The organism is Isoptericola haloaureus, from assembly GCF_036689775.1.
In the GTDB taxonomy this organism is placed as follows: Bacteria; Actinomycetota; Actinomycetes; order Actinomycetales; family Cellulomonadaceae; genus Isoptericola; species Isoptericola haloaureus.
This window is the reverse complement of record NZ_JBAGLP010000118.1, coordinates 111,906-169,576: the sequence shown is the minus strand read 5'-3', so window position 1 is coordinate 169,576 and position 57,671 is coordinate 111,906. Positions and strand designations below refer to the sequence as shown.

The following is a 57,671-nucleotide window of genomic DNA, read 5'->3' as shown; positions in this document are numbered from 1 at the left end:
ATCACGATCCTCGCCAAGAACACGGCGATCCGGTACGCCGGACCGTCGGCGGCCGAGGTCGGCGAGGCCGACGGCATCACGATCAACGTGATCGACACGCCGGGCCACGCCGACTTCGGCGGCGAGGTCGAGCGCGGCCTGTCCATGGTCGACGGTGTCGTGCTGCTCGTGGACGCCTCCGAGGGCCCGCTGCCGCAGACCCGCTTCGTGCTGCGCAAGGCGCTGGCCGCCAAGCTGCCCGTCATCGTCGTGGTCAACAAGGTCGACCGGCCGGACTCGCGGATCACGGAGGTCGTCGCCGAGACGACCGACCTGCTGCTGGGGCTCGCCAGCGACCTGGCGGACGAGGTCCCCGACCTCGACGTCGACGCCGTGCTCGACGTTCCCGTGGTCTACGCCTCGGCCAAGGCCGGGCGCGCCTCCACCGAGCAGCCCGCCGACGGCGAGCTGCCGGCGAACGAGGACCTCGAGCCGCTGTTCTCCACCGTGCTGCAGACCGTCCCGGCGCCGACGTACGACGAGACGATGCCGCTGCAGGCGCACGTGACCAACCTGGACGCCTCGCCGTTCCTCGGCCGCCTCGCGCTGCTGCGCGTGCACAACGGCACCCTGCGCAAGGGTCAGACGGTCGCGTGGGCCCGCCAGGACGGCACCCTGAGCCAGGTGAAGATCACCGAGCTGCTCGAGACCAAGGCGCTGGACCGCGTGCCCGCCGAGTCCGCCGGCCCCGGGGACATCGTCGCCGTGGCGGGCATCGCCGACATCATGATCGGCGAGACGCTCACCGACGCCGACGACCCGCGGCCGCTGCCGCGCATCACGGTCGACGACCCGGCGATCTCGATGACGATCGGCATCAACACCTCCCCGCTGGCCGGCAAGGGCGGCAAGGGCCACAAGGTCACGGCCCGCCAGGTCAAGGACCGCCTGGACGCCGAGCTCATCGGCAACGTCTCGCTGCGCGTGCTGCCCACCGACCGCCCCGACGCGTGGGAGGTCCAGGGCCGTGGCGAGCTCGCGCTGGCGATCCTCGTCGAGCAGATGCGCCGCGAGGGCTTCGAGCTGACCGTCGGCAAGCCGCAGGTCGTCACCAAGCAGGTCGACGGCAAGACCTGCGAGCCGATGGAGCGCATGACGATCGACGTGCCCGAGGAGTACCTCGGCGCCGTCACGCAGCTCATGGCCGCCCGCAAGGGCCGCATGGAGACGATGGCGAACCACGGCACCGGCTGGGTGCGCATGGAGTTCGTCGTCCCGGCCCGCGGCCTCATCGGGTTCCGGACCCGGTTCCTCACCGAGACCCGCGGCACCGGCATCGCCTCGTCCTACGCCGAGGGCTACGAGCCGTGGCACGGCCCCATCGAGTCCCGGCTGACCGGTTCGCTGGTCGCGGACCGGGCCGGGTCGGTGACGCCGTTCGCCATGATCAACCTGCAGGAGCGCGGCACGTTCTTCGTCGACCCCACCCAGGAGGTCTACGAGGGCATGATCGTCGGCGAGAACTCCCGCAACGAGGACATGGACGTCAACATCACCAAGGAGAAGAAGCTGACGAACATGCGGTCCTCGACCGCCGACAGCTTCGAGAACCTGGTGCCGCCGAAGAAGCTCACGCTCGAGGAGTCGCTGGAGTTCGCGGCCGAGGACGAGTGCGTCGAGATCACGCCCGAGATCGTCCGCATCCGCAAGGTCAACCTCGACGCCACGGCGCGTGCGCGGGCCGCCGCGCGGGCCAAGCGCGCCTGACCCTGCCGATGCAGGACGCGGGGGAGACCTCGACGGCGGCGGTCCGCCGGGCCGACCCGTCGGTCGGGCCGCTGCTCGCGGTGCACGCGCACCCGGACGACGAGACGCTGGCCACCGGCGCGCTGCTGGCGGCCTGGGCCGTGGCCGGTGCGCCGGCGACCGTGGTCACGTGCACGCGCGGCGAGCGCGGCGAGGTCATCGACACCGTCGCGCACCCGACGGGTCTTGCGCACCTCGAGGGCGACGGCCCGGCGCTCGCCGTCCACCGCGAGCGGGAGCTGGCGGCCGCGCTCGAGGCGCTCGGCGTGCCCGACCACGTGTTCCTCGACACCGTGCCGCTCCCGACGCCCCCCGCGAGTGCGTCGGGCCGCTTCGAGGACTCGGGCATGGCCTGGGTGGCCCCCGGCATCGCCGGTCCGGCGCCGGACTCCGGACCGGCGGCGCTGAGCCGGGTGCCGCTCGAGGCCGCTGCGTCCCGCCTCGCCGCGGTGGTGCGCGACCGTCGTCCGGCCGTCGTCGTCACCTACGAGGCGGGCGGCGGGTACCGCCACCCCGACCACGTGCGGACCTACGAGGTGACCGTGCGCGCCCTCGAGCTCGCCGCCGACCCGGCCGCCGACGTCGCCGGGGAGCCCTGGACGGTCCCGGAGCGCTGGGAGGTCGTGGCCCCGGCCGACCGGTGGCGTGCCGCGCGCACCGCGCTGTCCACGTCACCGGACGCGGTGCGGCTTGCCCGCGCGGCGGACCTGACGCTGCCCGACCCGGACGCGGACCCGCCGCCGCTCGTCGTGGACCCCGCGGAGCTCGCCCGCGACGAGGTGGTCTCGGTCGCGGTGACGCCGGTCCTGGGCCGTCTGCTCGCCGCGCTGGTCGCCCACGCCACGCAGGTCCAGCACGTCGCCGCCATCTCCCTGCCGGGCGTGGTGGCGCACTACGCCCTGAGCAACGGCGAGCTCGCTCCCGTGCTCGCCACGTCCACCGCCCGCGTGCGCCGGTAAGGTCTGTCCGGTGATCTCCACCCCGCCCCACCACTCCCCGAGTGCACCGCGCCGCAGCGGGGTGCTGCTGGTCGTCTGGCGGCTGGTCATCGGCCTGCTGCTCGGCGGGGTCGTCGGGCTCATCGGCACCGTCGGTCACCGCATGGCGTGGTGGGACCTGCCGCTCGGCCTCGTGCTCTCGCTCGCCCTGACGCTCTTCGCGGCCGTGCTCTGCCGCGCGTGGGCCGGCGTCGGCACGCTGCTCGCCTGCGGTGCGGGCTGGCTGGTGACCGTGCAGCTCCTCGCCGCCGAGGGCCCGGGCGGCGACGTCCTGGTCCCGGCCGACACCGTCGGGTACGTGTGGACGTACGGGGGGCTGCTCCTCTTCGCCGTCGCGGCGTTCCTGCCGCGGCGGTGGTTCGTGGACGACCCCGACGCCGGGTGACCTGCGCCGAGTAGGATGCCTACTCGCGTGGCGTCCGCCGCGTCCAGGACGTCCCGGGGGTCGTGGGGCCCCCACGAGAGACCAGCACGGAGCGTGTCGATGGGCCAGCCGACCGAGGGTGACGACCAGGTGCGCGCGTCGCAGAACTCGGCCTCGTCGCCGGGCGACGCCTCCGCCGCCGGGGACACCCCGTACGAGCCTGCGGTGCGGGCCTGGGAGGAACCGGACGCCGGCGACGCCTCGCCCGCCGGGACCGCGGGAACCCCTTCCGCCGGGACCGCAGGCTCCTCGTCCGCCGGGACCCCGGACGCGCCCGCGCAGGATGCGCAGGACGCGCCGGAGGACCCGGACGTCCCGTACGAACCCAGCGTGCGCGCCTGGGAGCAGCCCCGTTCCGTGGCCACCGTGCGGGCACCGTCCAGCACGCCCCCCGCCGCCCCGACCGAGGCCATCCCGGCGGTGTCCGCGACGTCCGCCGCCGGCGCCGGGAGCCCGGCCGGCGAGCAGTCTCCGGCGGTCCCGCCGTCGGACGGTGCCGGGACCCCGCTGGAGGGCTTGCAGGGTGACGGTGCGCCGAGCCGCACCCCGAAGGTGCTGCTCGGAGCCCTGGCCGGGGTCGTCGTCCTCGCGGGCCTGTACGTGGGTGCGCAGTGGCTGGTCGCCGACAGCGTGCCGAGGGGCACCACCGTGGCGGGTGTCGACATCGGCGGCCTGCCCACGGCCGAGGCCGTGACCGCCCTGGACGAGGGCCTCGGCCCCCGCGCCGCCGAGCCGGTCACCGTCCGCGCCGGCGAGTCCACGAGCACGATCGACCCGGCCGAGGCGGGGCTGAGCCTCGACTCCGCCGGCACGGTGGAGGACCTGACCGGTTTCACCCTGGAGCCGTCGCGACTGCTGGAGCACCTCGTCGGCGGCGACGAGGTGCCCCCGGTCGTGGGTGTCGACCGCCCCACGCTGCGGACCGCCGTCGGCGGCGTCGCCCAGTCGTTGGCGACCGAGCCCGTCGACGGCACGGTCCGGTTCGCCGACGGCGAGGCCGTGGCGACCGAGGCGGCCGCGGGTACGCAGGTCGTCCAGGACGCCGCCGACGACGCGATCGTCTCCGCCTGGCTGGTGACCGACGGACCCGTCGACCTGCCGACCGAGCCGGTCGAGCCGGCGATCGACCAGGCGGACACCGATGCCGCCCTGGCCGAGGCCGAGGAGGTCGTCTCGGGGCCGGTGACCGTGGAGGTCGACACCCAGAACCCGGAGCTCCCGGCGCGCGTGCTGGCCCGGTCCACGTCGTTCGTGCCGCAGGACGGCGCTCTGGTGGCGCAGTTCGACGGCGACCGGCTCACGTCCGCGATCGTCGAGCGGACGAACGACCTGCTGCGCGAGCCGAACGACGCCCACTTCGAGTTCTCCGGCGGCGAGCCGGTCATCGTCGGCGGGGAGGCGGGCACCACCCTCGACCCCGAGCAGGTCGCCGACGCCGTCGGCGGCGCCGCGCTGTCTCCCGAACGTGCCACGCAGGTCGAGCTCGTCGAGGAGGACCCGGAGGACTCGCGGGCCTCGCTGGAGGAGCTGGGGGTGAAGGAGGTCGTCTCGGAGTTCTCCACGCCGCTGACCAGCGAACCCATCCGCACCAAGAACCTGGTGCGCGGCGCCCAGCTGGTCAACGGCACCCTGGTGCGCCCGGACGAGACGTTCTCCCTCATCGACACGCTCTCGCCCATCGAGGTCTCCAACGGCTACTTCGCCGCCGGCGTGGTGAGCAACGGGGTGCACGTCGACGCCGTGGGCGGCGGGCTGTCGCAGATGGCCACCACCAGCTACAACGCGGGCTTCTTCGCGGGCTTCGACGACGTCGAGCACCGTCAGCACAGCTACTGGTTCAGCCGCTACCCGGCGGGGCGCGAGGCAACGATCTACGTCGGCGCGATCGACATGAAGTTCCGCAACGACACCCCGTACGGGGCGCTGCTGCAGAGCTACGTCTCCGGCGGGCGGCTGCACGTCAAGATCTGGTCGACGGAGTACTACGACGTCGAGACCTCCGACTCCGGCAGGCAGGAGGTCGAGCCGGTCTCCGAGGTCGACATGTCCAGCAGCCCCGACTGCGAGCCCTACCCGGGCGGGCAGCCCGGGTTCGCCATCACCGTGTACCGCAAGGTGTACCTCGACGGCGACCTGGTCAAGGACGAGTCCGACTTCTGGCGGTACAAGCCGGACGACGCGGTGACCTGCACCCCGCCGGAGCAGGAGAACGACAAGGACGGGGACGACTGATGCTCGGACGGATCTCCCGCGAGTCGTCGGCGCACGCCGCGCTCGCCGCGCACGACGCCGGCTGGTCCGGCGTGGCCGCGGGGTCGGCGGTGATCTCCGCGGTCCCCGACGAGTCGACCGAGCTGCTCGACCTCGGCACGATGACCCAGGCGCTGGCGACGGTGGCCGGCATCGACGACCTGGCCGCCGTCGTGCACCTCGGTCACCCGGAGCAGCCCTCGCCCGCCCTGGAGCAGGCGCTGCTCGACGGCGACCCGCGGCTGATCGTCACCGCCGCCGCCACCGTGGGGACCCAGTGGGTCTGGGTCGCCCCGCCGGGCGTGGTCGGCGGACAGGTCGTGGTCGACGAGGCGGGCATGCGCGACTGCGCCGACGTGCTGCGCAGCATGGGCGTCAGCCCGCGGCTCGTGCCGACGGCGACACCGGTGGCCGAGCGCGCGGCCCTGGCGGGGGAGCAGGGCTCGCTCGTGCTGGAGCGCTCCCGGGTGCCGGCTGGGTGGACCGAGGTCCCCGGCAGCGAGCACCTGGGCGAGCAGCCCCCGGTCTGGTACGGGCTGCTCGAGGCGCGGGGCGCCTGGCCGCAGTTCTCCGCTCCGGCCCAGGTCTGGCTGGCGTTCGGGCCGAGCGACGACCACCGCGGTTCCCTGCGCCAGACGCTCGGCCTCCTCGCCGACGCGGGGGTGGACCTGCAGCACCTGCGCAGCCACCCCTCGACCTACGGTCCGCACGTGTTCTTCAGCTCCTTCCGCTGCCCGGACGTGGCGGTGCTCGACGCCCTGGTCGCCGAGCTGGACGCCCGGTCGGTGTCGCACCGCACGCTGGCGGTCCTGCCGGGCGACCGGTTCGCGCCCGGACCGGAGGCGCTCACCCCCCGGTGGGTCGGCGCGTGAGGGTCGCCTACCTGGGGCCGGAAGGCACCTTCACCCACCAGGCCGCCCGCTGGTGGACGGACCGCGCCGACGCGGGGGCCGACGTCGTGCCCTGCGCGGACGTGCCGGCCGTGCACGACGCGGTGGCCTCGGGGCAGGCCGCCGTCGGTGTGGTGGCGATCGAGAGCTCGGTGGAGGGCTACGTCGTGCCGTCGGTCGACGCCCTCCTGGCCAGCGCGGACGTGGTCGCCGTGGACGAGGTCGTCCTGGACATCACCTTCGACGCGTTCGTGCGTCCCGGCCACGGCGAGCTGGTCGAGGCGACGGCGCACCCGCACGGCCTGGCGCAGTGCGCCCGCTTCGTCGCGGCGCGCGGCCTGACGCCCGTGCCCGCCGCGTCGAACGCGGCCGCCTGCCGGGACGTGCGGGACCACCAGGTGGCCCTGGGGCCGCCCCTGTGCGGCGAGCTGTACGGGCTGGACACCCTCGCGGAGTCCGTGGCGGACTTCGCCGGCGCCCGGACCCGGTTCCTCGTCCTGGACCGCCGGGACCGTGCCCGCGACCGGCTCGGGGCAGGGCACGACGGCGCGACGTGGCGCACGATGCTGGCGGTCACGCCGACCATCACGGGTCCGGGGGTGCTGGCCCGCGTCACCGACGCCTTCGCCGTGCGCGGGGTCAACATGTCGAGCCTGGTCACCCGGCCGCTCAAGGCGCGCGAGGGGCAGTACGTGTTCGTCGTGACCCTCGACGCCGCCCCGTGGGAGCCGGCCGTTCGCGACCTGTTCGGCGACCTGCTGGCCGCCGGCGACGCGCTGAAGGTGCTCGGCGCCTACCCCGCGGCGCCGGGGGAGGGCGGTCTCGACGGTGCGCTGGCGGACGAGGCCCCGACGGGGTCGGTGCGCGCCGGCGACCCGGACGAGGTCGTGGACCAGGGGCTGCTGTGGTGACCGGGACGCGGACGCCGCCGCACGGCCGGGTCGCCGTCGTCGGGCTGGGCCTGATCGGCGGGTCCCTGGCGCGCCTGCTCGCGGCGCGCGGGGCGGACGTCGTGGCGACCGACGTCTCCCCGTCCGCGCGTGCGGCGGCCCGGCGGGCCGGACTGACCGTGACGGACGACGTCGCGGGCTGCGTCGACGCCGCCGACCTCGTGGTGCTGGCCGTGCCGCTGCGGGCGATGACGACGGTGGCCGAGCACGTGGCCGCGCACGCACCGGCGACGGCGACCGTCACGGACGTCGGCAGCGTCAAGAGCCCCGTGCGGGCCGCGGTCGCCGCGGCCGGCCTCGCCGGGCGGTACGTCGGCGCGCACCCCATGGCCGGGACCGAGCACAGCGGGTTCGACGCCTCCGACGTCGGGCTGCTCGACGGCGTGGTGTGGGCGGTGACGGTGGACGACGCCGCGGCGGTCGACCCGGACCGGGTCGCCACGGTGCTCGCGTGGGTCACGGGGGCGTGCGCGGGCCGCGCGGTGGTGCTCACCGACGACGTGCACGACGAGGCGGCCGCCCTGGTCAGCCACGTGCCGCACGTCGTGGCGACCCAGCTCCTCAACGCCGTGGCCGGCGCGCCGGTCGGGCCGGTGGCGCGCCTGCTGGCGGCGGGCAGCTTTCGGGACGGGACGCGGGTCGCCCTGACGGACCCGGCCCGCACGGAGGCGATGGTGACCGAGAACGCGGCCTGGGTGGCGCCCGCGCTGCGCAAGGTGGTGCGCGACCTCGAGCTCGTGGTGCACCGGCTGGAGTCGAACGCCTCGGTGCACGACTTCTTCCACGCCGCGGACGACCTGCGCGTCGAGCGTCGTGCCGCAGCCGGTTCCACGGCCCCCGCGCCGGGGGAGTCCGAGACGCTGGCCCGGGGCGCGGGGTGGCCCGCCCTGCTCGTGGAGCGGTGCACCGGCGGCGCCGTCGTGACCGGTCTGGACGGGCGGGCGATCCACCTGACGCCGTCGCCCTGACGTCGTCGGCCCGACGCAGCCTACCCGGGCCGCGGCGTGGGTCAGTCGGACCTGCGGGGCGGTCGGCGCTCGGGCCGCGGCGGCAGCACCCGCGTGGCCTCGATCTCCTCGGCCTCGATGCGGACCTCGGTCCCCGCACCCGGCGCCGACGGCCGCGCGGGGTCACGGCGGAGCGTGACGCCCGACGTGTCGGACGTCACCACCAGGCCGATGACGTCCGTGGACCGTTTCCCGCTGCGCCGGGCCTCCTCGGCCGAGAGCCGACGCCGCACGACGACCCGGGTCCCGGCCGTCCAGTCTCGCCAGGCGGACGATCCGCCGGCGGCGTGCGAGATTCTCACGTGAGCGATACTAGAGTGAGCCCCCGAAAGACCGGAGCAGCCGCTCCGCCGATCCCCTGGAAGGGAACTGCAGTGACCTACGTGATCGCTCAGCCGTGCGTCGACCTCAAGGACAAGGCGTGCATCGAGGAGTGTCCCGTGGACTGCATCTACGAGGGGTCGCGCTCGCTGTACATCCACCCGGACGAGTGCGTGGACTGCGGCGCCTGCGAGCCGGTGTGCCCGGTCGAGGCCATCTACTACGAGGACGACGTCCCCGAGGAGTGGACCGACTACTACCGGGCGAACGTCGAGTTCTTCGACGACATCGGCTCCCCGGGCGGCGCGGCCAAGATGGGCGTCATCGAGAAGGACGACCCGATGATCGCCGCCCTGCCCCCGCAGGGCTGACGCGGGCCCCGGATGGGTTTCGCCGACCTGCGCGACCTGCCCTACCCCTGGGACACCCTCGGTGACGTCCGTGCGACGGCCGCGGCGCACCCCGGCGGGATGGTGGACCTGTCCGTCGGGACGCCCGTCGACCCCACCCCGCGGGTCGTCCAGGACGCGCTGACGGCCGCCGCCGACGCTCCGGGCTACCCGACGACGCACGGCACCGCCGCGCTGCGCGAGACGGTCGTGGACTGGTTCGCGCGGCGCCGCGGCGTGCCGGGTCTCGACCCGGACGGCGTCATGCCGACGGTCGGGTCCAAGGAGCTGGTCGGGCTGCTGCCCTCCCTGCTGCGGCTCGGCCCCGGCGACGTCGTCGTCCACCCCGAGATCGCGTACCCCACCTACGACGTGGGGGCGCGGCTCGCGGGGGCCACCGCGCTGCCGGCCGACGACGTCGCCACCTGGGCCGGGCGCGAGGACGTCCGTCTGGTGTGGGTCAACTCGCCGTCCAACCCCACCGGTGCGGTGGCCGACGTCGAGCACCTGCGCGCCGTGGTGGCCGCGGCGCGCGAGACCGGCGCCGTCGTCGTGTCCGACGAGTGCTACGCCGAGCTCGCCTGGGACGAGCCGTGGGCCGGCGCGGACGGGGTCGGCCGGGTGCCGAGCCTGCTCGACCCGCGGGTCACGGACGGGTCGCTCGACGGCCTGCTCGTCGCCTACTCGGTCTCCAAGCAGTCGAACCTCGCCGGGTACCGGGCCGCCTTCGTCGCCGGGGACCCGCGGCTGGTCGCCGACCTGGTCGCTACCCGCAAGCACCTCGGGATGATCATGCCCGCGCCGGTGCAGGCCGCGCTCCGGGTCGCCCTGTCCGACGACGCCCACGTCGACGCCCAGCGCGAGCGGTACCGCCGACGTCGGGACGCCCTGCTGCCGGCGCTGCACCAGGGCGGTTTCGCCGTCGACCACTCCGCGGCCGGTCTGTACCTGTGGACGCGTCCGGCCGACGCGGCGGACGCCGCGACGTCGCGGGACCTGGCCCGACGGTTCGCGCGGCTCGGCATCCTGGTCGGTCCCGGCGAGTTCTACGGGGTGGCCGGCGCGTCGCACGTGCGCGTGGCGTTGACCGCGTCGGACCAGGCCGTGACCGATGCTGTGGCGCGGATCACATCGTCTTGACGCGACGATTGGAACCGCATGGGATGAGGGGGGTAGTTTGACCTGCAGGCCGAGGCTGCTCTGTGGTGACACCGTCCAGGCGGGCACGTCAGGTAGTCCGTGACCATGCCACGAGTTCACGTGCCGGAGCCTCCGACGACGGAGGCCGAGGGCCCGTCAGGGAAGGAAGACATGACGTCCACCCAGCAGACCCCCACGGTCGAGCTCAGCGTCGACGGCACGAGCCGAGAACTGCCCGTGGTGCCGGCGACGGAAGGCAACGACGGCATCGTCGTGTCCTCCTTGCTCAAGGACACCGGCATGGTGACCGTCGACCCCGGGTTCACCAACACCGCCTCCTGCGAGTCCGCGATCACCTACATCGACGGCGGCCAGGGCATCCTGCGCTACCGCGGCTACCCGATCGAGCAGCTCGCCGACTCCTCGTCGTTCCTCGAGGTCTCGTACCTGCTCATCCACGGCGAGCTGCCGACCCCCGCCGAGCTCGAGGCGTTCACCGAGCGGATCAACCGGCACACCCTCGTGCCCGAGGCGTTCCGCACCTTCCTCGGCACCTTCCCGCGCGGCGGCCACCCCATGGCGATCATGGCCTCGGCGGTCAACGCGCTGGCGACCTACTACCCGGAGTCGCTCGACCCGCACGACGACGAGGCGGTCGAGCTCGCGACGGTGCTGATCCTCGCCAAGATCCGCACCATCACCTCCTACGTGCACCGGTCCATGCGCGACGAGCCGCTGCTCTACCCGGACGCGGCGCGCGGCTACGTCGACGACTTCCTGCGCATGACCTTCGCCCGCCCCTACGAGGAGTGGCAGGCCAACCCCACGCTCGTCTCGGCGATGGACAAGCTGCTCATCCTGCACGCCGACCACGAGCAGAACTGCTCGACGTCGACCGTCCGCGTCGTCGGCTCGTCCAACGCGACCCTCTACGCGTCGGTGTCGGCCGGCATCAACGCCCTGTCCGGCCCCTCGCACGGCGGTGCCAACGAGGCCGTGCTGCTCATGCTGGAGAACATCCGCTCCGGCGAGGACTCCGTCGAGACCTTCATGAAGAAGGTCAAGAACAAGGAGGACGGCGTCCGGCTCATGGGCTTCGGCCACCGGGTCTACAAGAGCTACGACCCGCGCGCCGCCATCGTCAAGAAGCACGCCGACGCCGTGCTCGACGAGCTGGGTGCCAAGGACGAGCTGCTCGACATCGCCCGGGGCCTCGAGGACATCGCGCTCAACGACGACTACTTCGTCGAGCGCAAGCTCTACCCGAACGTCGACTTCTACACGGGGCTCATCTACAAGGCCATGGGCTTCTCGCCGGCCATGTTCACCCCGCTGTTCGCGATGGGTCGGATGCCCGGCTGGATCGCTCAGTGGCGCGAGATGATGAAGGACCCGCAGACCAAGATCGGCCGTCCGCGGCAGATCTACACCGGGCCGACCGAGCGGGACTACGTGGCGCTCGATCAGCGCTGATCAGCCCGCGAGATCGGGCACGTCCCCACGGCGTCGCGTTCACGGTCGCTGCGCGACCTGCACTTCGCGACTGACGACGCCGTGGGGCGTGCCCCCTCTCGCCTGCGCGACCGGCGCGTGACCTGCACTTCGCGACTGACGACGCCGTGGGGCGTGCCCCCTCTCGCGTGCGCGGGTTCAGCGGTAGTCGGCGGGGATCAGGCGGTGGGTTCGACGACCCGGACGCGGACGACGCCGTCGCGCGGGCCGTTCTCGTCGGGGCCGAGGGCCGTCCAGGCGGCGGACTCGCGGGTCCAGACCCGACCGTCGGCCCGGACCTCGACGGCTCCGGTGGCCTCGGCCGTCGCGACCGCCCAGTGGGCCACGGCCCAGGTCGACCGGGTCGTGTCGTCGTAGCGCAGCGCCGTCGCGTCGATCCTCGTCGTCGCGCCGTCGCCGCGGACCGCACGGCCGCCGAGCCCCAGATCACGGTCGACCCGATCGGCCACGGTGACGTGCGGGGCCTGCGGGGCCTGCGGGTCCGCCGGCGGCACGTCGCAGGTGACCGAGCCGGGGGAGTGGCCCGTCAACGACGACGCCCAGGCCCGCGCGCGGGTCTCGTGCTGGGCGTACGCGTCAGGGAAGGCCGACCGCTGCACCGCCTGCGCGGCGACGGTGACCTCGGCGTCCTGCCAGCCCTCGACCTCGACGAGTCCGTCGTAGAAGGCGTTCGTGGAGTACACCGGGTCCATGACCTGCTCCGGGGTGCCCCAGCCCTGCGAGGGGCGCTGCTGGAACAGGCCCAGCGAGTCCCGGTCGCCGTAGTCGATGTTGACCAGCCGGGACTCCTGCAGCGCCGTGGCCACCCCGATGGTCGCCGCCCGCGCGGGCAGGCCCCGACGGATCGTCGAGCCGACGATCAGGGCGGAGTTCTCCGCCTGCTCGGTCGTGAGCGGCCAGTCCGTGCCGTCGAGACGGGCGGTGCACCGCTCGGCGGCGCGGGGACCGTCGTCGCGGGCCCACAGCAGGAGCAGCACCCCGAGGACGGCCGCGAGGCCGACGGTGAGCACCGCCCCGACGGCGCCGGCCGACCGCGCGGCCGAGCGCCGTCGTGCGGCCATCAGTTGGCGTGCAGCGCGGCGTTCAGCTCGACGCCGACACCCTGGCGCGTGAGCGCCTCCACGGCGCCCGTGCGGGAGTTGCGGCGCAGGAGCAGACCGTCGCGGCCGGACAGCTCGCGGGCCTTGACCACGCGCGGCTCGCCCTCGTCGCCCATCTCGTCCAGGACCGTCACCTTGGTCCCGGCGGTCACGTACAGACCGGCCTCGACCACGCAGTCGTCGCCGAGCGCGATGCCGAGACCGGCGTTGGCGCCGAGCAGGCAGCGCTCGCCGAGGGAGATGACCTCCTTGCCCCCGCCGGACAGCGTGCCCATGATCGAGGCGCCGCCGCCGACGTCGGACCCGTCGCCCACGACGACACCCGCGGAGATGCGGCCCTCGACCATGGAGGACCCCAGGGTGCCGGCGTTGAAGTTCACGAAGCCCTCGTGCATCACCGTCGTCCCCTCGGACAGGTGCGCGCCGAGGCGGACGCGGTCGGCGTCGGCGATGCGCACGCCGGTCGGCACCACGTAGTCGACCATGCGGGGGAACTTGTCCACGCCGTAGACCGTGACCGGGGCGTCCGCCGCGGCACGCAGCCGCAGGCGCGTCATCTCGAAGTCGGCGACCGCGCAGGGACCGCGCGACGTCCACACGACGTTGGTCAGCTTGCCGAAGATGCCCTCGACGTTGAGCCCGTGCGGCTGGACGAGCCGCGCGGAGATCAGGTGCAGGCGCAGGTAGGCGTCCGCGGTGTCCGCCGGCGGGGCGTCCAGGTCGATCTCGGTGCGCACCACCGAGACGTCGACGCGGCGGGCGTCGTCACGGCGCGTGAGCGCGGCGAGGTCAACGGGGACGTCGACGTCGTCCGGGGCCGTGCCGAGCGCGGGCGACGGGTACCAGACGTCGAGCGTGCTGCCGTCGTCGGCGACCGTGGCGAGGCCGAGGCCCCAGGCGGTACGGGGAGAGGTGCTGGGCGTCGTCATGGGCACCAGCCTATCCGCGAGAGGTGGCACGATGACGGGGTGACCGAAGCGCAGACACGACTTCCCGCGACCCTGACGGACCCCGCGACGCTCCCGAGCTCCGACCTCGTCGACCTGCTCGCCGCGATCTGCGACATCGAGTCCGTCTCGGGCGACGAGGCCGCACTCGCGGACGCCGTCGAGGCGCTGCTGAGCGACCAGCCGCACCTGGAGGTGCACCGTGACGGTGACGCCGTCGTCGCCCGCACGACGCTCGGGCGCGACCGCCGGGTCGTGCTCGCCGGCCACCTCGACACGGTGCCGCTGACCGACCCGCCCAACCTGCCGACGCGACTGGCCGGCGAGGGTGACGACCGCGAGCTGTGGGGCCGGGGGACCGTCGACATGAAGGCCGGGGTCGCCGTCATGCTGGCGCTGGCCGTGGAGCTCGGGCGTCCGGGCGCAGAGCCGGTGGCGGATCTGACCTACGTGTTCTACGACCACGAGGAGGTCGAGGAGTCCAAGAGCGGGCTCAAGCGGCTCGCGCGGAACCGCCCGGACCTGCTGGCCGGGGACTTCGCCGTCCTCGGGGAACCGACCTCCGCCGACATCGAGGGAGGCTGCCAGGGCACGATCCGGGTCGACGTGACCACCCGCGGCGTGGCGGCCCACTCGGCGCGGTCCTGGCGGGGCGAGAACGCCATCCATGCGGCCGCCCCGATCCTGGCCCTCCTGTCCGGCTACGAGGCCGTGCAGGTCGAGGTCGACGGGCTGCTGTACCGCGAGGGCCTCAACGCCGTGGGCATCCGCGGCGGCATCGCGGGCAACGTCGTGCCCGACGCCTGCACCGTGACGGTCAACTACCGCTTCGCGCCGTCGCGCACGCTGGCGGAGGCCGAGCAGCACCTGCGGGAGCTGTTCGACGGCTACGAGGTCGTCGTCACCGACGCCTCGCCGGCCGCCCGGCCGGGACTCGACGACCCGCTCGCCGCCGAGTTCGTCGCCGCCGTCCTGGACCGGACCGGGGGAGCGCCGAAGCCCAAGTACGGCTGGACGGACGTGGCGCGATTCGCCGAGCTCGGGATCCCCGCCGTGAACTTCGGCCCCGGCGACGCGCTCCTGGCCCACGCCGACGACGAGCGCGTGCGGGTCGCCGAGCTCGCCGTCTGCCGGGACGCCCTGCGGGCCTGGCTCGTGGGCGCGTAGCCGTCCCGCGGCGCCGACGGGCACCTGCTGACCCGACGACGCCGGTGGTACCGCCCCGAGGGGCGGCGCCACCGGCGTCGTCGGTGTCGGGGACTCAGCCCCGGGTGCGGCGACGGACGAACATCATCCCGGCACCGGTACCGATGAGCAGCAGCGCACCGATCGCGGCCAGGGCCGTGTTCGTGCCGGTCTGCGGCAGCGGCGGCTGCGGCGGCGTCACCGGGACGTCGCGGCAGACCTGGACGGACGCACCGTCACGGTCGAGCTCGCGGGCCCCGTCGAGGAGGTAGGCCTCGTTGGTGACCAGCACGCAGCGGCCCTGCTCGACCGAGACGCTCTGGGCGACCGGGAACTCCGTGACGGCCCCGGCCTCTTCGGCGTCGACCGTCCCCAGCAGCACGGGCGCGTAGTCCGGGACGATCCAGTCGTCCCAGACCTCCACCGACGTCGGACCGTTGTCCATCACGCTCGGGTCGATGTCGAGCGAGTCCGTGGCCTCGTCCGCACCGGCCTCGGCGGGCGTGTCGATGTGGTCCTGCGTCTGCGGGTAAGCCGCCAGGTCCCAGGTCACGGTCGCCGCGAGGGTGCCGACGAAGTCGTCGACGTTCTCGCAGGTGAGCGCCATCGCCGTCTCGCCCGGTCCGAACGAGTACTGGAGGCCGTCGGCGATCCCGTCGGCGTCCTCGGCGTCGACGAGGCAGGCGGAGCCCTCGAACGTCGCCGCCACGGTGCCCGTCATCGCGTAGTCGTTCGGGTTGGACACCGTCACGGCCGCCGAGAGCGTGGCGTCGTCGAGGGTCGTCGGACCCTCCACCACCTGCACGACGAACTCGACCGTGGTCTCCTCCTGGTCGGCCGGCAGGGTGACCGGGTGCGTGCTCGGCTCCTTGTCGACCGTGAAGGTGCGGCTGACGTACTGCGTGCCCTCACCCTCGACCGTGATCTCCATCGGCTCCCAGACCAGCGGGTCGATGAACTCGACCTCGGTGGTCTCGCCCTCGACGAGCTCGACGGACCGGGTGCGGTCCGCCGGCAGCAGGTAGCCGGGGGGCGCGACGGTCTCCTCGACCAGGTAGGTCCCGAAGTCGGCGATCTGCTCGACGGTGTAGGTCCCGTCCTCGCCGGTCACGACCGTGAGGGGCTCCTCGGCGGCCGGGTCGAGCGGGTTCGGCGTGATCTCGAAGGTGGCTCCCTCGAGCTCCGTCTCGTCCTCGCCGACCTTGACGATGGTCAGCTCGGCGTGGGCGCCGCGGCAGATCGACACCGAGGCGCTGGACACGTCGATGCGCTCGCCGCCGGCGCCGGCGCCGGTCTCCACCAGGAAGACGGTGTTGTCGACCTGGAGGCACTCACCCTGGGCGACCTCGAACTCCTTCGAGAACTCGAAGGGCGTCGTGTTGGCGCTGTCGACGGCGTCGACGGTGCCGAGGAGCTCCGGGTCGGCGTCGGGGTTGGTGATGTCGTCCCAGACGTCGACCGAGCGCAGGCCGTTGTCGGTGGTGGCCTCGGCCAGGTCGAGGGTGTCACCGGCCGTGTCCGTGCCGGCGTCGTCCGGGTTGTCGATGTGGTCCTGGGTCTGCGGGTAGTCCGCCAGCTCCCAGGTCACGGTCGCCTCGACCTCGCCGAACAGCGGCGGGTTGGGGCAGTCGACCATCAGGACGGTGTCGCCGGAGGGGAACTCGTTCTCCCAGCCGTCCAGGTCGGTGCCCTCGAGGGTGCAGACGGTGCCGTCGAGGTCGACGTCCACCGTGCCGGTCACGGCGCCCGCGTTCGGGTTGGTGACCGTGACGGCGACCGACCGGGACGGGTCGGCCGACTCGTCCAGGACCGTGTCGCTCTCCATGACCTCGATCGTGTAGTTGATCGTGGCCGACTCCTCGTCGGCCCGCAGGTCGATCGTGGTGGCATCGGCCTGCTTGTCGTCGGTCCAGGTCCGGGTGACGAACTGCTCGGCCGAGACCTCGACCGTCAGCGGCTCCCAGGCCAGCGGGTCGACGAAGGTGAGGGCCTCGTCGGACCCGGTGGTCAGGGTGACGACCTGGTCGCGGTCGGCGGGGAGCAGGTAGCCCTCGGGGGCGATCGTCTCGGTGACGGTGTACTCACCGAAGTAGACGACGTCGGAGAAGGTGTACTCGCCGGTCTCCCCGGTGCTGAACGTCAGCGGGTCGTCACCGGCCGGGTCGACCGGGTTCGGGCTGATGGTGAAGGTAGCGCCCGGCAGGAGCAGGCCGTCAGCGTTCGCCTTGAAGACGGTCAGGTCGGCGGGCGCCTCGCGGCACACGTCGACGACCTCGGTGGCGGAGTCGATCCGGTCTCCGTCGGCGCCTGCCTCGGTCTCGACGAGGTAGCCGTCGTTGACGACCTCCACGCACTCACCGAGCGGGACGTCGATCTCCTGGGTGACGTCGAACGTGGTGGTGTTCGCGCTGCCGGTGGCGTCGACGGTGCCGAGGAACGCGGGCTCGAGGTCCGGGTTGACGAAGTCGTCCCAGACGTCGACCGAGGGCAGTCCGTTGTCGGTGGTCTCCTCGGCGAGGTCGAGGGTGTCGGAGGCCGAGTCGGTGCCGGCGTCGTCCGGGTTGTCGATGTGGTCCTGGGTCTGCGGGTAGTCCGCGAGGTCCCAGGTCACGGTCGCCTCGACCTCGCCGAACAGCGGCGGGTCGGGGCAGTCGACCGTCAGCACGGTCGCACCGGGGGCGAACTCGTTCTCCCAGCCGGCCAGCTCGGTGCCCTCGAGGGTGCAGACGGTGCCGTCGAGGTCGACGTCCACCGTGCCGGTCACGGCGCCCGCGTTCGGGTTGGTGACCGTGACGGTGACCGAGCGGGGCGAGGTCTCGGACTCGTCCAGGACCGTGTCGCTCTCGACGACCTCGATGGTGTACTCGAGCGTGACCGACTCCTGGTCGGCCGGCAGCAGGACGGTGTCGTTGCCGTCGACCTGCTTGTCGTTGGTCCACGTCCGGGTGACGAACTGCCCGCCCGAGACGTCGACCGTCAGCGGCTGCCAGGCCAGCGGGTCGGTGAACTCGACCTCGGTGGTCTCGCCCTCGACGAGCTCGACGGTCTGCGTGCGGTCACCCGGCGGAGGCAGGAGGTAGCCGGACTCGGCCGGGACCGAGACCTCGGTGACGTCGTACTCGCCGAAGTCGGCGACCTGCTCGACGGTGTAGGTCCCGTCCTCGCCGGTCACGACCGTGAGGGGCTCCTCGGCGGCCGGGTCGAGCGGGTTCGGGCTCACCTCGAACGTGACGCCCGGGATCGGGGTCCCGTCCTCGCCGACCTTGACGATGGTCAGCTCGGCGGGGGCGTCGCGGCAGATCGTCACCGAGGCGCTGGACTCGTCGATGCGGTCACCGTCGGCGCCGGCATCCTCTTCGACCACGTAGGCGGTGTTGTCGACCTGGAGGCACTCACCCTGGGCGACCGTGAACTCCTTCGGGAACTGGAAGGTGCTGGTGCCGGCGCTGCCCGTGGCGTCGACGGTGCCGAGGTACTCGGGCTCCGCGTCCGGGTTGGTGAAGTCGTCCCAGACGTCGACCGAGAGCAGTCCGTTGTCGGTGGTCTCCTCGGCGAGGTCGAGGGTGTCGGAGGCCGAGTCGGTCCCGGCGTCGCCCGGGTTGTCGATGTGGTCCTGGGTCTGGGGGTAGTCCGCCAGCTCCCAGGTCACGGTCGCCTCGACCTCGCCGAACAGCGGCGGGTTCGGGCAGTCGAGCTGCAGGACGGTCTCGCCGGAAGGGAACTCGTACGACAGCTCGTCGGCGTCGTCGCCCTCGAGAGTGCAGAACGCACCGTCGAGGTCGGCGTCCAGCGTGCCGGTCACGGCACCCGCGTTCGGGTTGGTGACCGTGACGCTGACCGACCGGGACGGGTCGGCCGACTCGTCCAGGACCGTGTCGCTCTCCATGACCTCGATCGTGTAGGTGATCGTGGCCGACTCCTCGTCGGCCCGCAGGTCGATGGTGGTCTGGTCGGCGGACTTGTCGTTCGTCCACGACCGGGTGACGAACTGCGAGGCGGTCAGGTCCAGCTCCAGCGGCTCCCAGGCCAGCGGGTCGATGAAGGTGAGGGCCTCGTCGGACCCGGGCGCCAGGGTGACGACCTGGTCGCGGTCAGCGGGGAGCAGGTAACCCTCGGGGGCGACGGTCTCGGTGACGGTGTACTCACCGAAGTAGACGACGTCCTCAAAGGTGTACTCGCCGGTCTCCCCGGTGCTGAACGTCAGCGGGTCGTCACCGGCGGGGTCGACCGGGTTCGGAGTGATCGTGAAGGTCGCGCCCGGCAGGAGCAGGCCGTCGGCGTTCGCCTTGAAGATCGTCAGGTCCGCCGGGTCCTCCCGGCAGACGGTCACGACCTCCTGGGCCTCGTCGATCCGGTCGCCGTCGGCGCCGGCCCCGGTCTCGACGATGTAGCCGTCGTTGACGACCTGGATGCACTCGCCGAGGCCGACGTCGATCACCTGGGTGACGTCGAACGTGGTGGTGTTCTCGGCCCCGGTGGCCACGACCGTCCCGAGGAGCTCGGGCTCGAGGTCCGGGGTGAGGAAGTCGTCATAGACGTCCACGGACTGCACGCCCTCGTCGGTCACGTCGGCGGTGATCTCGACCGAGTCGCTGGCGGAGTCGGTGCCGGCGTTGTCGGGGTCGTCGATGTGGGCCTGGGTCTGCGGGTAGTCGCCCAGGTCCCAGGTCACGGTCGCCTCGACGGTGCCGTCCAGGGGAGGGTTCGGGCAGGTGACGTCGTAACCGGTGATGTCCGGGCCGAAGTCGAGCTGCAGGCCGTCGTTCACCGGGTCGATGTCCACGGCTCCGTCGACGGAGCACGCCTCGCCGCCGATGGTCACCTCGAGGGTGCCGACCACGTTCTCCGCGTTCGGGTTGTCGACCACGACGGTGATCGAGCGGTCCTCGGCGGTGACCTCTTCAGCGCTCTCGTGGACCTCGATGGTGTACTCGAGCTCGACCGACGACTGGTCGGCCGGCAGGTCGATCTGGTCCTCGCCGTCGACCTGCTTGTCGTTGGTCCACGTCCGGGTGATGAACTGCTCGGCCGACCCTTCGACGTCGATCGTCAGCGGTTCCCACGGCATCGGGTCGACGAAGGTCAGCGAGGCCGACTCCCCGGCGTCGATGGTGATCGTCTGGTCGCGGTCGGCGGGCAGGAGGTAGCCGTCCGGCGCCGCCGTCTCCGTCACGGTGAACTCGGTGCCCCAGAGGTCCTCGCCGATCTCGTCGAAGGTGAAGGTGCCGTCCTCGCCGGTGGTGAACTCCAGCGGGTCGGGGCCTTCGCCCGTCGGGTTCGGGCTGATCTCGAAGGTCGCCCCCGACAGCGGGACGCCGTCCTCGCTCTCCTTGAGGATCGTCAGCTGCGAGCACAGGCTCGGCACGTCGATCTCACCGGTGGCGAGGTCCTTGAGGGCCGAGTTCCCGGACCCACCGGTCTGGGTGCGCATGTTCAGCGTGCTGAACCCGGTGGCCGGGCAGACGTCGCCGATGCCGAGGTCGGTGAGGTTGATGGAACCCTCGACGAACTTGTCCGCCTCGATCTGGCCGGCATCATTGGCGTTCGGCGAGTCGAACAGGTCTTCGATGGACTCCGTGTTCGTCGTGGCGTTGGTCGCGGACCCCGCGCACAGGACCGGGTCGACCCACGCAGAGCCGTCCCACGTCCGTACGAACTCGCAGACGAAGTTCCCGTTGCCGAGTTCCGCGAAGGCGATGCGGACGTCGCCGACGCTGCGGTCCGGATTCAGCGCGTCGCGGTTGGGCAGCTGGTTGAGCTCGATGAAGTACTGCACCGTTCCGGAGTCGCCGTCGCGGTCCCAGCCGAGGTGCAGCCACTGCGTGTAGTCGACACCGTCGGTGACGATCTCGCTGTCGACGAAGACGTTGCCGAGGTCGGACTTGCCCGAGGGCGTCCCCGGGTTGCCCCCGCCCCAGTTCGGCCAGCCGTTGGCCTCGGAGTCCCCGCCGGCGAACGTCGTCGTGTCCGCGTTACCGATCGGGTCCCGGATGATGCTCGGATCGGCCGTCTCCCAGTCGATCCCACCCTCCGTGACCTGGTTGCCGTCGATCTCGAAGGTGCTGTCGACAGCGGCCGCCGGCGTGCTCAGCGCCACCACGGAGCCCAGGGCGAGCGTCGCGGCCGTCAACGCGGCGAGAGGCCGGAAGAACCGGCCTCTGGGTCGAGTGTTCGCGGCGTCGCGAGTCGAGTTCCTGCTGCGCATCCAAGATCCCCTGTCCGATATGTCGTAGGCCTACTTTCGGCAGGCGCGACAAAACACCAAGTCCGTGGGGAGCGTATCCGCGTCCTTCACAGATCGGACAGGGTTTCGCCCATAAATCACCCGCTCCCGTCACAACGTGATTTGTCCGTGACCCGGCCATGTGTCCGCACCCCGATACGACGGGTACCGATCGCACCACCGGATGGGCGACGACGCCGGTGGCCCCGCCCCGGGAGGCGGTGCCACCGGCGTCGGTGGGAGGGGATCAGCCGTTGCTGCTACGGCGGCGGAGGTAGAGCATCCCGGCGCCGGTACCGATGAGCAGCAGGGTGGCGATGACCGCCATCGCCGTGTCGGCACCGGTCCGCGGCAGCGGCGGCGTCGGCGGGGGCGTCACCGGGACGTCGCGGCAGATCTCCACGGAGGCCAAGTCGCGGTCGAGCTCGGTGTCCCCGTCGAGGAGGTAGGCCTCGTTGGTGACGTCCAGGCACTCGCCCTGGCCGACCGTGACCGTCGTGCTGACCGGGAACTCGGTCACCGCTCCGGGCTCCGTCGCGTCGACGGTCCCGAGCACCGTCGGGGCGAGGTCCGGGGTGGAGAAGTCGTCCCAGACCTCCACCGACGTCGGGCCGTTGTCGGTGACGCTCGGGTCGATGTCGATCGCGTCGGACGCGCTGCCCTCCCCGGCGTTCTCCGGCTCGTCGACCTGCTCCTGGGTCTGCGGGTACTCCGCGAGGTCCCAGGTGACGGTCGCCGCGAGGGTGCCCTCGAAGTCGTTCACGTTCTCGCACGTCAGCGTCATGAGGCTGTCGCCGGACGGGAACAAGAACTGGAGCCCGTCCGTCGCCTCGTCGGCGTCCTCGGCGTCGATCAGGCAGGCCACGTCCTCGAACGTCGCAGCGACGGTACCCATCACCGGGTTGTCGTTCGGGTTGGACACCTCCACCGAGGCCTGCAGGGTGGCGTCGTCGAGGGTCGTCGGACCCTGGACGACCTGCACCACGAACTCGACGGTGGCCTGGGCCTGGTCGGCCGGCAGGGTCGTCGGGTGCGTCTCGGCCTCCTTGTCGACGGTGAAGGTGCGGCTGACGAACTGCTCGCCCTCGCCCATCACCTCGATGCCCAGCGGCTCCCAGGCCAGCGGATCGACGAAGTAGACCTCGGTGGTCTCGCCCTCGAGCAGCTCGACCGTCCTGGTGGGGTTCGCCGGCAGGAGGTAGCCCTCGGGAGCCGCGGTCTCGGTGACCGTGTACTCGCCGAAGTCGGCGATCTCCTCGATCGTGTACGTCCCGTCCTCACCGGTCACGACGACCAGCGGGTCTTCGCTCTCCGGGTCGAGCGGGTTCGGCATGATCTCGAAGGTGGCACCGGGGAGGTAGACGTCGTCCTCGTCCTCGGTGATTTTCTGGGCGGCCTTGACGATCCTCAGCTCGGCGGGGGCGTCACGGCAGATCGTCACCGAGGCGCTGTCCTCGTCGATCCGGTCACCGTCGGCGCCGTCGCCGGTCTCGACGATGTACGCGGTGTTGTCGACGTCGAGGCACTCGCCCTGTGCGACCTCGATCTCCTTCGAGAACTCGATGGTCGTGGTGGTCGCCTCGCCCTGTGACGTGACGGTCTGCAGGAACTCGGGCGCCTCGTCGGGGTCGGTGAAGTCGTCCCAGACGTCCACCGACTGGATGCCGGTGTCGAAGGTCCCGTCCTCGAGGTCGAAGCTGGCAGACGCCTCACCCTGCGGGGCGTTCTCCGGGTCGTCGACGTCGTCCTGCGTCTGCGGGTAGACCCCGCGGTCCCAGGTGACGGTCGCGTCGACCGTGCCGTACAGCGGCGGGTCCTCGCAGACGACCGACAGGACGGTCTCGCCGCTGGCGAACTCGTTCTCCCACATGTCGAGCTCGGTGCCCTCGTACTGGCAGAACTCACCGTCGAGCTCGACGGTGAGCATGCCCGTGACCGGGTCGGCGTTGGGGTTGTCGACCGTGACCGTGACCGACCGGGCCGGGTCCGCCGTCGGGCTGAGGAACTCGTCGCTCTCGGTGACCTCGATCGTGTAGTTGATCGTGGCCGAGGGTTCGTCGGCCCGCAGGTCGATCGTGGTGGCGTCGGCCTCCTTGTCATTCGCCCAGAACCGGGTGATGTACTGCGTCGCGTCGACGTCGATGTCCAGCGGTTCCCAGATCAGCGGGTCGACGAAGGTGAGCGTCTCGTCGGACCCCGGCGCCAGCGTGACCACCTGGCTACGCTCGGCCGGCAGGAAGTAGCCCTCGGGGGCCGTGATCTCCGTGACGGTGTACTCACCGAAGTAGACGACCTCCTCGAACACGTACACGCCGTTCTCGTCGACGGTGAACTCCAGCGGGTCGTCGCCAACCGGGTCGACCGGGTTCGGGCTGATCTCGAAGGTCGCACCGGGCAGCGGGTTGCCGTCGGCGTCCTCCTTGTAGATGGTCAGGTCGGCCCCCTCCTCGCGGCAGATGTCGACGACCTCGGTGGCGGAGTCGATGCGGTCGCCGTCGGCGCCTGCCTCCACCTCGACGATGTAGCCGTCGTTGACCACCTCGATGCACTCGCCCAGCGGGACCTCGATCACCTGGGAGACCGGGAACTCCTCGGAGCCCGCGTCCTCGGTGGCCTGGACCGTGCCGAGGTACGTCGGAGGCAGGTCGGGGTTGGTGAAGTCGTCCCAGACGTCCACGGCCGGCAGCCCGTTGTCGGTGGTGACGATCACGGTGCTGTCGGTCGCCTCGCCCTGGGGAGCGTTCTCCGGGTCGTCGACGTCGTCCTGGGTCTGCGGGTAGACGCCGCGGTCCCAGGTGACGGTGGCGTCGACCTCGCCGTTCAGTGGCGGGTCGTCGCAGACGACGTCCAGGACGGTCTCACCGGGGGCGAACTCGTTCTCCCACGCGTCGAGGTCGGTGCCGGCGTAGCTGCAGAGCTCGCCGTTGAGGTCGACGCTCAGGTTGCCGGTGACGGGGTCCTCGTTGGGGTTGTCGACCGTGACCGTGACGGTACGGCCGCCCTCCTCGAGCATCGTGTCGCTCCAGAACACCTCGACGACGTAGTCGAGCTCGACGGACTCCTGGTCGGCCGGCAGCAGCAGGACGTCGTCGCCGTCGACCTGCTTGTCGTTCTCCCAGGTGCGGGTGACGAACTGCTCGGCCGTGACGTCGATCTCCAGCGGCTCCCACGGCATCGGGTCGACGAACGTCAGCGACGCCGACTCCGCGGGGCCGATCGTGATCGTCTGCGACCGCTCGTCGGGGGGCGGCAGCAGGTAGCCGTCCGGGGCGGCGATCTCGGTGACCGTGTACTCCACCCCCCAGGCGTCCTCGCCGATCTCGTCGAAGGTGAAGGTGCCGTCCTCGCCGGTGGTGAACTCGAGCGGGTCGGGTCCCTCCCCGTCGGGGTTCGGGGTGATCTCGAAGGTCGCGCCGGGCAGCGGGGTGCCGTCCTCGCTCTCCTTGAGGATCGTCAGTTCCGAGCACAGGCTCTGCACGTCGATCTCGCCGGTGGCGAGATCCTTGAGCGCGGACAGCTGCGACTCGCCGGTCTGGGTGCGCATGTTCAGCGTGCTGAAGCCGGCGGCCGGGCAGACGTCGCCGATGCCGAGCTCGGTGAGGTTCAGGGACGCCTCGACGAACCGGTCGGCGGTGATGATCCCGGCCACGGCGTTGGGCGAGTCGAAGTAGTCGACGATCGGGCCGGTGTTGACCGCCACGGCTGCCACGTCGCCCGTGCACGCCTGCCGATCGGTCCAGTCCGCACCGTCCCAGGTGTCGACGCCGACGCAGGCGAGGTCGCTGTTGCCGTCCTCCTCGACGACGATCCGGATGTCACCCACGCTCCGGTCGGGGTTCATCGCGTCGAGGTTGGGCTCCTGGTTGAGCTCGACGTAGTAGTTCACCGTGCCGGAGTCGCCGTCGCGGTCCCAGCCGAGGTGCAGCCACTGGGTGTAGTCCCCGCCCTCCTCGGCGATCTCGCTGTACACCAGGACGTTGCCGAGGTCGGACTTGCCCGAGTTGGTGGCCGGGTTGCCGGTGCCCCAGTTCGGCCAGCCGTTGTTGGGGTTGATCGGATCCTCGACGTTGGAGCCGGCGAACGTGGTGTCGTCGTCGTTGCCGATCGGGTCGGGCACGACGTCCGGACCGACCGTCTGCCAGTCGATGCCGCCCTCGGTGATCTGGTTCCCGTCGATCTCGAAGGAGCTGTCGACAGCGGCCGCCGGCGTGCTCAGCGCGACCACGGAACCCAGCGCGAGCGCCGCCGAGGCGAGAGCGGCGACGGGGCCGGAGAACCGGGAACGAGGAGCGGTGGCGTCCTTGCGGTGGGAACTCCTGGTGCGCATCTGATTCCTGTCTGACCCGTCCGGGCTGCCGCCATCGGCAGAGGTGGCGAATGTCACATCCGAGCGAAGCGTACCCATGGTCGCCGCGGGCACACACTCCGGGACGCAGAGTTCACCCGCTGCCACCACCGGTCGGGTCGGCCTACGCTCGAGGTATGAGCGAACGTACCGACGACGGCGTCCCGGAATCCGGCCGCGGATACCGCAAGGGACCGGTCCTGCTGCGGGGCACGCAGATCCCGGACTCGACCACGGACCAGCGGCTGCTGGCTCCGGGGGAGGGGACCGAGTGGGTCCACACGGACCCGTGGCGCGTGATGCGTATCCAGGCCGAGTTCGTCGAGGGTTTCGGGGCGCTGGCCGAGGTCGGCCCGGCGGTCTCGGTGTTCGGCTCGGCACGCACCGCCCCGGACCACCCGGACTACGTGCTCGGTGAGCAGATCGGCAAGCTGCTCGTCTCCTCGGGGTACTCGGTGATCACCGGCGGGGGCCCCGGCATCATGGAGGCCGCCAACAAGGGCGCGGCGGAGGCCGGCGGCACGTCCATCGGGCTGGGGATCGAGCTGCCGTTCGAGCAGGGGATGAACCCGCACGTCAACCGCGGCGTGAGCTTCCGCTACTTCTTCGCCCGCAAGACGATGTTCGTCAAGTACGCCCAGGGGTTCGTCGTCCTGCCGGGTGGCTTCGGCACCTTCGACGAGCTCTTCGAGGCCCTCACGCTCGTCCAGACGCACAAGGTCACCGGCTTCCCCGTCGTGCTGGTCGGCAGCGACTACTGGGGCGGGCTGCTCGAGTGGCTGCGCACCGCCGTCGTCGACCGCGGCATGATCAACCCGGCCGACCTGGACCTGCTGCACGTGACCGACACGGCCGAGGAGGCCGTCTCGCACGTCATCGAACGCGGGCGGGCGCTGGCCGCCGAGTTCCGCACGTGATCCCACCGGCGGGGGCGCCGCTCGTCCTGCGCGGCCGCGAGGTCGGCCGGGACGCCGACGGCGTGCTGCGCCCCGTGGTGATGGCGATCGTCAACCGCACCACCGACTCCTTCTACGCCCCGGCGCGGCTGGCCGACGACGGCGCGGCCCTGGACGCCGCCCACGCCGCCTGGACCGACGGGGCCGCGATCCTCGACGTCGGCGGGGTGCGCGCCGGTACGGGGCCCGCGGTGAGCGAGTCCGAGGAGATCGAGCGGGTCGTGCCGTTCGTGGCGAAGGTCCGGGCCGAGCTGCCCGACCTGCTGCTCAGCGTCGACACGTGGCGCGCCGGCGTGGCCCGGGCCGCGATCGAGGCCGGCGCCGACCTCATCAACGACACCTGGGCCGGTCACGACCCGGGGCTCGTCGAGGTCGCCGGCGCCGCCGGGGTCGGCGTCGTCTGCTCCCACACCGGAGGAGCCCTGCCCCGCACCGACCCGTACCGCGTGTCCTACCCGACGCCGGAGGGAGCCGACGGCGGCGATCCGCGCGACGGCGTCACCCGCGACGTGCTCGCCACGCTGCGTGCGGCCGCCGACCGTGCCGTCGCCTGCGGCGTGCCGCCGTCGTCCGTGCTCGTCGACCCGACGCACGACTTCGGCAAGAACACCTGGCACTCGCTGCACCTGCTGCGCCGGACCGATGCGCTGACCGCCCTCGGGTACCCGGTGCTCATGGCGCTCAGCCGCAAGGACTTCGTCGGCGAGACCCTCGACCTGCCTCCCGACGACCGGTTGGCGGGCACCCTCGCGGCCACGGCCCTCGCCGCCTGGCACGGTGCCCGCGTGTTCCGCAGCCACGACGTCGCGGCCACGCGGCAGGCCCTGGAGATGGTGGCGGCGGTCCGTGACGAGGCGCCTCCACGGGTCGCGCAGCGCGGCCTGGCCTGACGTTGGTCGCCCGGGGCGGACAGTAGAATGGTGAGACGCACCTCATCCGGCACCGTGCGGGTGCGGGGGCGGAGGAACCGGACAACGGAATGGAGAGCCACACATGGCTGCGATGAAGCCGCGGACGGGCGACGGGCCCCTCGAGGTCACCAAGGAGGGACGCGGCATCGTCATGCGTGTTCCGCTGGAGGGCGGTGGTCGGCTGGTCGTCGAGCTGAACGCGACCGAGGCCGGCGAGCTGGGCGAGGCCCTCCAGGGCGTCGTCGGCTGACGACGTCTGCAGCACTCCCGTGACAGGCGGGCGTGGGACGGGTGTGGCTCCCGTCCCGCGCCCGCCTCGTCGTTCAGGCGGACGGGTGCCGCGGTGCGCGGCGCACCGCGAGCAGCAGCCCGTCGCCGGTCGGGACCATCGCCGGTACCAGGCGTTCGTCCGCGCGGACGGCGTGCGCCGTCTCCCGGACCGCCACGGTGGGTGCCTCGAGCCGCGTCGGGTCGGCGACCCGCCCGCTGAGCGCCGGGTCGACGATCCCCAGCACGCCCCCCTCGCGCAGCAGCCGGACCGCCGCCTCGACGTGCGGGGCCAGCACGAGGGGGTCGACCGCGACCAGCACCAGGTCGTAGGCGCCGTCCGTCAGTCGCGGCAGCACGTCCAGCGGCGGGCGGGTGATCACCCGCGTGCGCGAGGACGCCACCTCCTCGTCCGCGAACGCCGTCTTCGCGGCACGCTGCCGCGCCGCGTCCGGGTCGATGGTGGTCAGGACGCCGTCCGGCAGCATGCCGCGCAGCATCCACAGGGCCGTGACGCCCGCGTCGCTGCCGATCTCGACCGCGGTCCGCGCCTGCGCCGCCGCCGCGACGACCCGCAGCAGCGCCCCGGTCCCGGGGGAGACCGTCGCGCACCCCAGCGAGGCCGCCCGTTCCCGGGCGCGCAGCAGCGTGGCGTCCTCGGTGAGGAACGACTCGCTGAACGTCCAGGCGACCTCGCGGTCGTCCTGGGCCTCCGCCTCGGTGAAGATGACACGGCCCCCTTGATCGCTGGGCAGATCGTACGTGGGAACCTCTCAGGTTGCTCACACGTTCGCATGGGACGATGACCGTGATGACCAAGACCGTGGAGTCCGACACCGCCTCGTGGGTGCCCCCGACCTGGGACGAGATCGTCCGGGAGCACTCCGCGCGCGTGTACCGGCTCGCCTACCGTCTGACCGGTGACCGGCAGGACGCCGAGGACCTGACGCAGGAGACGTTCCTGCGGGTGTTCCGGTCGCTGTCCAGCTACACCCCCGGCACCTTCGAGGGCTGGCTGCACCGCATCACGACCAACCTCTTCCTGGACCAGGTCCGCCGCAAGAAGCGGATCCGCTTCGAGGCCATGGGCGAGGACGCCTCGCGGGTCCAGTCCACCGACGACCGCGGCCGGCCCGAGCGCGGCTTCGAGCACGGCAACCTCGACCACGACGTCCAGGCCGCCCTCGACGGCCTGCGACCCGAGTACCGCGCCGCCGTCGTCCTGTGCGACATCGAAGGTCTCAGCTACGAGGAGATCGCGGTCACCCTGGGCATCAAGATCGGCACGGTGCGCTCGCGGATCCACCGCGCGCGGGCCCAGCTGCGCGACTCGCTGGAGCACCGACGCGGGGACGTGCGGCGATGAGCGCCCACCTCGGCGACCGCGTCAGCGCGCTGGCCGACGGCCAGCTGCCGCCGGCCGAGGCCGAGCGTGCCCTGGCGCACGTGGCGTGCTGCGCGCTCTGCGCCGCCGAGCTCGAGACGGCACGGTCCGCGCGCCGGCACCTCGCCGCCGCCGGCGACGTCACCCCGACGGCGGAGCTGACCCAGCGGCTCCTGGACCTCTCGGCCTCCATCCCACCCGCCGACGGCGACCCCCTGCGGGCCCCCGACCGGGACACCGGGTGGGCCGCACCCGAGGCGTGGCACCCGCCCCTGACCGGCGACGTCCTGGGCGCCGAGCGACGACGGCGCCGCCGCCGGGTCGCGCTCGTGGGCGCCGGGGGAGCGGGCGTGCTCGGCTGTGCCCTGTTCGTGCTCGGCCAGGCACCCGTGGTCACCCCCGACAGCTCGCGCGTCGCCGCCCTGACCACCCTGGCGGGGGCGGGTGGCGCGTCCGGCGACACGGTGACCGAGGCCGGGCTCGGCCGTGCGGGGTTCGTGGCGCCGTCGTCGTTGCCGCCGGGCTACGAGGTGGTGGCCGTGCGCACCGGCCCGACGGCGTGCGAGATCGACCTGGCCGGCCCCGACGGGCCCGTGGTCGTCCGCCAGCAGCAGGGCCGGCTGGCGGCGGGGACCGGGGCGACGGAGCGGACCGAGGTCGCCGGGCGCGGTGACGTCGTCGTGCTGTCCCAGGACCCCTGGCACGTCGCCTGGCAGGTCGGCGACGTCGTCGTGGAGGTCACGACGGACGCTCCCGACGACGTCCTGTCCGAGGTCGTCGCTGCTTTCCCCGAACGTGACTACGACGGGGGCGTCCTGCCCCAGATCACTCGTGGCTGGTCGACCGTGACAGGAGCTCTCACCCTTCCATGACACCCCAGGATCCCGACCTCTTCGCCTCCCCGGAGCCCCCGGCCCGCCGGCCCGACCCCGCACCGCCGGTGGCCGCGCAGCCCGCGCCCCCGCCGTCGGCCCCGGCCGCCGCGCCGTCGTCGGCCCCGGTCGCGGACACCCCGCCGTCGGCGCCGCAGCCCGCGGGCACCCCGGCCGGGGGCGCACCGGCGTCCCGGCGGCCGGCCCGGCTCGGCGCCGGACGCACGGCCGTGATCCTGGTCCTGGCGCTCGCGGTCGGCCTGGTCGGTGGCGTGCTCGGCGACCGGATCGCCGGCGGCGCCCAGGACGAGGCCCCCGTCAGCGCCGACCTGCCGGTCAGCCCCGGGTCGCAGGACGACGGCGCCGACGACTCCCGCCCGGCGGACTCGCACGCGGCCATCGCGGCCGAGGTGCTGCCGTCGGTGGTCTCGCTGGAGATCTCCGGTGCCGGGGGCCGCGGGTCCTCGGGCTCGGGCTTCGTGCTGCGCGAGGACGGCTACATCCTGACCAACGACCACGTGGTCACCGCCGGCGGAGGGGGCGGCGACGTGGTCGTCGTCCTCTCCGACGGCTCCGAGCACGCGGGCGAGGTCGTCGGGAGCACCCCCGACTACGACCTGGCCGTGGTCAAGATCGACGTCGACGGGCTGACGCCGCTCGTGCTGGGCGACTCGGACGACGTCGTGGTCGGGGACGCCGTGCTGGCCGTCGGCGCACCGCTGGGCCTCGACTCCACGGTCACCGCCGGGATCGTCAGCGCGCTGCACCGTCCCGTGCAGGCCGGGGACCAGGCGACGACCGCGTTCATCGACGCCATCCAGACCGACGCCGCGATCAACCCCGGCAACTCCGGCGGGCCGCTCGTCGACGCCGACGGCGAGGTCGTGGGCATCAACTCCGCGATCGCCCAGCCGCCCGGTGCCACGCAGGCCACCGGGAGCATCGGCCTCGGGTTCGCCATCCCGGCCAACCAGGCCCGCACGACGGCGGAGCAGCTCATCGAGACCGGTCAGGCGACCTACCCCGTGATCGGCGTGCTGCTGGACACCTCCTACTCCGGGGAGGGCGTCCAGGTGTCGTCCGAGGCCCAGCAGGGCATCCCGCCCGTGACGCCGGACGGTCCGGCGGACCTGGCCGGGGTCCGCGCCGGTGACGTCATCCTGGCGATCGACGGCCGCCCGGTGTCCCGCAGCGACGAGCTCATCGTGGCGATCCGTGCACGCCAGCCGGGTGACGCCGTCACCCTGCGCGTCCGCAGCGACGGCGAGGAGCGCGAGGTGCGCGTCGTGCTGCAGGAGCGGGCGAGCGAGTGACGCCGGCGCCGTACCGGTCGCGCCGCGCCACGGGCTAGGCTGTTCGCCGTGGGAGTCTTCGGGATCAACGGGGGCGAGCTCGTCGTCATCATCGTGCTGGCGCTCGTGCTCATCGGGCCCGAGCGCCTGCCCCGCTACGCCGCACAGCTCGGCGGTCTGGTCCGCCAGGGCAAGGTGCTGCTGCGGGACGCCAAGAGCCGGGTCGACGACGAGCTCGGCGACGAGCTCCGCGACGTGGACTGGCAGAAGCTCGACCCGCGGCAGTACGACCCGCGGCGCATCGTCAAGGAAGCGTTGCTGGACGACGACCCGGCGCCGACGCGCACCGCCGCGAACCGCAGCGCCGCGAACCGCACCGCCCGCGCGGCCGGTGCCGGTGCCGCCGGGGCGGCCGGGGTCGCGGGTGCCGGGTCGGCCGCCGTGCCCGCGACGCCGAACGGGCCGCCGTCGTCCGGTCCTGCACCGTTCGACGACGAAGCCACGTAGTGACCGCGCTCCCTCGCAAGACCGTCACGTCCGACATCCCGGGTGATTCAGGCGCACCCGCCAGACCTGCCAGAATGAAGACCATGTCCGACCTCCCCACCGCACCGGGCGCGCAGTCCGGATCCCGTCCTCGCATCCTGTCCGGCATGCAGCCGACCGACTCGTCGCTGCACCTGGGCAACTACCTGGGTGCCCTGACGCAGTGGGTGGCCCTGCAGGACGACTACCAGGCGCTCTACTGCGTGGTGGACCTGCACGCGCTCACCGTCAACCCGGACCCCGCGGCGCTGCGGGAGCGGACCCGCGCGACGGCCGCGCAGTACCTGGCCGGCGGCGTCGACCCGGCCCGGTCGGCCCTGTTCGTGCAGTCGCACGTGCCGGAGCACACCGAGGTCGCCTGGCTGCTGAGCTGTCAGACCGGGTTCGGCGAGGCCAGCCGGATGACCCAGTTCAAGGACAAGTCGGCGCGGCAGGGGACCGAGGGGACCACGGTCGGGCTGTTCACCTACCCGGTGCTGATGGCGGCCGACATCCTCGTCTACGACGCCGCCCTCGTCCCGGTCGGCGAGGACCAGCGCCAGCACCTCGAGCTGACCCGGAACCTGGCCGAGCGCCTCAACGCCCGCTTCGGGGCGGGCACCGCCGTCGTGCCCGACGCCCACATCGTCACCGCCACCGCCAAGATCCAGGACCTGCAGAACCCGACCGCGAAGATGTCGAAGTCGAACGCGGGCGGCAAGGGGGTCATCTGGCTGCTGGAGAACCCGAAGAAGGCTGCCAAGGCGATCAAGTCGGCCGTCACCGACGCCGACGACTCCTACGCCGTCTACTTCGACCGCGAGGCCAAGCCCGGCGTCTCCAACCTGCTGTCGATCTACTCCGCCGTCACCGGCCGCGGGGTCGACGACATCGCCGCCGAGTACGACGGCCGCGGCTACGGGTACCTCAAGGTCGACCTGGCCGACGCCGTCGTGGCCTTCCTCGAGCCGTTCCAGGAGCGGGCGAACACCTACCTGTCCGACCCCGCCGAGCTGGACAAGGTGCTCGACGACGGCGCCGCCCGGGCCCGGGAGATCGCCGGCGGCGTGCGCGACCGGCTCTTCGACCGCTTCGGCCTGCTGCCCCGGGGTCACCGGTGAGGATCCCGGCACGAGGTCCTGACCAGCTCCGCATCGGTATCGCGATCGCGGTGCCGGATCCCTACGCCGCGCGCCTGCAGGAGGCCCGGGCGGAGTTCGACGACCCGCTCGCCCAGGTGATCCCGCCGCACATCACCGTCATCGGACCGACGGTCGTGGACCGTGCCGACATGCCGTCGGTGGGGGAGCACCTCGGCAAGATCGCGGACGAGATGCCGCCCTTCCGGGTCCACCTGCGCGGCACCGGGACGTTCCGCCCCGTCTCGCCGGTCGTCTTCGTCTCGCTCGCCGAGGGCATCGCCGAGTGCGAGCTGCTCGAGCAGCAGACCAGGTCCGGGGTGCTCGCCCAGGACCTGCGGTTCAACTACCACCCGCACGTCACCATCGCCCACGAGGTCCCCGACGACGCCCTCGACCGGGCCTTCACGGAGATGGCCGACTTCGAGGCCGTCTTCGACGTGTCCGCGATATGGCAGTACGAGCACGGCGACGACGGCGTGTGGCGTCCGCAGCGCTCCTACGAGCTGCGCGGCGGGCGCGAGTACCTCCGGATGCTCTGACCCGCCGACCCGGGCGTCGTCGCCCGTCGTGGCGCTGCCGACTCCGCCGTGCGCCGCTAGGGTCGAGACCGTGTCGGAGCGTATCGAACGGTGGAAGGACCGGGCGACCCGCCTGGTCGGCTGGGTCAAGGACCGGCGTGAGGTCCGTGCCGTCCAGTGGTACATGGCCCGCCGCGGGAACCTGCTCTCCGGCGGGATCGCGTACTCGGCGATCTTCGCCATCGGTGCGAGCCTGACGATCGGGTTCTCCGTGTTCTCGGCGACCCTGGGCAGCCGGCCCGAGCTGATGGCGGCGGTGACCGACCAGATCGAGCTGTGGTTGCCCGGCCTGATCGGCGACGGCCCGCAGCAGCTCGACCCGGACGACCTGGTCGTCGAGGACATCTGGAACACGGCGACTCTCATCGCCACCGTCGTGCTGCTCTGGACCGCGATCAGCTTCATGGGTGCCCTGCGGCACTCGGTTCGCTCCATGTTCGACGCCCCCGTCGTCGGAGTGAACCCGGTGATGGCCAAGGTCTGGCAGCTCGTCGGGTTCGTCGTGCTCGGTGCGATGATCGTCGTGACGGCCGCTGCCAGCATCCTGGCCCAGACGGTCAGGAGCCAGCTCACGAACTGGCTCGGGAACTCACAGGCCCTCGTCGAGCTCCTCCGCTTCGGGAGCCTGGGTGTCGCTGTCGTGCTCGACGCCGTCGTGGTGTACCTGATCGTCCGGGTGGTCGGGCAGGTGCGGCCGCGGCGCACCCGCGACCTCGTGATCGGGTGCCTCCTGGCAGGGCTGGCCTCGGGTGCCCTGCGTTACGCCGGGACGTCGTTGGTGACGTCGAGCGTGTCGAGCAACGTCGTGCTCGGCTCGTTCGTCACCATCGGGACGATCCTGCTGCTGGCCAACTTCCTGTCCCGGATGCTGCTGATGGTCTGCGCCTGGATGTACGACCCGCCGCGGATGGACGAGATCGCTCGCGCCGAGGCCGAGCTCGCGGCGATGCGGCACCAGGAGGAGGTCGACCGGCTGGTCGCTCAGGGCGCCGGCAGCGGCAAGCCGTACAGTCCGGTCGTCCGCGGCGTACGCCGCGGCATCTACTCCTGATCGCGCGCGGCGTCGGGCTCGCGCTACCTCGCCGCAAGGTTGCCTACCTCGCCGGACCTGCGGCCTCCCTGGCCGGAGGATTGCCTCCCTGGGGGAGACGACGACAGCGGGAGAGGGAGAGCCTCGCACGGTCGTCGTCCCCGAAGTGGAGGGCGCGCAGCGCCCGTGAACGCGACCGTGCGGGGCTCTCCCTCTCCCGCCGGGACGTGAGGATCAGAAGGCGCGGGTGATCATCGCCCGCTTGACCTCCTGGATCGCCTTGGTGACCTCGATGCCGCGCGGGCAGGCCTCGGTGCAGTTGAAGGTCGTGCGGCAGCGCCACACGCCCTCCTTGTCGTTGAGGACCTCCAGGCGCTGGGTGCCGCCCTGGTCGCGGGAGTCGAAGATGAACCGGTGCGCGTTGACGATCGCCGCCGGGCCGAAGTACTGGCCGTCGGTCCAGAAGACCGGGCAGGACGACGTGCACGCGGCGCACAGGATGCACTTGGTGGTGTCGTCGAACCGGTCGCGGTCCGCCTGGGACTGGATGTTCTCCCTGCTCGGCTCGTTCCCCGACGTGATGAGGAACGGCATGATCTCGCGGTAGGAGGCGAAGAACGGCTCCATGTCGACCACGAGGTCCTTGAGCACCGGCAGGCCCTTGATGGCCTCGACGACGATCGGCTTGTCCGGGTTGATGTCCTTGAGCAGCGTCTTGCACGCCAGACGGTTGCGGCCGTTGATCCGCATCGCGTCCGAGCCGCACACGCCGTGCGCGCAGGAGCGCCGGAACGTCAGCGAGCCGTCGAGCTCCCACTTGATCTTGTGCAGGGCGTCCAGCACACGGTCGGTGCCGTGCGCGGTCACCGTGTGCTCCTCCCAGTACGCCTCGGCAGCGACCTCCGGGTTGTACCGGCGGATCTTCAGGGTCACCTGGAAGGACGACACGGCGCCGGCCTGCGCCTCGGAGCCTGAGGTGTCGGTCGAGTTCTCGAGAACAGCAGTCATCAGTACTTCCGCTCCATCGGCTCGTAGCGCGTCATGGTGACGGGCTTGGACCCCAGGACGACCTTGTAGTCCCCGAAGTCCTCGACGTGGTCGAAGTAGCCCGCGACGTGCCCGTCGGCGGCGTCGGGAGCCGACGTCGGACGGCGGTACGCCATCGTGTGCAGCATGTAGTTGTCGTCGTCCCGGTCCGGGAAGTCCTCGCGGTAGTGACCGCCGCGGGACTCGCGGCGGTTGAGCGCGGCGACGACGGTGACCTCGGCGATGTCGAGCAGGAAGCCCAGCTCGATCGCCTCCAGCAGGTCCGTGTTGAACAGCGAGCCCTTGTCCTGGACCGACACGTTGCGGTACCGCTTCTGCAGCTCGCGGATGTCGGCGGCGGCCTTGTTCAGCGACTCGTCGGTGCGGAAGACCTGCGCGTTGGCGTCCATCGTCTCCTGCAGCGCCTGGCGCACGTCGGCGACGCGCTCGCCGTCGGGGCGGTCGCGCATCTCGGACAGCTGCGCCTCGACGCGTGCCGTCGGCCCCTCGACGATCGGCAGGTGCTGCTCGACGGTCTGCGCGTACGCGGCGGCCGAGCGGCCGGCGCGCTTGCCGAAGACGTTGATGTCGAGCAGGGAGTTCGTGCCGAGGCGGTTGGACCCGTGCACGGAGACGCAGGCGACCTCGCCGGCGGCGTACAGCCCCTTGACGACGTTGTGGCCGTCGCGCAGGACCTCGCCCTTGATGTTCGTGGGCACGCCGCCCATCGCGTAGTGCGCGGTGGGGTAGACGGGCACCGGCTCGGTGTACGGCTCGATGCCGAGGTAGGTGCGGGCGAACTCGGTGATGTCCGGCAGCTTGGCGTCGATGTGCGCCGGCTCGAGGTGCGTCAGGTCGAGCAGGACGTAGTCCTTGTTCGGGCCGGCGCCGCGACCCTCGCGGACCTCGTTGGCCATCGACCGGGCGACGATGTCGCGGGGCGCCAGGTCCTTGATGGTCGGCGCGTAGCGCTCCATGAACCGCTCGCCGTCGGCGTTGCGCAGGATGCCGCCCTCGCCGCGGGCCGCCTCCGACAGCAGGATGCCCAGGCCGGCCAGACCCGTCGGGTGGAACTGGAAGAACTCCATGTCCTCCAGCGGCAGGCCGCGGCGGTAGGCCAGCGCCATGCCGTCACCGGTGAGGGTGTGGGCGTTCGACGTCGTCTTGAAGATCTTGCCCGCGCCGCCGGTGGCGAACACGACCGCCTTGGTCTGGAAGACGTGCAGCTCGCCCGTGGCCAGGTCGTAGGCGACCACGCCGGTGGCGTTGACCTCGGCGCCGTCCTCGATGTCCTCCGTGGTCAGGTCGTGGTCGGTGAGCAGGTCCAGGACGTAGAACTCGTTGTAGAACTCGACGTCCTGCTTCACGCAGTTCTGGTACAGCGTCTGCAGGATCATGTGACCCGTGCGGTCCGCGGCGTAGCAGGCGCGGCGCACGGCCGCCTCACCGTGGTTGCGGGTGTGCCCGCCGAAGCGGCGCTGGTCGATCCGTCCCTCCGGCGTGCGGTTGAACGGCAGACCCATGCGCTCCAGGTCGAGCACGGCGTCGATGGCCTCCTTGGCCATCACCTCCGCGGCGTCCTGGTCGACGAGGTAGTCGCCACCCTTGATGGTGTCGAAGGTGTGCCACTCCCAGTTGTCCTCCTCGACGTTCGCCAGGGCGGCGCACATGCCGCCCTGGGCGGCGCCGGTGTGGGAACGCGTGGGGTACAGCTTGGAGATGACCGCGGTGCGGGCGCCCTTCGACGCCTCGAGCGCCGCGCGCATGCCGGCGCCGCCTGCGCCGACGATGACGACGTCGTACTGGTGGGTCTGCATCGGTTCCGATGCCTCCTGCGGACGGTGGTGGTTCAGCGGGCTGGGGTGGTGCGCGGGCTCAGGCCGTGCAGAACGAGGCGAGCAGCTCGGCCGGGGCGTCCGGCGGGCAGGGCTCGAAGGTGAAGATCACCAGCGTGCCGAGCACCACGGTGATCGTGAACGCCAGGTACAGCAGGCTCTTGAGCACGCCGCGGGTGAGGTCCCGCTGGGCGTAGTCGTTGATGATCGTCCGCACGCCGTTGGTGCCGTGGATCATGGCGAGCCAGAGCATCAGCAGGTCCCAGATCTGCCAGAACGGGCTCGACCACTTGCCGCCGACGAAGGCGAAGTCGATGGCCTTGACGCCGTCGCCGACCATGAGGTTCACGAAGAGGTGGCCGAAGACGAGCACCACGAGGACGACGCCGGAGGCCCGCATGAAGACCCAGGAGTACAGCTCGAAGTTGCCCCGGGTGGTCTTGCGGCGCACGTACGGGGAGCGCGGGGTGGGGATGTCGGTCTGGGTGGTCATCAGCTGGCTCCGAACACGTTCATCAGGTGGCGGGGCAGGAATCCGGCCATCGTCACGACGAGCAGACCGAGGACGACCCAGAGCATGACGCGCTGGTAGCGGGGGCCCTTCGACCAGTAGTCGACGAGTGCGATGCGCAGACCGTTGAACGCGTGGAAGACGATCGCGGCCACGAGGCCGGCCTCGCCCAGCCCCATGATCGGCGTCTGGTACGTGCCGATGACGGCGTTGTACGCCTCGGGGGAGACGCGCACGAGCGACGTGTCGAGCACGTGCACGAGCAGGAAGAAGAAGATCGACACGCCGGTCACGCGGTGCGCGACCCAGGACCACATACCTTCACGGCCGCGGTAGAGCGTGCCAGCGGGGGCAGTCGGCACGGGGGGCCTCCATTGGCGGATGCGGGCGGGTTACGTGAGGACACTGTAGTGACACCCGGTCGCGATCGGGTCACGGCCGCCGGAAAAACGGCATTCCCGCGTCGATTCTGTGATCGACGCCACAGGCGACACGTCACGGGTTCGACAGGCGTCACTATGCTGCGTCCATGCCCTCTTCCGCCATCCCCGGATTCCGTGCCGTCATTCCCGCCGGAGGCTCCGGGACCCGGTTGTGGCCGGTTTCGCGGGCGGGTGCCCCCAAGTTCCTGCACGATCTCAGCGGCTCCGGGCGGAGTCTGCTCCAGGGCACCGCCGACCGTCTCGCGCCGCTGGCGGGCCCTGACGGCATCGTCGTGGTCACCGGAACCCGGCACGCGGACGCCGTGCGCGACCAGCTGCCCGAGCTCGGTGCGGACCAGGTGCTGGCCGAACCGTCCCCCCGGGACTCCATGGCGGCGATCGGCCTGGCGGCGGCCGTCCTGGAGCAGCGTCACGGGGTGGTCGTCCTCGGCTCCTTCGCCGCCGACCAGGTGATCTCGGGCACCCGGGAGTTCGAGCGGTCCGTCCGCGAGGCCGTGGAGGCCGCCCGGGCCGGCTACGTGACGACGGTGGGCATCGCCGCCTCGCGCCCGTCGACGGCGTTCGGGTACGTCCACGGTGCCGACCCGCTGGGGATCGCGGGAGCGCCCAGCGCCGTGCACGTCAGCGGATTCACCGAGAAGCCGGACGCCGAGACGGCGCGGGCGTACCTCGCCTCGGGCGAGTACCGCTGGAACGCGGGGATCTTCGTCGCCGCGACGGACGTGCTGCTCGGTCACCTCGCCGAGCAGCGCCCGGCGCTGCACGACGGTCTGCGCCGCATCGCGGCCGCCTGGGACACCTCGGACCGCGACCGGGTGCTGGCCGAGACGTGGCCCGGTCTGGAGAGGATCGCGATCGACCACGCCGTGGCGGAGCCGGTCGCGGCCGCCGGTGGGGTCGCGATGGTCCCCGGGCCGTTCGGGTGGGACGACGTCGGGGACTTCAACTCTCTGGCGGCCCTGCTGCCGGCCGACGACGACGCCGGCTCGAAGGTGCTCGGCGACAGCGCCGACGTGGTCCGCGTCCAGAGCGCGGGGTCCGTCGTGGTGCCCGCGAGCGGCCGGACCGTGACGCTGCTCGGGATCGACGACGTCGTGGTGGTCGACACCCCGGACGCGGTGCTGGTCACGACACGCGCCCGCGCCCAGCAGGTGCGCAGCATGGTCGACGCCGTCCGCGCCCACGGGCGGGAGGACCTGCTGTGAGCGCCGCGGCCCGGGAGCGCCTGGACGAGGTCGTCGCGACGCTGGAGGACGAGCTCGTGGCGGTGCGCCGCGACCTGCACGCCCACCCCGAGACGGCGCGCGAGGAGTTCCGCACGACGGCGGTGCTGGCCGAGCGGCTGCGGGCGGCCGGGCTGCAGCCCCGGCTGCTGGAGGGCACCGGGCTGACGTGCGACATCGGTCCCGAGGTGCCGGGGCGGGGGCGGACGGCGGTGCGCGCCGACATCGACGCGCTGCCGCTGGACGACCTGTGCGGGTGCGACTTCGCCTCGTCGGTGCCGGGCGTGGCGCACGCCTGCGGCCACGACGTGCACGCCGCCGTCGTCCTCGGGGCCGGCCTGGCGCTGGCCCGGCTCGCCGAGGAGGGGCTGCTGGAGTCCGGGGTCCGGCTGATCTTCCAGCCGGCCGAGGAGATCATGCCGGGCGGCGCCCACGACGTGCTCGCCCAGGGCGTGCTCGACGGCGTCGCACGGATCGTGGCGGTGCACACCGAGCCGAAGCTCGACGTCGGGCAGCTCGGGACGCGCATCGGCCCGATCACCTCCGCCTCGGACCTGGTCACGGTGACCCTGTCCTCGAGCGGCGGTCACACCTCCCGGCCGCACCTGACCGGCGACGTCGTCTACGCCCTCGGCCAGGTCATCACCCAGGTCCCGGCGGTCCTGGGGCGCCGGCTGGACCCGCGCTCCGGGGTCAACCTGACGTGGGGTGCGGTCGAGGCCGGCAACGCGCACAACGCCATCCCCGCCACCGGCGTGGCCAAGGGCACGCTGCGCTGCCTGGACGTGCGGGCGTGGGAGCGGGCCGGCCAGGTGCTGCTCGACGCCGTCGAGCAGGTCGTGGCCCCGTACGACGTCGAGGTGAGCGTGCACCACGTCCGGGGCGTCCCGCCGGTGGACAACGACGCCGACGTCACCGCGGTCCTCGAGGCTGCGGGAGCGTCCGTGCTCGGCGAGGACGGCGTCGTGCTCACCGAGCAGTCGCTCGGCGGGGAGGACTTCGCCTGGTACCTGACGAAGGTGCCCGGGGCGATGGCGCGGCTGGGCACGGCGATCCCGGGGGAGCGCCGGTACGACATCCACCAGGGCGACCTCCGGGTCGACGAACGGGCGATCGCGATCGGTGCCCGTGTGCTGGCGCGCGTCGCTCTCGGATGAGAACCTGCCGGTGAGAGCGCCGTGGTGTGACCTGGCTCATTCCGGCGGTGTTCCCATTCGATAACGACTCGGCCACGGTAGGTGCTCGTGGCATGTCCTGAGCCCGTGCGTGGTTAGTCTGTCCATCTCTGATCGTGAGACGGGCGAGCGCCCGTGCTCACCCACCCTCATCGACAGGAGCGACAGGTGAAGAGTGCGATCAAGTTCACCGCCCTCGCCGGCGCGGCGGCACTGACTCTCGCGGCATGCGGCGCGGCCCCGGAGGAGACCCCCACCGAGGAGACCACCGAGACGGAGACGGCGGAGAGCGAGTCCGTCGACTACCAGCCGTGCATCGTCTCCGACCAGGGCGGCTTCGACGACAAGAGCTTCAACCAGCTCAGCTTCGAGGGCACCCAGCAGGCTGCCGACGAGCTGGGCCAGGACGTCATCGACGTGCAGTCGCAGTCCGAGACGGACTTCCAGCCGAACCTGCAGTCGCTGGTCGACCAGAGCTGCGACGCGATCGTCTCGGTCGGGTTCGCCCTGTCGGCGGACACCATCGAGTCCGCGAACGCCAACCCGGAGATCGACTACTTCCTGGTCGACGACGCCGCGGACGCGGACTTCGACGGTGAGGCGGACGCCGACAACATCAAGCCGCTGCTGTACAACACGGCCGAGGCCGCGTTCCTCGCCGGCTACCTGTCGGCCGGCTACTCCGAGGCCGGCAAGGTCGGCACGTTCGGTGGTCAGCCGTTCCCGACCGTGACGATCTTCATGGACGGGTTCAAGCAGGGCGTCGAGTACTACAACGAGAGCAACGACGCCGAGGTCGAGGTCATCGGCTACTCCGGCGGCGAGGACGGCTCGTTCACCGGCGGCTTCGAGGCCAACCAGACCGCCAAGACCACGGCGACGAACATCCTGGACCAGGGTGTCGACGTGATCCTGCCCGTCGGTGGCCCGATCTACCAGTCGGCGATCGCCGCCATCGAGGACTCCGGCCGCGACGTCGCCCTCGTCGGCGTCGACGCGGACTTCTACGAGACCGACCCGAGCACCCAGCCGTACGTGCTGACCTCCATCCTCAAGAAGATGGACGTCTCCACGCACGACGCGCTCATGACCGCGGCCACCGAGGAGTTCGACCCGGAGCCGTACATCGGCACCCTCGAGAACGAGGGCGTGGGCCTGGCCCCGCTGCACGAGTTCGAGGACGAGGTCGACCCCGAGCTGATGAGCGAGGTCGAGGACCTGCAGCAGCAGATCATCGACGGCGAGCTCGAGGTCACCTCCTACCTGGACGAGTGACCCGCTGACGGGATGACCGCCGGCGTGGCGGGGCACGGTGCGCTCACCGTGTCCCGCCACGCCGTGCGACCTAGGCTGGCCACCAGAACCGTGAGGGAAGGGCGGGACGGACCGCGATGAGGCTCGAGCTGCGTGGGATCACCAAGCGTTTCGGTGCGCTGGTGGCCAACGACCACATCGACCTGGTGGTCGAACCGGGTGAGATCCACTGTCTGCTGGGCGAGAACGGCGCGGGCAAGTCCACGCTGATGAACGTCCTGTACGGCCTGTACGACGCCGACGAGGGCGAGATCCTCCTCGACGGCGAGGTGCAGGACTTCGAAGGACCCGGCGACGCGATGAACGCGGGGATCGGCATGGTGCACCAGCACTTCATGCTCGTGCCGGTGTTCTCCGTCGCCGAGAACGTCATGCTCGGCCACGAGACGACGTCGGGCCCGGGCATCCTGGACCTGTCCGCCGCGCGGGAGACCGTCCGCAGCACCGCGGACCGGTTCGGCTTCCACGTGGACCCGGACGCGGTCGTCGAGGAGCTCCCGGTCGGCGTCCAGCAGCGCGTCGAGATCATCAAGGCCCTGAGCCGGGACGCGCAGGTGCTCGTCTTCGACGAGCCCACGGCGGTGCTCACGCCGCAGGAGACCGACGAGCTGATGGCGATCATGCGCCAGCTCAAGGACGAGGGCAAGGCCATCGTCTTCATCACCCACAAGCTCCGTGAGGTCCGCGAGGTCGCCGACCGCATCACGGTGGTCCGGCACGGCAAGGTCGTCGGCGAGGCCGACCCGACCGCGCCGGACAACGAGCTCGCCTCCCTCATGGTCGGCCGCGCGGTGCAGCTGACCGTCGACAAGGAGGCGGCCCGCCACGGCGAGAACGAGCTGGCCGTGGAGAACCTCGTCGTCGCGCGCCCCGACGGCCAGATCGTGGTCGACGACGTCAGCTTCTCGGTGCGCGGAGGCGAGATCCTCGTCATCGCCGGTGTGCAGGGCAACGGGCAGACCGAGCTCACCGAGGCGCTGATCGGTCTGCACCCGGACCTGCAGGGCTCGATCCGTCTCGACGGCGAGGAGCTGCGCGGGCGGTCGGTCCGCAAGGTCCTGGACGCCGGCGTCGGCTTCGTCCCCGAGGACCGCAGCACGGACGGTCTGGTCGGCGAGTTCACGATCGCCGAGAACCTCATCCTCGACCGCACCGACGGCGCGCCGTTCGTCCGCGCGGGCTCGCTGCAGCTCGGCCTGCGCGACGAGTTCGCGCGCGAGAAGGTCGACGAGTTCGACGTGCGCACCACCGGCATCGACCTGCCCGTCGGCCGCCTGTCCGGCGGCAACCAGCAGAAGGTCGTCCTCGCCCGCGAGCTGTCCCGCGACCTGCGCCTGCTCGTGGCCGCCCAGCCCACCCGCGGCGTCGACGTCGGTTCCATCGAGTTCATCCACAAGCGCATCGTCGAGACCCGCGACCAGGGGATCCCGGTCATCGTGGTGTCGACGGAGCTCGACGAGGCGGTGGCCCTGGCCGACCGGATCATGGTCATGTACCGCGGTCGCGTCGTCGGCATCGTGCCCGCCGACACCCCGCGCGACGTGCTCGGCCTGATGATGGCCGGCGTCGCGCCCGAGAGCGAAGGAGACGCCGCGTGAGCGCGAGGAGCCCCCGCGCAGGGGTGGCGAGGTACGAGGCAATCGGAGCAATGCTCGCTGGTCGCGATCGCCCTGCGCTCGCAGGCTCGCTGCGGGCGCTCGCTCCGGCACCGCAGCGGACACGCGAGGAGGGATCGGCGTGAGCGAGACCCCGGACCGGCACTCCGCCGACTCGTCCGACAACCGGCTCGAGGAGGACATCGAGCACGTCGACGCCTCCACCGACCCCGGGCTCGCCGAGGCGCTGGCGCAGGACCGCGCCCGCGAGGAGGGCGACCAGGAGTCCGACGACCAGCGCTGGCAGGACGCCTTCCGGCGGATCATCTCCGGCGGCTGGGCCGTCTCGCTCGGTGCGATCCTGCTGGCCGTGATCGCCGGGTCGCTGATGATCATCGTCACCGACGAGGCCGTCCAGGAAGCGTCGGCCTACTTCTTCTCCCGGCCCGCCGACACCTTCGCGGCGGTCGGCGAGGCCGTGGGCGGCGCCTACTCGGCCCTGTTCCAGGGCGCGGTCTACAACTTCCGGGCCGACACGTTCGCCGCCGGCATCCGGCCGCTGACGCAGACGCTGAACAACGCGACGCCGCTGATCGCCGCGGGTCTCGGTGTCGCGATCGCGTTCCGCGCCGGCCTGCTGAACATCGGTGGGCAGGGCCAGATGCTGATGTCCGCCGCCGCGGCCGGCTGGGTCGGCTTCGGCGTGACGGGCCTGCCCTTCCCGATCCACCTGATCCTCGCCCTCGTCGCGGGCATCCTGGCCGGTGCCCTGTGGGCCGGCATCGCCGGCCTCCTCAAGGCCCGCACCGGTGCCCACGAGGTCATCGTGACGATCATGCTCAACTACGTCGCGCTGTACCTGCTGTCGTACTTCCTGGCGACGCCCGGGCTCATGCAGGCCCCCGGCTCGGCGAACCCGAAGACGCCGCCGACGCCGGAGTCCGCCCAGCTGCCGTCGCTGCTGGGGGAGCGGTACACGCTGCACTGGGGCTTCATCCTCGCCCTGGTGGCCGTCGCCGTCGTGTGGTGGATCCTCAACCGGTCGGCCGTCGGGTTCTCCTACCGCGCCGTCGGCGAGAACCCGCGGGCCGCCCGCGTCGCCGGCATCGACGTCTCACGGTCGACCGTCTCGGTCATGCTCGTCGCCGGAGCGCTGGTCGGGCTGGCCGGTGTGACCCAGGTGCTCGGGACCGTGACCACCGGGTTCGGCGCCGACATCGACGCCGGGATCGGCTTCGACGCGATCACCGTCGCCCTGCTGGGCAACTCCAACCCGATCGGCGTGCTCGGCGCCGGCATCCTGTTCGGCGCCTTCAAGGCCGGTGGTTCGGCGATGCAGGCCGCCGAGGGCATCCCGATCGAGATCGTGCTCGTCGTGCAGTCCCTCATCGTGCTGTTCATCGCCGCGCCGCCGCTGGTGCGGGCCGTGTTCCGGCTCCCGCAGCCGGGCGGCAAGCCGAGGAAGAAGCGGTCGAAGGCCGCGAGGAAGGAGGCGGCGGCATGAGCGCGCCCACCGTCGACGGCGCCCCCACCGGGGCGTCGGACGCTCCCCGCACCGTCACCACCGTCTCGTGGAAGACCTCGATCGCGCTGGCGGTCGTGCTCGCCCTGTACGCCCTGCTGCTCCTGCTCGCCCCGCGCGAGGGCAGCGCACGCTTCTCGCTGTCGACGCCGACCGACTTCTTCCAGCTCCCGGTCTACGTGCTGCCCGGCATGGCGACCGCCTGGGTGTGCGCCGCCGTCGCCGCGGCGCTGCTCGTCGTCTCCGTCGTCGCCACCCGCGCGCAGCGCAAGACCCCGCTGTGGGCCACCGGCGTGTACGCCGCCGCGCTGCTGGTCGGCTTCCTGGCCTGGGCCGCGGCCGGCAGCCCGCGCGACCTGTCCGTCGTCGGGCTCCTCGGCGGGGCGATCGCCCTGTCGGTGCCGCTCGTGTACGGCTCGCTGAGCGGTGTCATCGGCGAACGCTCCGGCACGATCAACATCGCCATCGAGAGCCAGCTCCTCGCGGGTGCCTTCACGGCCGCCGTGGCGGGCTCGCTGACCAACAGCCCGTGGGTGGGCCTGCTGGCGGCCATGATCGCCGCGGCCCTGGTCGGTCTCGTCCTGGCGGTCTTCACCATCACCTACCGCGTCAACCAGATCATCGTCGGTGTCGTCCTCAACGTGCTGGTGATCGGCCTGACGAGCTTCTTCTACTCGCTGGTGCTCGTGCCGAACACCGAGACGCTGAACTCCACGACCCGCTTCGAGCAGATCCCGATCCCGTTCCTCGAGCGGATCCCGGTCGTCGGCCCGGTGCTGTTCGACCAGACGATCGTGGTCTACCTGATGCCTGTCGTGGTGTTCCTCGTCTGGTACGGGCTCTTCCGCACCCGTTGGGGGCTGCGGCTGCGGGCCGTCGGCGAGCACCCGCGGGCGGCCGACACCGTCGGCATCGAGGTGCTGCGCACCCGGTACCGCGCGCTGCTGATCGCCGGCGCGGTCGGCGGCATGGGCGGTGCGTTCTACACCGTGGTGTCGATCAACCAGTTCGGCCGCGAGATGACCGCGGGCGCGGGCTTCATCGCGCTGGCCGCCATGATCTTCGGCAAGTGGAACCCCGTGCGGGCGGCCCTGGCCGGGCTGCTGTTCGGGTTCGCCACCAACCTGCAGAACGTGCTGTCCGTCGTCGGGTCCCCGGTGCCCAGCCAGTTCATGCTGATGCTGCCCTACGTGGTCACGCTGTTCGCCGTCGCCGGCCTCGTGGGCCGGTCGCGCCCGCCGGCAGCGCTCGCCACGCCGTACACGAAGGAGTAGCGCGGTGCCGTCCTCGGTCGACTGGGACGCCCTGCGGTCCGCCGCCACGGACGTGACCCGCCACGCCTACGTGCCCTACTCGGGGTACGCCGTCGGCGCCGCCGCCTACGCGGACGACGGGCGCCTGCTGGTGGGCTGCAACGTGGAGAACGCCGCCTACGGCGTCACCCTGTGCGCGGAGTGCTCCCTGGTCTCCGCGCTGGTCACGGGCGGCGGCGGCAGGCTGACCGCCTTCACCTGCGTGGACGGTCGCGGCCGTGTCATCACCCCGTGCGGACGCTGCCGCCAGCTGCTGTGGGAGCACGGCGGCCCCGACCTGATCGTCGAGACGCCCCGCGGCGTCGTCACCATGTCCGACCTGCTGCCGCAGGCGTTCGGACCGGAGGACCTGGACCGATGAGCGAACCGTTCGACGCCGTCGACGTCATCCGCACCAAGCGGGACCGCCACCACCTGTCGGACCCTCAGATCGACTGGGTGATCGACGCCTACACACGGGGTGTCGTCGCCGAGGAGCAGATGTCGGCCCTGGCGATGGCGATCCTGCTCAACGGGATGAGCCGGGGCGAGATCTCGCGGTGGACGCACGCCATGATCTCCTCCGGGGAGCGCATGGACTTCTCCTCGCTGTCCCGCCCCACGGCGGACAAGCACTCCACCGGCGGCGTGGGGGACAAGATCACCCTGCCGCTGGCACCGCTGGTGGCGGCCTTCGGGGTCGCGGTCCCGCAGCTGTCCGGACGCGGGCTCGGGCACACCGGCGGGACGCTCGACAAGCTCGAGTCCATCCCGGGGTGGCGCGCCGCGCTGAGCAACGAGGACATGCTCGCCCAGCTCGACGACGTGGGTGCCGTCATCTGCGCGGCCGGCGCGGGTCTCGCCCCGGCGGACAAGAAGCTCTACGCGTTGCGGGACGTCACCGGCACCGTCGAGGCCGTGCCGCTCATCGCGAGCTCGATCATGTCCAAGAAGATCGCCGAGGGCACCGGTGCGCTCGTGCTGGACGTCAAGGTCGGGTCCGGCGCCTTCATGAAGGACCTCGAGCAGGCGCGCGAGCTCGCGCGCACCATGGTCGAGCTCGGCACCGACGCCGGGGTCCGTACCGTGGCGCTGCTGACCGACATGTCGATCCCGCTCGGGCGCACGGCCGGCAACGCCCTCGAGGTGCGCGAGTCGGTCGAGGTGCTCGACGGCGCCGGCCCGGACGACGTCGTCGACCTCACCGTCGCGCTGGCCGTGGAGATGCTGGCCGCGGCCGGCCGTCCGGCGGACGAGGACGACGTCCGCCGCGCCCTGTCCGACGGGCGGGCGATGGACGTCTGGCGGCGCATGATCGCCGCCCAGGGCGGGGACCCGGACGCACCCCTGCCGACCGCACGGCACACGCACCAGGTCGTCGCCGACCGCGACGGCGTGGTCAGCGAGCTCGACGCCTACGCCGTCGGCGTGGCCGCGTGGCGTCTCGGCGCCGGCCGGTCGCGCAAGGAGGACCCCGTGCAGGCGGGCGCCGGCGTCGAGATCCACGCGCGGCCCGGTGAACACGTGGCCGCCGGTGCGCCGGTGCTCACCCTGCACACCGACACCCCGGAGCGGTTCGGGCGCGCCCTCGACGCCCTCGACGGCGGCTGGGCCGTCGCCCCGGGCGGCACCGCCGTGTCCCGGCCCCCGATCGTGCTGGACCGGCTGCACTGACGTCCCTGCTCGCGTCGAGCCGCTCGGCGCGTCACCATGGAGGCATGAGCACGACGCCGAACGACGCCTGGCGCGACGCCGGCCTGGAGAAGCCCGAGGAGACCACGAGCCTGCTCGACGAGGCCGGGTCCGCGCCCGAGCAGCCGCAGCACGAGGCCGACGCCGAGGAGTACCACCCGGGGTTCCCCCGACCCGACCTGGAGGGGTCGGCGAACGAGGCCGACGTCGTCGAGCAGGACATCGAGGTGCCGACCGACGACCCGGAGGCACCCGGCGACGACCCGTCCGCGTGAGCCCGCTCACGAGCCGGTCCCGGGGCCCGGCGACGGCCCGTCGGCGCAGGTAGGTTGGGGCCCATGACGCAAGCCCTCCTCGACGCCATCGGCGATCTGCCCAAGGTCCTGCTGCACGACCACCTCGACGGCGGGCTGCGCCCGCAGACCGTGCTCGAGCTGGCCGACGCCGTCGGTCACGAGCTGCCCGCCGGCGACGCCGACGCCCTGGCGACCTGGTTCCGCGACGCCGCCGACTCCGGCTCGCTGCCGCGGTACCTCGAGACCTTCGACCACACGATCGCCGTCATGCAGACGCCCGAGGCCCTGGCCCGCGTCGCGCGCGAGGCCGTGCTCGACCTCGCGGCCGACGGCGTGGTGTACGCCGAGCAGCGCTGGGCCCCCGAGCAGCACCTGCAGCGCGGGATGTCGCTGCCGGACACCGTCGAAGCGGTGCAGCACGGCATCGACGCCGGCGTGCGCGAGGCCGCCGAGCAGGGCCGCACCATCCGGGTCGGCCAGCTCGTGACCGCCATGCGCCACACCGACCGCTGGATGGAGGTCGCCGAGCTGGCGGTCGCCTACCGCGACGCGGGCGTGGTCGGGTTCGACATCGCCGGTCCCGAGGACGGCTTCGCCCCCGACCGCCACGCCGAGGTGTGGCGCTTCCTGGCCGAGCAGAACTTCCCGACGACGATCCACGCGGGCGAGGCCGCCGGTCTGGAGTCCATCGCGCAGGCGGTGCACCTCGGCCAGGCCGACCGGCTGGGCCACGGCGTGCGGATCATGGAGGACATCACGTTCTCGGAGCACGACCGCTCCGCGACGCTGGGTCGCCTGGCGCACTGGGTCCGGGACCACCAGATCGCTCTCGAGGTCTGCCCGGTCTCCAACCTGCAGACCGCGGCGGCGCCGGGCGCGTCCACCATCGCCGAGCACCCGATCACCCGGCTCAAGGAGCTGGACTTCGCGGTCACGCTCAACACCGACAACCGGCTGATGTCGCGCACGTCGATGTCGCACGAGATGCGACTGCTCGTCTCGGAGGCGGGCTGGACGATCGACGACCTCGCCGACGTCACGATGACGGCGGCGTGGAGCGCGTTCCTGCACCACGACGAGCGCCGCGACCTCGTCGACGACCTGATCCTGCCCGGCTACCAGAAGATCGAGGGGGCTCTGCGATGAGCGACGACACCAGCACGCCGGGCACCGGCACCGCCGTCCCGACCGACCGCGCGGCACTGGCCCGCTACGTCGACCACACGCTGCTCAAGCCGGAGGCGACGGCGGCCGACGTCTCCGCCCTGGTGACCGAGGGCGCCGCGCTCGGGGTCTTCTCCGTGTGCGTCTCGCCCACCTTCGTCGCCCACGCGGTCGAGGCCGCCGGCGGACGTCTCGCCGTGGCGACCGTGTGCGGCTTCCCCTCGGGCAAGCACGCCAGCGAGATCAAGGCCGCCGAGGCCGCCCGCTCGGTGCTGGACGGTGCCGACGAGGTCGACATGGTCATCGACATCGGCGCGGCCAAGGCCGGAGGCTTCGACGTCGTCCAGGACGACATCGCCGCCGTGCGCGCCGCTGTGCCGTCCGACAAGGTCCTCAAGGTCATCATCGAGTCCGCCGCCCTGACCGACACCGAGGTCGTCGCGGCCTGCCGCGCGGCCGAGGCCGCCGGCGCGGACTTCGTCAAGACGTCCACCGGGTTCCACCCCACCGGAGGCGCCTCGGTGCACGCCGTCGAGCTCATGGCCGCCACCGTGGGCGGTCGCCTGGGGATCAAGGCCTCGGGCGGCGTCCGGACCCTGGCCGACGCCCAGGCGATGATCGCCGCGGGCGCGACGCGCCTGGGGCTGTCGGGCACCGCCGCGGTGCTCGCGGGCTTCGACGAGGGGACCGCGGCCTCGGGCGCGGCGGACGACGGCGGGTACTGACCCGCCGCGTCGGGTGATCCGCCCGCGGGCCGGGGCTCGGTAGCCTCGGCGCCGTGAGCGATGCACCGGTCGACGTCGAGAGCGTCTCCAAGACCTACGGGACCGTCCAGGTGCTCGCCCCGGCGTCGGTGCGGCTGAGCGCGGGCCAGGGAGCCGCCGTCGTCGGGCCGAACGGTGCCGGCAAGTCGACCCTCCTGCGGCTGGTCGCGGGCACCGAGAAGCCGACGTCCGGCACCGTGACGGTGCTCGGTGAGCCGGCCGACCGGGCCCGTCGGCGTCGTCGTGACGAGATCGTGCGGCTGCTGGGTCCGTTGCCCAGCTACCCGGACCTGACGGTGGCCGAGCACCTGCGGCTCGTCGAGGTCGCCTGGTCGGGCCGGCATCCCGGTCCGGACGTCGACGAGGCGCTGGCCGAGGCCACGCTCGACCGGGTGCGCGACCAGTTCCCGGCCGAGCTGTCGTCCGGCGAGACGCAGATGTTCGCCCTGGTGGCCACGCTCTACCGTCCCGCGTCGCTGGTGCTGCTCGACGAGCCCGAGCAGCGGCTCGACGCCCGCTGGCGCGAGGTGGCGCGACACCTCGTGGTGCGGGCGCTGGACCAGGGGCGCACGGTGCTGGCCGCCACCCACGACCCGGGGCTCCGGGACGTCCTCGCCGACCGCGGACCCGTCGTCGAGCTCGCGGAGCCGACCCGGTGAGCCCCGCGTGGCGCGCCGGCGGGCCCGAGGACGACCCGTCCGACGGCGTGGCCGCGACCGGGCTGCGCATGCCGTACGGGCCGTGGCGGCGGTGGGTCCGCGCGCTGCGGTCGCACCACCGCCGGCGCCGGGCTGACGACGACTCCGGCGACCGCGTCTACCTCGCCTACGGGTTCACGCTGTTGGCCCTGGTGTACGGGCCGGTGCTGTGGACGGCCGTCGCCCAGGCGGGCGTCCCGCTCGGTACGGGTGGGACGACCTCGGCCCCGGCGGCGCTCGTCGCGACCGGTGCGGCCCTGCTGGGAGTGGCGAGCGTGGGCGGTGTTCTCGCGGCCCGCCTGGGCGTGCCGGTGTGGCTCTCGGCGACCGAGGCGGCGTACGCGCTCGGTGGTGTGTGGGACCCGCGCGTCGTCCTGTGGCGACGTGGCGTGGTGCTGGTCCTCGGCGTCGCCGGGGTCGCCGCTCTGCTCGGCTCGGCCCTGGCGGCCGGTGCGTCCGACGCGGCCGACGGCCCGGGGGGACCCCGCGGCGTGCTCGTCTGGGCGGGGTGCGCGGCGGGGCTGGGCCAGCTGCCGCTCGCGCTCGCGGTCGCCGCGCAGTGCCCGCGGTGGCGGTTCGCGGCCCGGACGGTCGCCGTCGTCGTCGCCGTCGCGGGAGCGTTCGTCGCCGCCGACGCCGGGTCGGTGGCCGGCACCGTGTCGGGCGCCCCGGCGGAGGTCGCGGTGCCGGGCGTCGTCGTCGGAGTGTCGGTCGCGGTGGCCGTCGTCGGGGCGTGGCTCGTGCTCGGCGTGCTGCCGCTCCACCTCGACGTCGACGCCGTGGCCTCGGCGTGGGGCCGGACCGTGGCGACCGGGGCGGCGCTGAGCGGCGGCGACGCCACCGGGGTACGCACCGTGGCGGGTACCACCGCGCTGCGGGCGCGGGGACGTTCGTACCGGCCGGTGCTGCTGCGGCACCTGCCGATCGTGGCCCGTGACCTGCTCGGTCTCCGCCGTCGTCCGGGGCCGGTGCTGGCTGCCGTGCTCGCGGGGGCGGTGGGCGTGGTGCTGGTCGCCGTCGCTGCGGCCGGCGGTCCGGGGGCGGTGCTGTCCGCCGTCGGTGGGGGACTCGTGCTCTACGCCGCTTCGGCCACCTGGGCCGGCGGGCTGCGTGACATGGCCGAGCAGTCGGTGCCGGCCGGACTGCTCCCGGGCGGGCCGCGGCGCGCGGTCCTCGGGCACCTGCCGGTCCCGGTGCTCCTCGCGGTGGTGGCCGGCGGCCTCGGCCTCCTCGCGGCTCGTCCGTTCGTCCCGGTCGACGGGTCCGCCGTCGTGCTCGGGACGTCGGCGCTCGTCGCCGTGCTCGGCGTGCGCCTCTGGGTGGCCGGTGCGACGCAGGCACCCCCGGAGCTCTCCACGCCGATGGCGGGTCCGACGGGCGACCTGTCCGTGGTGATGGTGGTGGGGTGGTTCCTGCGCGGCTGGCTGACGGTGGTGGGTCTGGCGTGGCTGCTGGCGCGGTTCGGTGCGGGGTCGGCTCCGACCGTCGTCGTGGTGGCGCTCTGGCTGGCGGTCACGGGCGTCCGTCGGCTCCAGCGGTCGTGACGGGCGTCCGACCACGACGTGCGCTGAAGGTAGGTTAGGCTTACCTTCGATGACTGAGACGACCGAGCGCCGCAGCGGCCCGCCCGCCGGCAAGCGCACCCCGAAGTCCGCGACCGTCGGCGCCGTGCGGTGGCTGACCCCGCACATGGTGCGGATCACTCTGACCGGCGGAGACCTGCCGGGCCTCGACCCGACGGAGTTCACCGACCGGTACGTCAAGCTCGTCGTCGGCCCGCCGCCGGTCGAGGGGGCCCGACCCGTGGTGCGCACCTACACGATCCGCGCGGTCCGCGACGCCGAGTGGGACCTCGACTTCGTGGTCCACGGCGACGAGGGCCTCGGCGGCCCCTGGGCCGCGGTCGCGCGACCGGGGGAGCAGGTCACGTTCCTCGGACCCGGTGGCGGCTACGCCCCCGACCCCGAGGCGCCGTGGCACCTCCTCGTCGGTGACGACTCGGCCTGGCCCGCCGTCGCCGCCGCGCTCGAGGCGCTGCCCGCAGGCGCGCGGGCCCACGCCGTCGTCGAGGTCCCCGGACCGGAGGACGAGCAGGGGGTCGACTCCGCCGCGGACGTGACGATCACGTGGGTGCACCGCGGGGACGTCACCCTGGAGGACACCGTGCAGCGGCTGCACGCGGCCGGCGCGCTGCCCGACGGCGTCCCGCACGCGTTCCTGCACGGCGAGGCGGGGTGCGTGCGCACGCTGCGCCGCTGGGCCCGCTCCGTGCTCGGCGTCCCGCGCGAGCGGCTCTCGGCGTCGGGGTACTGGCGGCGCGGCCACGACGACGAGGCCTGGCGGGCCGCGAAGAAGGACTGGACCGCCGCCGTCGAGCAGGACGACGCCGCCCTCGCCACCCCCTGACCGCGAGATCGACGCACCCGTGCCGAGATCGACGCACCGTGCGTCGATCTCGGCACGGGTGCGTCGATCTCGGCGTGAGAGGGAGGAGCGGAGAACGGGGAGCGGGTCAGAACCCGAGCGCCGCGTTCATCTCCTTGGACAGGTCGCCCAGGCGCTCCCGCGCCGCGACGCGGGCCGTCCCGACGTCGAGCGGCGTCGCGTCCGGGGCCACGTGGGTGACGACCTCCAGGTAGCACTTCAGCTTCGGCTCCGTGCCCGAGGGGCGCACGACGACGCGGGTGTCGTCCTCGGCGAGCAGCAGCACGCCGTCCGTGGGCGGCAGGCCCTCGTAGCCGTCCGCCAGGTCGGCGACCACGCGCACGGGCGACCCGCCGAGCTCGCGCGGCGGGTCCGAGCGCAGGCGGGACATCGCCGCGGGGATCTCGCTCAGGTCGCTGAAGCGGGCCGAGAGCTGCCCGGTGACGAACAGCCCGTGCGCCCGCGCGACGTCGTCGAGGTCGTCGATGAGCGTCCGGCCGGCCGCCTTGAGACGGGCCGCGAGCGAGGCGACCACGACGGCCGCGCTGATGCCGTCCTTGTCCCGCACGTTCTCGGGGTCCACGCAGTAGCCGAGCGCCTCCTCGTAGCCGAAGACCAGCTCCGGGGCGCGGGAGATCCACTTGAACCCGGTCAGCGTCGTGGCGTGCTGCACGCCCGCGTCCCGGGCGATGCGGGACAGCGCCCGCGAGGACACGACCGAGCTGGCGACCGTCGCCCCGGGCCGGCCCACCGCGCGTGCCACGGCCTCGCTGCCGAGCAGGATGCCCACCTCGTCGCCGTGCAGCATGCGCCAGCCGCTGGACCGGGCCGTCTCGACCCCCTGGTGGGTGCCCTGGGTGACGTCCAGCACGGCGACGGCGCACCGGTCGGCGTCGGGGTCGTTGGCGATGACGAGGTCGGCGCCGCAGTCGATCGCGAGCCCCAGCGCGAGGTCCATCGCGCCGGCCTCTTCCGGGTTCGGGAAGGCCACCGACGGGAAGTCGGGGTCCGGGGCGACCTGCTCCTCGACCGGGATGACGCGGGTGAACCCGGCGTCGGCCAGCGCCCGGGCCAGCAGCGGCCCGCCCACGCCGTGCAGCGACGTCGTCACGATCGTCAGCCGGGAGGCGGCCTCGGGGGCGGCCGTGCGCAGCGGAGCCAGGGCGGCCAGGTAGTCGCCGACGATCTCGCGGCCGACCACCGTCCACCCCTCGGCGTGGCGCGGCACCTCGTCCGCCGGGCCGACGGCGGCCACGTGGGCGGCGATGCGCTCGTCGTACGGGGAGACGAGCTGGGCGCCCTGGCCCTCGTCGGTCACCACACGTCCGCCGAGGTAGACCTTGTAGCCGTTGTCCGCCGCGGGGTTGTGGCTCGCGGTGACCATCACGCCCGCGTCGGCCTCCAGGCGCCGGACGGCGAACGCCAGCACGGGGGTGGGCAGCGCGGCCGGCAGCAGCAGGACCTCGACCCCGGCCGCCGTCAGCACCTCGGCGGTCCGGCGCGCGAAGTCCGCGGACCGGTGCCGGGCGTCGTAGCCGACCACCACGCGCGGCCCCGCCCCGGCGCCGAGCGCCTCGTGCAGGTACGTGCCGAGCCCGGCCGCGGTGCGCACGACGACGGCGCTGTTCATCCGGTTCGGGCCCGCCGCCATCGTGCCGCGCAGCCCCGCCGTGCCGAACTCCAGCGTGCCGTCGAACCGGTCGCGCAGCTCCGCGAGCGCCGACGGGTGCCGGGTGCCGCCGTCGGCCGCCGCGTACCCGACGAGCCGGGTCAGCTCGTCGACGTCCGTGTCGTCGACGTCGTGCCGGATCCAGTGCTCGACACGGGCGAGCAGCTCGTCCAAGGACTCCGTCATCCTGGTCCCCCTAGATCTCGCGGACGATGCGGGCCAGCAGGTCGCTGATCCGCGGGCCGGCCGCCCGGCCGGCCTCGAGCACCTCGTCGTGCGACAGCGGGTGCGGGCTGACACCGGCGGCGAGGTTGGTCACCAGGGAGATCCCCAGCACCTCCATGCCGGTGTGCCGCGCCGCGATCGCCTCCAGCGTCGTGGACATCCCCACCAGGTCCGCGCCGAGCACGCCGGCCATGCGGACCTCGGCCGGGGTCTCGTAGTGCGGGCCGGGGAACTGGGCGTACACGCCCTCCGGCAGCTCGGCGTCGACCGACCGCGCCACGTCGCGCAGCCGTTCCGAGTAGACCTCGCTGAGGTCGACGAACGTCGCGCCCTCCAGCGGGGAGGTCGCGGTGAGGTTCAGGTGGTCCTTGATCAGCACGGGTTGCCCGGGGCGCCAGGCCATGTGCAGGCCGCCGCAGCCGTTGGTGAGCACCGCCGTCGTGCACCCCGTCGCCGCCGCGGTCCGGACGCCGTGCGCCACCCGGCGGACCCCGCGGCCCTCGTACAGGTGCGTGCGTCCGCCGATCACCAGGGCGTTGCGGGTCGAGCCGTCGGGCCGCTCGACGCGGATGGAGCGCGTCGTCGCGGCGTGTCCGACCACGGAGGGCCGCGCGAACCCCGGGATCTCGTGCGTGGGGACCTCGGCGACCACGTCGCCGACGAGCTCGGCGGCCCCGCCCCAGCCGGACCCGAGGACGAGGGCGACGTCGTGGCCGCTGACTCCCGTCACCTCGGCGATGTGGTCGGCCGCGGCCCGCGCGACGTCGAACGGGTCGGTCGCCGGGTCGTCGAGATCCGGCGTCGTAGCAGGTGTGGTGCTCATGGACCCGAGGGTATCCCTGCCCGCGCCCCTCCGCCGGTGCTGACACAATGGCACCCGTGATGGCCGAGAAGAATGCCCCTGCCGGACCCAACCGCACCGTCGTCGTCATCGGCGGCGGCCCCGGAGGCTACGAGGCGGCTCACGTGGCCCGCCGCGCCGGGGCGGAGGTGACGGTCGTCGAGCGGCACGGCCTCGGCGGCGCCGCCGTCCTGACCGACGTCGTCCCGTCCAAGACGCTCATCGCCACCGCCGAGTGGCTGACTCTGGCCGAGTCGGCGCCCGAGCTCGGCATCCGCTCCGGCAAGACGCCGGTCGCGCCCGGCGACGACCAGGAGGCACGCCGCGCGCTCGTCGACCTGGAGGCGGTCAACACCCGTGTGCTGGCCCTGGCCGCCGCGCAGTCGGCCGACATCCGCGCCCGCCTGGAGCGCGAGGGCGTCGCCGTCGTCGAGGGCTCCGGCCGGCTCGACGGCCCCAGCCGCGTGGTCGTCACGCCGTCCGACGGCGGAGCGGAGCGCACGCTCGACGCCGACATCGTGCTGATCGCCACCGGGGCCACGCCCCGCACGCTGCCCACCGCCGCGCCCGACGGCGAGCGCATCCTGACCTGGACCCAGCTCTACGACCTCGACGAGCTGCCCGAGCGGCTGATCGTCGTCGGCTCCGGCGTCACCGGCGCCGAGTTCGCCGGCGCCTACCAGGCGCTCGGTTCCGACGTCGTGCTGGTGTCCTCGCGCGACCGCGTGCTGCCCGGCGAGGACGAGGACGCCGCCGAGCTCCTCGAGGGGGTCTTCCGGTCCCGCGGCATGACGGTCATGTCGCGCTCGCGGGCCGCCGCGGCCGAGCGGACCGAGGACGGCGTGGCCGTCACGCTGGAGGACGGCCGGGTGGTCGAGGGATCCCACGTGCTCATCGCCGTCGGCGGCGTGCCGAACACCGAGGACCTCGGGCTGGCCGAGGCCGGCGTCGAGGTCCGGTCGTCGGGCCACATCGAGGTCGACCGGGTCTCGCGCACCTCGGTGCGCGGCGTCTACGCGGCCGGCGACTGCACCGGGGTGCTGCCGCTGGCCTCGGTGGCGGCGATGCAGGGCCGCGTCGCCATGGCGCACGCCCTGGGTGACGCCGTCGCGCCGCTGCGCCTGGGCAACGTCGCGGCGAACATCTTCACCGCGCCGGAGATCGCCACGGTGGGGGAGTCCGAGGCGCGGCTGCGCGAGCGCGGGTCGCGCTACATCACCACGACGCTGCCGCTGGCGCGCAACCCGCGCGCGAAGATGCACGGCGTGCACGACGGCTTCGTCAAGCTGTTCGCCCACCCGGAGGCCGGTGTCGTGCTCGGCGGCGTGGTGGTCGCCCCGCGCGCGAGCGAGCTGATCTTCCCCGTGACCCTGGCCGTCTCGCACCGGCTGACGGTCGACGACGTGGCGGACGCCTTCACCGTGTACCCGTCGCTGACCGGCACGATCGGCGAGACCGCCCGGGTGCTGCACGGCCAGCTCACGGTCTGACCGGCCGACCCGTCCTGGCGGTCCCGCTGCCGCTCAGCCCGCCGGGGCG

The 57,671-nt window shown here is 72.7% G+C and carries 50 protein-coding genes (2 of these 50 cut by a window edge); 37 read left to right on the top strand and 13 right to left on the bottom strand.

Annotated elements, in window-relative coordinates:
- The 7 genes from typA to V5O49_RS11015 all read left to right on the top strand — a co-directional run.
- Positions 1-1,746, top strand: the 3' portion of a protein-coding gene (gene typA, locus V5O49_RS11045; protein WP_332902284.1) for a translational GTPase TypA. It extends 165 nt beyond the left edge of the window; the window shows 1,746 of its 1,911 coding nt (coding positions 166-1,911); its start codon lies beyond the left edge, outside the window; it ends in the stop codon at positions 1,744-1,746.
- Between the two features lie 8 nt (positions 1,747-1,754).
- Positions 1,755-2,744, top strand: coding sequence for a PIG-L family deacetylase (locus V5O49_RS11040; RefSeq protein WP_332902283.1), 990 nt, complete (start codon positions 1,755-1,757; stop codon positions 2,742-2,744).
- Between the two features lie 10 nt (positions 2,745-2,754).
- Entirely contained in the window at positions 2,755-3,168 is a 414-nt protein-coding gene (locus V5O49_RS11035; RefSeq protein WP_332902282.1) for a DUF6113 family protein, read from the top strand.
- Positions 3,169-3,267: 99 nt separating this feature from the next.
- A complete protein-coding gene (locus V5O49_RS11030) occupies positions 3,268-5,439 on the top strand; it encodes a VanW family protein (RefSeq protein WP_332902281.1) in 2,172 nt (723 codons plus the stop codon).
- Positions 5,439-6,329: an ACT domain-containing protein gene (locus V5O49_RS11025; RefSeq protein WP_332902280.1), complete on the top strand. Its 891-nt coding sequence runs from the start codon at positions 5,439-5,441 to the stop codon at positions 6,327-6,329. Before V5O49_RS11030 ends, V5O49_RS11025 begins: the two co-directional genes overlap by 1 nt.
- Positions 6,326-7,258: a prephenate dehydratase gene (locus tag V5O49_RS11020; protein WP_278236787.1), complete on the top strand. Its 933-nt coding sequence runs from the start codon at positions 6,326-6,328 to the stop codon at positions 7,256-7,258. The genes V5O49_RS11025 and V5O49_RS11020 overlap by 4 nt, the downstream gene beginning before the upstream one ends.
- Positions 7,255-8,265, top strand: coding sequence for a prephenate dehydrogenase (locus V5O49_RS11015; RefSeq protein ID WP_332902279.1), 1,011 nt, complete (start codon positions 7,255-7,257; stop codon positions 8,263-8,265). Before V5O49_RS11020 ends, V5O49_RS11015 begins: the two co-directional genes overlap by 4 nt.
- 41 nt (positions 8,266-8,306) lie before the next feature.
- Here V5O49_RS11015 and V5O49_RS11010 read toward each other — a convergent pair whose 3' ends face one another.
- The gene (locus V5O49_RS11010) at positions 8,307-8,606 is read right to left on the bottom strand and encodes a hypothetical protein (RefSeq protein WP_332902278.1); all 300 of its coding nucleotides are present in this window, start codon (positions 8,604-8,606) and stop codon (positions 8,307-8,309) included.
- A 72-nt stretch (positions 8,607-8,678) separates the two neighbouring features.
- On the opposite strand from V5O49_RS11010, the gene fdxA reads away from it, so the two are divergent.
- The 3 genes from fdxA to V5O49_RS10995 all read left to right on the top strand — a co-directional run bounded on the left by fdxA (position 8,679) and on the right by V5O49_RS10995 (position 11,627).
- A complete protein-coding gene (gene fdxA, locus V5O49_RS11005; protein ID WP_278236790.1) occupies positions 8,679-8,996 on the top strand; it encodes a ferredoxin in 318 nt (105 codons plus the stop codon).
- Between the two features lie 12 nt (positions 8,997-9,008).
- Positions 9,009-10,154: a succinyldiaminopimelate transaminase gene (dapC, locus tag V5O49_RS11000; protein ID WP_332902277.1), complete on the top strand. Its 1,146-nt coding sequence runs from the start codon at positions 9,009-9,011 to the stop codon at positions 10,152-10,154.
- Between the two features lie 171 nt (positions 10,155-10,325).
- A complete protein-coding gene (locus V5O49_RS10995; RefSeq protein ID WP_332902276.1) occupies positions 10,326-11,627 on the top strand; it encodes a citrate synthase in 1,302 nt (433 codons plus the stop codon).
- 197 nt (positions 11,628-11,824) lie between these two features.
- Here the strand turns inward: V5O49_RS10995 and V5O49_RS10990 are convergent, their stop codons facing one another.
- Together V5O49_RS10990 and dapD are read right to left on the bottom strand one after the other, a co-directional pair.
- On the bottom strand, positions 11,825-12,727 hold the full coding sequence (locus tag V5O49_RS10990; protein WP_332902275.1) for a hypothetical protein: 903 nt from the start codon (positions 12,725-12,727) through the stop codon (positions 11,825-11,827).
- Positions 12,727-13,695, bottom strand: a complete 969-nt coding sequence (gene dapD, locus V5O49_RS10985) for a 2,3,4,5-tetrahydropyridine-2,6-dicarboxylate N-succinyltransferase (RefSeq protein ID WP_332902274.1) — start codon at positions 13,693-13,695, stop codon at positions 12,727-12,729. Before dapD ends, V5O49_RS10990 begins: the two co-directional genes overlap by 1 nt.
- A 39-nt stretch (positions 13,696-13,734) precedes the next feature.
- On the opposite strand from dapD, the gene dapE reads away from it, so the two are divergent.
- A complete protein-coding gene (gene dapE, locus V5O49_RS10980) occupies positions 13,735-14,880 on the top strand; it encodes a succinyl-diaminopimelate desuccinylase (protein WP_405001169.1) in 1,146 nt (381 codons plus the stop codon).
- A 94-nt stretch (positions 14,881-14,974) separates the two neighbouring features.
- On the opposite strand, the gene V5O49_RS10975 is transcribed toward dapE, so the two are convergent.
- Positions 14,975-21,028 carry a prealbumin-like fold domain-containing protein gene (locus V5O49_RS10975; RefSeq protein ID WP_332902273.1) on the bottom strand — a complete coding sequence of 2,018 codons (6,054 nt, stop codon included), beginning with the start codon at positions 21,026-21,028 and terminating at the stop codon, positions 14,975-14,977.
- 340 nt (positions 21,029-21,368) lie between these two features.
- Positions 21,369-25,448, bottom strand: a complete 4,080-nt coding sequence (locus V5O49_RS10970; RefSeq protein ID WP_332902272.1) for a prealbumin-like fold domain-containing protein — start codon at positions 25,446-25,448, stop codon at positions 21,369-21,371.
- A gap of 155 nt (positions 25,449-25,603) precedes the next feature.
- Here V5O49_RS10970 and V5O49_RS10965 point away from each other — a divergent pair, with 155 nt between their 5' ends.
- The 3 genes from V5O49_RS10965 (at position 25,604) to V5O49_RS10955 (ending at position 27,583) form a co-directional block, all read left to right on the top strand.
- A complete protein-coding gene (locus V5O49_RS10965) occupies positions 25,604-26,383 on the top strand; it encodes an LOG family protein (RefSeq protein ID WP_278236797.1) in 780 nt (259 codons plus the stop codon).
- Complete coding sequence (gene folP, locus V5O49_RS10960; protein WP_332902271.1) at positions 26,380-27,312, top strand: dihydropteroate synthase; 933 nt, start codon at positions 26,380-26,382, stop codon at positions 27,310-27,312. Before V5O49_RS10965 ends, folP begins: the two co-directional genes overlap by 4 nt.
- 103 nt (positions 27,313-27,415) lie before the next feature.
- Positions 27,416-27,583 (top strand): DUF3117 domain-containing protein, encoded by a 168-nt coding sequence (locus tag V5O49_RS10955; RefSeq protein ID WP_171247429.1) that lies wholly within the window; start codon positions 27,416-27,418, stop codon positions 27,581-27,583.
- A gap of 73 nt (positions 27,584-27,656) precedes the next feature.
- Here the strand turns inward: V5O49_RS10955 and V5O49_RS10950 are convergent, their stop codons facing one another.
- Entirely contained in the window at positions 27,657-28,178 is a 522-nt protein-coding gene (locus V5O49_RS10950; protein ID WP_332902942.1) for an O-methyltransferase, read from the bottom strand.
- Here V5O49_RS10950 and V5O49_RS10945 point away from each other — a divergent pair.
- From V5O49_RS10945 to V5O49_RS10910, 8 genes are all read left to right on the top strand, one after another.
- Positions 28,111-28,344: a hypothetical protein gene (locus V5O49_RS10945; RefSeq protein ID WP_332902270.1), complete on the top strand. Its 234-nt coding sequence runs from the start codon at positions 28,111-28,113 to the stop codon at positions 28,342-28,344. The two genes, V5O49_RS10950 and V5O49_RS10945, sit on opposite strands and share 68 nt — an antisense overlap.
- Positions 28,345-28,411: 67 nt before the next feature.
- Positions 28,412-28,966 (top strand): RNA polymerase sigma factor SigE, encoded by a 555-nt coding sequence (sigE, locus tag V5O49_RS10940; RefSeq protein ID WP_332902269.1) that lies wholly within the window; start codon positions 28,412-28,414, stop codon positions 28,964-28,966.
- Positions 28,963-29,856 (top strand): anti-sigma factor family protein, encoded by an 894-nt coding sequence (locus V5O49_RS10935; protein ID WP_332902268.1) that lies wholly within the window; start codon positions 28,963-28,965, stop codon positions 29,854-29,856. Before sigE ends, V5O49_RS10935 begins: the two co-directional genes overlap by 4 nt.
- A complete protein-coding gene (locus V5O49_RS10930; RefSeq protein WP_332902267.1) occupies positions 29,853-31,169 on the top strand; it encodes a S1C family serine protease in 1,317 nt (438 codons plus the stop codon). The genes V5O49_RS10935 and V5O49_RS10930 overlap by 4 nt, the downstream gene beginning before the upstream one ends.
- A gap of 48 nt (positions 31,170-31,217) precedes the next feature.
- Positions 31,218-31,655 carry a twin-arginine translocase TatA/TatE family subunit gene (locus V5O49_RS10925; protein WP_332902266.1) on the top strand — a complete coding sequence of 146 codons (438 nt, stop codon included), beginning with the start codon at positions 31,218-31,220 and terminating at the stop codon, positions 31,653-31,655.
- Between the two features lie 83 nt (positions 31,656-31,738).
- Positions 31,739-32,794, top strand: coding sequence for a tryptophan--tRNA ligase (trpS, locus tag V5O49_RS10920; protein WP_332902265.1), 1,056 nt, complete (start codon positions 31,739-31,741; stop codon positions 32,792-32,794).
- A gap of 50 nt (positions 32,795-32,844) precedes the next feature.
- A complete protein-coding gene (locus V5O49_RS10915) occupies positions 32,845-33,354 on the top strand; it encodes a 2'-5' RNA ligase family protein (RefSeq protein ID WP_332902264.1) in 510 nt (169 codons plus the stop codon).
- Positions 33,355-33,424: 70 nt separating this feature from the next.
- Positions 33,425-34,444: a YihY/virulence factor BrkB family protein gene (locus tag V5O49_RS10910; RefSeq protein WP_332902263.1), complete on the top strand. Its 1,020-nt coding sequence runs from the start codon at positions 33,425-33,427 to the stop codon at positions 34,442-34,444.
- 213 nt (positions 34,445-34,657) lie between these two features.
- Here the strand turns inward: V5O49_RS10910 and V5O49_RS10905 are convergent, their stop codons facing one another.
- From V5O49_RS10905 to sdhC, 4 genes are read right to left on the bottom strand one after another with little or no spacing between them, the layout of a single operon-like run.
- Positions 34,658-35,431 (bottom strand): succinate dehydrogenase iron-sulfur subunit, encoded by a 774-nt coding sequence (locus V5O49_RS10905; protein ID WP_278236806.1) that lies wholly within the window; start codon positions 35,429-35,431, stop codon positions 34,658-34,660.
- Positions 35,431-37,266 (bottom strand): succinate dehydrogenase flavoprotein subunit, encoded by a 1,836-nt coding sequence (sdhA, locus tag V5O49_RS10900; protein ID WP_278236807.1) that lies wholly within the window; start codon positions 37,264-37,266, stop codon positions 35,431-35,433. Before sdhA ends, V5O49_RS10905 begins: the two co-directional genes overlap by 1 nt.
- Positions 37,267-37,324: 58 nt before the next feature.
- A complete protein-coding gene (locus V5O49_RS10895; protein ID WP_332902262.1) occupies positions 37,325-37,777 on the bottom strand; it encodes a succinate dehydrogenase hydrophobic membrane anchor subunit in 453 nt (150 codons plus the stop codon).
- Positions 37,777-38,157 carry a succinate dehydrogenase, cytochrome b556 subunit gene (gene sdhC / locus V5O49_RS10890; RefSeq protein ID WP_332902261.1) on the bottom strand — a complete coding sequence of 127 codons (381 nt, stop codon included), beginning with the start codon at positions 38,155-38,157 and terminating at the stop codon, positions 37,777-37,779. The genes V5O49_RS10895 and sdhC overlap by 1 nt, the downstream gene beginning before the upstream one ends.
- Before the next feature lie 167 nt (positions 38,158-38,324).
- On the opposite strand from sdhC, the gene V5O49_RS10885 reads away from it, so the two are divergent.
- The 14 genes from V5O49_RS10885 to V5O49_RS10820 all read left to right on the top strand — a co-directional run bounded on the left by V5O49_RS10885 (position 38,325) and on the right by V5O49_RS10820 (position 53,379).
- A complete protein-coding gene (locus tag V5O49_RS10885) occupies positions 38,325-39,443 on the top strand; it encodes a mannose-1-phosphate guanylyltransferase (RefSeq protein ID WP_332902260.1) in 1,119 nt (372 codons plus the stop codon).
- A complete protein-coding gene (locus V5O49_RS10880) occupies positions 39,440-40,618 on the top strand; it encodes an amidohydrolase (RefSeq protein WP_332902259.1) in 1,179 nt (392 codons plus the stop codon). Before V5O49_RS10885 ends, V5O49_RS10880 begins: the two co-directional genes overlap by 4 nt.
- Before the next feature lie 186 nt (positions 40,619-40,804).
- On the top strand, positions 40,805-41,911 hold the full coding sequence (locus V5O49_RS10875; RefSeq protein WP_332902258.1) for a BMP family lipoprotein: 1,107 nt from the start codon (positions 40,805-40,807) through the stop codon (positions 41,909-41,911).
- A 116-nt stretch (positions 41,912-42,027) separates the two neighbouring features.
- Complete coding sequence (locus tag V5O49_RS10870; protein ID WP_278236813.1) at positions 42,028-43,548, top strand: ABC transporter ATP-binding protein; 1,521 nt, start codon at positions 42,028-42,030, stop codon at positions 43,546-43,548.
- Between the two features lie 139 nt (positions 43,549-43,687).
- Positions 43,688-45,049, top strand: a complete 1,362-nt coding sequence (locus V5O49_RS10865) for an ABC transporter permease (protein ID WP_405001168.1) — start codon at positions 43,688-43,690, stop codon at positions 45,047-45,049.
- Entirely contained in the window at positions 45,046-46,341 is a 1,296-nt protein-coding gene (locus tag V5O49_RS10860) for an ABC transporter permease (protein WP_332902257.1), read from the top strand. Before V5O49_RS10865 ends, V5O49_RS10860 begins: the two co-directional genes overlap by 4 nt.
- Positions 46,342-46,345: 4 nt before the next feature.
- Positions 46,346-46,741: a cytidine deaminase gene (locus tag V5O49_RS10855; protein ID WP_278236815.1), complete on the top strand. Its 396-nt coding sequence runs from the start codon at positions 46,346-46,348 to the stop codon at positions 46,739-46,741.
- The gene (locus V5O49_RS10850; RefSeq protein ID WP_332902256.1) at positions 46,738-48,033 is read left to right on the top strand and encodes a thymidine phosphorylase; all 1,296 of its coding nucleotides are present in this window, start codon (positions 46,738-46,740) and stop codon (positions 48,031-48,033) included. Before V5O49_RS10855 ends, V5O49_RS10850 begins: the two co-directional genes overlap by 4 nt.
- Before the next feature lie 44 nt (positions 48,034-48,077).
- Entirely contained in the window at positions 48,078-48,326 is a 249-nt protein-coding gene (locus V5O49_RS10845; protein WP_332902255.1) for a hypothetical protein, read from the top strand.
- A 63-nt stretch (positions 48,327-48,389) separates the two neighbouring features.
- Positions 48,390-49,493, top strand: coding sequence for an adenosine deaminase (locus V5O49_RS10840; RefSeq protein WP_332902254.1), 1,104 nt, complete (start codon positions 48,390-48,392; stop codon positions 49,491-49,493).
- Complete coding sequence (gene deoC / locus V5O49_RS10835; RefSeq protein WP_332902253.1) at positions 49,490-50,236, top strand: deoxyribose-phosphate aldolase; 747 nt, start codon at positions 49,490-49,492, stop codon at positions 50,234-50,236. The genes V5O49_RS10840 and deoC overlap by 4 nt, the downstream gene beginning before the upstream one ends.
- A gap of 53 nt (positions 50,237-50,289) precedes the next feature.
- Complete coding sequence (locus tag V5O49_RS10830; protein WP_332902252.1) at positions 50,290-50,934, top strand: ABC transporter ATP-binding protein; 645 nt, start codon at positions 50,290-50,292, stop codon at positions 50,932-50,934.
- Positions 50,931-52,517, top strand: a complete 1,587-nt coding sequence (locus V5O49_RS10825) for a hypothetical protein (RefSeq protein ID WP_332902251.1) — start codon at positions 50,931-50,933, stop codon at positions 52,515-52,517. Before V5O49_RS10830 ends, V5O49_RS10825 begins: the two co-directional genes overlap by 4 nt.
- 49 nt (positions 52,518-52,566) lie before the next feature.
- Positions 52,567-53,379 (top strand): siderophore-interacting protein, encoded by an 813-nt coding sequence (locus tag V5O49_RS10820; protein WP_332902250.1) that lies wholly within the window; start codon positions 52,567-52,569, stop codon positions 53,377-53,379.
- Between the two features lie 106 nt (positions 53,380-53,485).
- Here V5O49_RS10820 and V5O49_RS10815 read toward each other — a convergent pair whose 3' ends face one another.
- On the bottom strand, positions 53,486-55,252 hold the full coding sequence (locus V5O49_RS10815; RefSeq protein ID WP_332902249.1) for a phospho-sugar mutase: 1,767 nt from the start codon (positions 55,250-55,252) through the stop codon (positions 53,486-53,488).
- A gap of 10 nt (positions 55,253-55,262) precedes the next feature.
- Positions 55,263-56,114, bottom strand: coding sequence for a purine-nucleoside phosphorylase (locus V5O49_RS10810; protein ID WP_332902248.1), 852 nt, complete (start codon positions 56,112-56,114; stop codon positions 55,263-55,265).
- A 59-nt stretch (positions 56,115-56,173) separates the two neighbouring features.
- Between V5O49_RS10810 and V5O49_RS10805 the strand changes: the two genes are divergently transcribed.
- On the top strand, positions 56,174-57,622 hold the full coding sequence (locus V5O49_RS10805) for an NAD(P)H-quinone dehydrogenase (protein ID WP_332902247.1): 1,449 nt from the start codon (positions 56,174-56,176) through the stop codon (positions 57,620-57,622).
- A 33-nt stretch (positions 57,623-57,655) separates the two neighbouring features.
- On the opposite strand, the gene V5O49_RS10800 is transcribed toward V5O49_RS10805, so the two are convergent.
- A protein-coding gene (locus V5O49_RS10800; RefSeq protein ID WP_332902246.1) for an endonuclease/exonuclease/phosphatase family protein crosses the window boundary here: on the bottom strand, positions 57,656-57,671 show its end. Its footprint extends 1,982 nt past the window's final position; the window shows 16 of its 1,998 coding nt (coding positions 1,983-1,998); the start codon falls outside the window, past its right edge; it ends in the stop codon at positions 57,656-57,658.

Coding starts and splice junctions, on each gene's coding strand:
- V5O49_RS11040 (WP_332902283.1), top strand. CDS start 1,755: ATGCAGGACGCGGGGGAGACCTCGACGGCGGCGGTCCGCCGGGCCGAC.
- V5O49_RS11030 (WP_332902281.1), top strand. CDS start 3,268: ATGGGCCAGCCGACCGAGGGTGACGACCAGGTGCGCGCGTCGCAGAAC.
- V5O49_RS11025 (WP_332902280.1), top strand. CDS start 5,439: ATGCTCGGACGGATCTCCCGCGAGTCGTCGGCGCACGCCGCGCTCGCC.
- dapC (WP_332902277.1), top strand. CDS start 9,009: ATGGGTTTCGCCGACCTGCGCGACCTGCCCTACCCCTGGGACACCCTC.
- V5O49_RS10995 (WP_332902276.1), top strand. CDS start 10,326: ATGACGTCCACCCAGCAGACCCCCACGGTCGAGCTCAGCGTCGACGGC.
- V5O49_RS10990 (WP_332902275.1), bottom strand. CDS start 12,727: ATGGCCGCACGACGGCGCTCGGCCGCGCGGTCGGCCGGCGCCGTCGGG.
- dapD (WP_332902274.1), bottom strand. CDS start 13,695: ATGACGACGCCCAGCACCTCTCCCCGTACCGCCTGGGGCCTCGGCCTC.
- V5O49_RS10970 (WP_332902272.1), bottom strand. CDS start 25,448: ATGCGCACCAGGAGTTCCCACCGCAAGGACGCCACCGCTCCTCGTTCC.
- V5O49_RS10965 (WP_278236797.1), top strand. CDS start 25,604: ATGAGCGAACGTACCGACGACGGCGTCCCGGAATCCGGCCGCGGATAC.
- V5O49_RS10955 (WP_171247429.1), top strand. CDS start 27,416: ATGGCTGCGATGAAGCCGCGGACGGGCGACGGGCCCCTCGAGGTCACC.
- sigE (WP_332902269.1), top strand. CDS start 28,412: ATGACCAAGACCGTGGAGTCCGACACCGCCTCGTGGGTGCCCCCGACC.
- V5O49_RS10935 (WP_332902268.1), top strand. CDS start 28,963: ATGAGCGCCCACCTCGGCGACCGCGTCAGCGCGCTGGCCGACGGCCAG.
- V5O49_RS10930 (WP_332902267.1), top strand. CDS start 29,853: ATGACACCCCAGGATCCCGACCTCTTCGCCTCCCCGGAGCCCCCGGCC.
- trpS (WP_332902265.1), top strand. CDS start 31,739: ATGTCCGACCTCCCCACCGCACCGGGCGCGCAGTCCGGATCCCGTCCT.
- V5O49_RS10905 (WP_278236806.1), bottom strand. CDS start 35,431: ATGACTGCTGTTCTCGAGAACTCGACCGACACCTCAGGCTCCGAGGCG.
- sdhA (WP_278236807.1), bottom strand. CDS start 37,266: ATGCAGACCCACCAGTACGACGTCGTCATCGTCGGCGCAGGCGGCGCC.
- V5O49_RS10895 (WP_332902262.1), bottom strand. CDS start 37,777: ATGACCACCCAGACCGACATCCCCACCCCGCGCTCCCCGTACGTGCGC.
- V5O49_RS10885 (WP_332902260.1), top strand. CDS start 38,325: ATGCCCTCTTCCGCCATCCCCGGATTCCGTGCCGTCATTCCCGCCGGA.
- V5O49_RS10870 (WP_278236813.1), top strand. CDS start 42,028: ATGAGGCTCGAGCTGCGTGGGATCACCAAGCGTTTCGGTGCGCTGGTG.
- V5O49_RS10860 (WP_332902257.1), top strand. CDS start 45,046: ATGAGCGCGCCCACCGTCGACGGCGCCCCCACCGGGGCGTCGGACGCT.
- V5O49_RS10850 (WP_332902256.1), top strand. CDS start 46,738: ATGAGCGAACCGTTCGACGCCGTCGACGTCATCCGCACCAAGCGGGAC.
- V5O49_RS10845 (WP_332902255.1), top strand. CDS start 48,078: ATGAGCACGACGCCGAACGACGCCTGGCGCGACGCCGGCCTGGAGAAG.
- V5O49_RS10840 (WP_332902254.1), top strand. CDS start 48,390: ATGACGCAAGCCCTCCTCGACGCCATCGGCGATCTGCCCAAGGTCCTG.
- deoC (WP_332902253.1), top strand. CDS start 49,490: ATGAGCGACGACACCAGCACGCCGGGCACCGGCACCGCCGTCCCGACC.
- V5O49_RS10820 (WP_332902250.1), top strand. CDS start 52,567: ATGACTGAGACGACCGAGCGCCGCAGCGGCCCGCCCGCCGGCAAGCGC.
- V5O49_RS10815 (WP_332902249.1), bottom strand. CDS start 55,252: ATGACGGAGTCCTTGGACGAGCTGCTCGCCCGTGTCGAGCACTGGATC.
- V5O49_RS10810 (WP_332902248.1), bottom strand. CDS start 56,114: ATGAGCACCACACCTGCTACGACGCCGGATCTCGACGACCCGGCGACC.
- V5O49_RS10805 (WP_332902247.1), top strand. CDS start 56,174: ATGGCCGAGAAGAATGCCCCTGCCGGACCCAACCGCACCGTCGTCGTC.